At 41.2% G+C, this 57,671-nt stretch carries 57 protein-coding genes; 33 read left to right on the forward strand and 24 right to left on the reverse strand.

Going from position 1 to position 57,671, the window contains the following annotated elements:
* The 10 genes from EGM47_RS04970 to crcB all read left to right on the forward strand — a co-directional run.
* Positions 1-881 (forward strand): T9SS type A sorting domain-containing protein (locus EGM47_RS04970; RefSeq protein ID WP_164510823.1); only part of this gene is annotated, 881 nt, incomplete at its 5' end.
* A 754-nt stretch (positions 882-1,635) separates the two neighbouring features.
* A complete protein-coding gene (locus EGM47_RS04975) occupies positions 1,636-2,913 on the forward strand; it encodes a serine hydrolase domain-containing protein (protein ID WP_124979700.1) in 1,278 nt (425 codons plus the stop codon).
* 493 nt (positions 2,914-3,406) lie between these two features.
* Positions 3,407-4,885 carry a vanadium-dependent haloperoxidase gene (locus tag EGM47_RS04980; protein ID WP_124979701.1) on the forward strand — a complete coding sequence of 493 codons (1,479 nt, stop codon included), beginning with the start codon at positions 3,407-3,409 and terminating at the stop codon, positions 4,883-4,885.
* A gap of 80 nt (positions 4,886-4,965) precedes the next feature.
* Positions 4,966-5,625 carry a hypothetical protein gene (locus EGM47_RS04985; protein WP_124979702.1) on the forward strand — a complete coding sequence of 220 codons (660 nt, stop codon included), beginning with the start codon at positions 4,966-4,968 and terminating at the stop codon, positions 5,623-5,625.
* Between the two features lie 72 nt (positions 5,626-5,697).
* Positions 5,698-7,035, forward strand: a complete 1,338-nt coding sequence (locus EGM47_RS04990) for a M28 family peptidase (protein ID WP_124979703.1) — start codon at positions 5,698-5,700, stop codon at positions 7,033-7,035.
* A 160-nt stretch (positions 7,036-7,195) separates the two neighbouring features.
* Positions 7,196-7,750, forward strand: coding sequence for a hypothetical protein (locus tag EGM47_RS04995; RefSeq protein WP_124979704.1), 555 nt, complete (start codon positions 7,196-7,198; stop codon positions 7,748-7,750).
* Positions 7,750-9,525 (forward strand): sensor histidine kinase, encoded by a 1,776-nt coding sequence (locus EGM47_RS05000; RefSeq protein WP_124979705.1) that lies wholly within the window; start codon positions 7,750-7,752, stop codon positions 9,523-9,525. Before EGM47_RS04995 ends, EGM47_RS05000 begins: the two co-directional genes overlap by 1 nt.
* On the forward strand, positions 9,522-10,148 hold the full coding sequence (locus EGM47_RS05005; RefSeq protein ID WP_124979706.1) for a response regulator transcription factor: 627 nt from the start codon (positions 9,522-9,524) through the stop codon (positions 10,146-10,148). Before EGM47_RS05000 ends, EGM47_RS05005 begins: the two co-directional genes overlap by 4 nt.
* Before the next feature lie 400 nt (positions 10,149-10,548).
* Entirely contained in the window at positions 10,549-11,571 is a 1,023-nt protein-coding gene (locus EGM47_RS05010) for an SRPBCC family protein (protein WP_124979707.1), read from the forward strand.
* Between the two features lie 6 nt (positions 11,572-11,577).
* Positions 11,578-11,946, forward strand: a complete 369-nt coding sequence (gene crcB, locus EGM47_RS05015) for a fluoride efflux transporter CrcB (RefSeq protein ID WP_124979708.1) — start codon at positions 11,578-11,580, stop codon at positions 11,944-11,946.
* Here the strand turns inward: crcB and EGM47_RS05020 are convergent.
* Positions 11,939-12,157 (reverse strand): hypothetical protein, encoded by a 219-nt coding sequence (locus EGM47_RS05020; protein WP_124979709.1) that lies wholly within the window; start codon positions 12,155-12,157, stop codon positions 11,939-11,941. The two genes, crcB and EGM47_RS05020, sit on opposite strands and share 8 nt — an antisense overlap.
* A 211-nt stretch (positions 12,158-12,368) precedes the next feature.
* On the opposite strand from EGM47_RS05020, the gene EGM47_RS05025 reads away from it, so the two are divergent.
* The 4 genes from EGM47_RS05025 (at position 12,369) to EGM47_RS05040 (ending at position 15,597) form a co-directional block, all read left to right on the forward strand.
* Complete coding sequence (locus EGM47_RS05025; RefSeq protein WP_124979710.1) at positions 12,369-12,971, forward strand: hypothetical protein; 603 nt, start codon at positions 12,369-12,371, stop codon at positions 12,969-12,971.
* A gap of 36 nt (positions 12,972-13,007) precedes the next feature.
* The gene (locus EGM47_RS05030) at positions 13,008-13,760 is read left to right on the forward strand and encodes a hypothetical protein (RefSeq protein ID WP_124979711.1); all 753 of its coding nucleotides are present in this window, start codon (positions 13,008-13,010) and stop codon (positions 13,758-13,760) included.
* Between the two features lie 243 nt (positions 13,761-14,003).
* Entirely contained in the window at positions 14,004-14,831 is an 828-nt protein-coding gene (locus EGM47_RS05035) for a LytR/AlgR family response regulator transcription factor (protein ID WP_164510824.1), read from the forward strand.
* A 115-nt stretch (positions 14,832-14,946) separates the two neighbouring features.
* Entirely contained in the window at positions 14,947-15,597 is a 651-nt protein-coding gene (locus tag EGM47_RS05040) for a CPBP family intramembrane glutamic endopeptidase (protein WP_124979713.1), read from the forward strand.
* Positions 15,598-16,000: 403 nt separating this feature from the next.
* Here the strand turns inward: EGM47_RS05040 and msrB (EGM47_RS05045) are convergent, their stop codons facing one another.
* Together msrB (EGM47_RS05045) and msrB (EGM47_RS05050) are read right to left on the reverse strand one after the other, a co-directional pair.
* Positions 16,001-16,378, reverse strand: coding sequence for a peptide-methionine (R)-S-oxide reductase MsrB (gene msrB, locus EGM47_RS05045; protein WP_124979714.1), 378 nt, complete (start codon positions 16,376-16,378; stop codon positions 16,001-16,003).
* Between the two features lie 38 nt (positions 16,379-16,416).
* Positions 16,417-16,941: a peptide-methionine (R)-S-oxide reductase MsrB gene (gene msrB / locus EGM47_RS05050; protein ID WP_124979715.1), complete on the reverse strand. Its 525-nt coding sequence runs from the start codon at positions 16,939-16,941 to the stop codon at positions 16,417-16,419.
* A gap of 159 nt (positions 16,942-17,100) precedes the next feature.
* Between msrB (EGM47_RS05050) and purE the strand changes: the two genes are divergently transcribed.
* The 5 genes from purE to EGM47_RS05075 all read left to right on the forward strand — a co-directional run bounded on the left by purE (position 17,101) and on the right by EGM47_RS05075 (position 20,865).
* Positions 17,101-17,595 carry a 5-(carboxyamino)imidazole ribonucleotide mutase gene (gene purE, locus EGM47_RS05055; protein WP_124979716.1) on the forward strand — a complete coding sequence of 165 codons (495 nt, stop codon included), beginning with the start codon at positions 17,101-17,103 and terminating at the stop codon, positions 17,593-17,595.
* Complete coding sequence (locus EGM47_RS05060) at positions 17,588-17,827, forward strand: hypothetical protein (protein ID WP_124979717.1); 240 nt, start codon at positions 17,588-17,590, stop codon at positions 17,825-17,827. Before purE ends, EGM47_RS05060 begins: the two co-directional genes overlap by 8 nt.
* Positions 17,828-17,905: 78 nt before the next feature.
* Entirely contained in the window at positions 17,906-19,963 is a 2,058-nt protein-coding gene (locus EGM47_RS05065) for a M3 family metallopeptidase (protein ID WP_124979718.1), read from the forward strand.
* Positions 19,964-20,032: 69 nt separating this feature from the next.
* Positions 20,033-20,596, forward strand: coding sequence for a sigma-70 family RNA polymerase sigma factor (locus tag EGM47_RS05070; protein WP_124979719.1), 564 nt, complete (start codon positions 20,033-20,035; stop codon positions 20,594-20,596).
* 5 nt (positions 20,597-20,601) lie between these two features.
* Positions 20,602-20,865 (forward strand): hypothetical protein, encoded by a 264-nt coding sequence (locus tag EGM47_RS05075; RefSeq protein WP_124979720.1) that lies wholly within the window; start codon positions 20,602-20,604, stop codon positions 20,863-20,865.
* Positions 20,866-20,875: 10 nt separating this feature from the next.
* Here the strand turns inward: EGM47_RS05075 and EGM47_RS05080 are convergent, their stop codons facing one another.
* Positions 20,876-21,715 carry a UbiA prenyltransferase family protein gene (locus tag EGM47_RS05080; RefSeq protein WP_124979721.1) on the reverse strand — a complete coding sequence of 280 codons (840 nt, stop codon included), beginning with the start codon at positions 21,713-21,715 and terminating at the stop codon, positions 20,876-20,878.
* A 137-nt stretch (positions 21,716-21,852) separates the two neighbouring features.
* On the opposite strand from EGM47_RS05080, the gene gcvP reads away from it, so the two are divergent.
* Entirely contained in the window at positions 21,853-24,690 is a 2,838-nt protein-coding gene (gene gcvP / locus EGM47_RS05085; protein ID WP_124979722.1) for an aminomethyl-transferring glycine dehydrogenase, read from the forward strand.
* A 77-nt stretch (positions 24,691-24,767) separates the two neighbouring features.
* Here the strand turns inward: gcvP and EGM47_RS05090 are convergent, their stop codons facing one another.
* From EGM47_RS05090 to proC, 3 genes are read right to left on the reverse strand one after another with little or no spacing between them, the layout of a single operon-like run.
* The gene (locus EGM47_RS05090; RefSeq protein ID WP_124979723.1) at positions 24,768-25,967 is read right to left on the reverse strand and encodes a glutamate-5-semialdehyde dehydrogenase; all 1,200 of its coding nucleotides are present in this window, start codon (positions 25,965-25,967) and stop codon (positions 24,768-24,770) included.
* 37 nt (positions 25,968-26,004) lie between these two features.
* Entirely contained in the window at positions 26,005-26,802 is a 798-nt protein-coding gene (gene proB / locus EGM47_RS05095) for a glutamate 5-kinase (protein ID WP_262707056.1), read from the reverse strand.
* 24 nt (positions 26,803-26,826) lie between these two features.
* Entirely contained in the window at positions 26,827-27,627 is an 801-nt protein-coding gene (gene proC / locus EGM47_RS05100; protein WP_124979724.1) for a pyrroline-5-carboxylate reductase, read from the reverse strand.
* Positions 27,628-28,054: 427 nt separating this feature from the next.
* On the opposite strand from proC, the gene EGM47_RS05105 reads away from it, so the two are divergent.
* Positions 28,055-29,113, forward strand: a complete 1,059-nt coding sequence (locus EGM47_RS05105; protein WP_124979725.1) for a 3-oxoacyl-ACP synthase III family protein — start codon at positions 28,055-28,057, stop codon at positions 29,111-29,113.
* Between the two features lie 28 nt (positions 29,114-29,141).
* On the opposite strand, the gene EGM47_RS05110 is transcribed toward EGM47_RS05105, so the two are convergent.
* Positions 29,142-29,864 carry a peptidylprolyl isomerase gene (locus EGM47_RS05110; protein ID WP_124979726.1) on the reverse strand — a complete coding sequence of 241 codons (723 nt, stop codon included), beginning with the start codon at positions 29,862-29,864 and terminating at the stop codon, positions 29,142-29,144.
* 38 nt (positions 29,865-29,902) lie between these two features.
* On the opposite strand from EGM47_RS05110, the gene EGM47_RS05115 reads away from it, so the two are divergent.
* Positions 29,903-30,508 carry an NUDIX hydrolase gene (locus EGM47_RS05115; protein ID WP_124979727.1) on the forward strand — a complete coding sequence of 202 codons (606 nt, stop codon included), beginning with the start codon at positions 29,903-29,905 and terminating at the stop codon, positions 30,506-30,508.
* A gap of 164 nt (positions 30,509-30,672) precedes the next feature.
* Positions 30,673-31,476 carry a lysophospholipid acyltransferase family protein gene (locus tag EGM47_RS05120; protein ID WP_124979728.1) on the forward strand — a complete coding sequence of 268 codons (804 nt, stop codon included), beginning with the start codon at positions 30,673-30,675 and terminating at the stop codon, positions 31,474-31,476.
* 74 nt (positions 31,477-31,550) lie between these two features.
* On the opposite strand, the gene EGM47_RS05125 is transcribed toward EGM47_RS05120, so the two are convergent.
* The 5 genes from EGM47_RS05125 to tsaD form a co-directional block, all read right to left on the reverse strand.
* The gene (locus EGM47_RS05125; protein WP_124979729.1) at positions 31,551-32,723 is read right to left on the reverse strand and encodes a THUMP-like domain-containing protein; all 1,173 of its coding nucleotides are present in this window, start codon (positions 32,721-32,723) and stop codon (positions 31,551-31,553) included.
* The gene (locus tag EGM47_RS05130) at positions 32,724-33,830 is read right to left on the reverse strand and encodes an AI-2E family transporter (RefSeq protein ID WP_124979730.1); all 1,107 of its coding nucleotides are present in this window, start codon (positions 33,828-33,830) and stop codon (positions 32,724-32,726) included. It lies immediately after the preceding gene.
* A gap of 3 nt (positions 33,831-33,833) precedes the next feature.
* Positions 33,834-34,475 (reverse strand): DUF4159 domain-containing protein, encoded by a 642-nt coding sequence (locus EGM47_RS05135; protein WP_124979731.1) that lies wholly within the window; start codon positions 34,473-34,475, stop codon positions 33,834-33,836.
* A 90-nt stretch (positions 34,476-34,565) separates the two neighbouring features.
* Positions 34,566-35,285 (reverse strand): 16S rRNA (uracil(1498)-N(3))-methyltransferase, encoded by a 720-nt coding sequence (locus EGM47_RS05140; RefSeq protein WP_124979732.1) that lies wholly within the window; start codon positions 35,283-35,285, stop codon positions 34,566-34,568.
* Entirely contained in the window at positions 35,285-36,301 is a 1,017-nt protein-coding gene (tsaD, locus tag EGM47_RS05145) for a tRNA (adenosine(37)-N6)-threonylcarbamoyltransferase complex transferase subunit TsaD (RefSeq protein WP_124979733.1), read from the reverse strand. Before tsaD ends, EGM47_RS05140 begins: the two co-directional genes overlap by 1 nt.
* A gap of 5 nt (positions 36,302-36,306) precedes the next feature.
* Here tsaD and EGM47_RS05150 point away from each other — a divergent pair, with 5 nt between their 5' ends.
* Complete coding sequence (locus tag EGM47_RS05150) at positions 36,307-40,803, forward strand: translocation/assembly module TamB domain-containing protein (RefSeq protein WP_124979734.1); 4,497 nt, start codon at positions 36,307-36,309, stop codon at positions 40,801-40,803.
* A 59-nt stretch (positions 40,804-40,862) separates the two neighbouring features.
* Here EGM47_RS05150 and EGM47_RS05155 read toward each other — a convergent pair whose 3' ends face one another.
* The 3 genes from EGM47_RS05155 to recF are packed head-to-tail and all read right to left on the reverse strand — an operon-like array spanning position 40,863 to position 42,641.
* The gene (locus EGM47_RS05155) at positions 40,863-41,162 is read right to left on the reverse strand and encodes a DUF721 domain-containing protein (RefSeq protein ID WP_124979735.1); all 300 of its coding nucleotides are present in this window, start codon (positions 41,160-41,162) and stop codon (positions 40,863-40,865) included.
* Positions 41,152-41,565 carry a lipocalin-like domain-containing protein gene (locus EGM47_RS05160; RefSeq protein ID WP_124979736.1) on the reverse strand — a complete coding sequence of 138 codons (414 nt, stop codon included), beginning with the start codon at positions 41,563-41,565 and terminating at the stop codon, positions 41,152-41,154. The genes EGM47_RS05155 and EGM47_RS05160 overlap by 11 nt, the downstream gene beginning before the upstream one ends.
* A complete protein-coding gene (recF, locus tag EGM47_RS05165; protein ID WP_124980329.1) occupies positions 41,562-42,641 on the reverse strand; it encodes a DNA replication/repair protein RecF in 1,080 nt (359 codons plus the stop codon). Before recF ends, EGM47_RS05160 begins: the two co-directional genes overlap by 4 nt.
* A 250-nt stretch (positions 42,642-42,891) precedes the next feature.
* Between recF and EGM47_RS05170 the strand changes: the two genes are divergently transcribed.
* Together EGM47_RS05170 and ribH are read left to right on the forward strand one after the other, a co-directional pair.
* Positions 42,892-43,683 carry a tetratricopeptide repeat protein gene (locus EGM47_RS05170; RefSeq protein WP_124979737.1) on the forward strand — a complete coding sequence of 264 codons (792 nt, stop codon included), beginning with the start codon at positions 42,892-42,894 and terminating at the stop codon, positions 43,681-43,683.
* A gap of 6 nt (positions 43,684-43,689) precedes the next feature.
* Positions 43,690-44,211 (forward strand): 6,7-dimethyl-8-ribityllumazine synthase, encoded by a 522-nt coding sequence (gene ribH / locus EGM47_RS05175; RefSeq protein WP_124979738.1) that lies wholly within the window; start codon positions 43,690-43,692, stop codon positions 44,209-44,211.
* A 42-nt stretch (positions 44,212-44,253) separates the two neighbouring features.
* Here ribH and EGM47_RS05180 read toward each other — a convergent pair whose 3' ends face one another.
* The 4 genes from EGM47_RS05180 to pheT form a co-directional block, all read right to left on the reverse strand.
* Entirely contained in the window at positions 44,254-44,454 is a 201-nt protein-coding gene (locus EGM47_RS05180) for a hypothetical protein (protein ID WP_124979739.1), read from the reverse strand.
* Positions 44,447-44,641 (reverse strand): hypothetical protein, encoded by a 195-nt coding sequence (locus EGM47_RS05185; RefSeq protein WP_124979740.1) that lies wholly within the window; start codon positions 44,639-44,641, stop codon positions 44,447-44,449. The genes EGM47_RS05180 and EGM47_RS05185 overlap by 8 nt, the downstream gene beginning before the upstream one ends.
* Positions 44,642-44,731: 90 nt before the next feature.
* Complete coding sequence (locus EGM47_RS05190) at positions 44,732-45,451, reverse strand: hypothetical protein (RefSeq protein WP_124979741.1); 720 nt, start codon at positions 45,449-45,451, stop codon at positions 44,732-44,734.
* 89 nt (positions 45,452-45,540) lie between these two features.
* Positions 45,541-47,964 (reverse strand): phenylalanine--tRNA ligase subunit beta, encoded by a 2,424-nt coding sequence (gene pheT, locus EGM47_RS05195; RefSeq protein ID WP_124979742.1) that lies wholly within the window; start codon positions 47,962-47,964, stop codon positions 45,541-45,543.
* A 165-nt stretch (positions 47,965-48,129) separates the two neighbouring features.
* Here pheT and EGM47_RS05200 point away from each other — a divergent pair, with 165 nt between their 5' ends.
* The 5 genes from EGM47_RS05200 to EGM47_RS05220 all read left to right on the forward strand — a co-directional run bounded on the left by EGM47_RS05200 (position 48,130) and on the right by EGM47_RS05220 (position 51,834).
* The gene (locus EGM47_RS05200) at positions 48,130-48,804 is read left to right on the forward strand and encodes an SIR2 family NAD-dependent protein deacylase (protein ID WP_124979743.1); all 675 of its coding nucleotides are present in this window, start codon (positions 48,130-48,132) and stop codon (positions 48,802-48,804) included.
* Positions 48,805-48,815: 11 nt separating this feature from the next.
* The gene (locus tag EGM47_RS05205; RefSeq protein ID WP_124979744.1) at positions 48,816-49,385 is read left to right on the forward strand and encodes an adenylosuccinate lyase; all 570 of its coding nucleotides are present in this window, start codon (positions 48,816-48,818) and stop codon (positions 49,383-49,385) included.
* Positions 49,386-49,570: 185 nt separating this feature from the next.
* Entirely contained in the window at positions 49,571-50,911 is a 1,341-nt protein-coding gene (purB, locus tag EGM47_RS05210; protein WP_394341785.1) for an adenylosuccinate lyase, read from the forward strand.
* A gap of 154 nt (positions 50,912-51,065) precedes the next feature.
* Positions 51,066-51,221, forward strand: coding sequence for a YqaE/Pmp3 family membrane protein (locus tag EGM47_RS05215; RefSeq protein WP_124979746.1), 156 nt, complete (start codon positions 51,066-51,068; stop codon positions 51,219-51,221).
* A 40-nt stretch (positions 51,222-51,261) separates the two neighbouring features.
* Positions 51,262-51,834 carry a hypothetical protein gene (locus EGM47_RS05220; protein WP_124979747.1) on the forward strand — a complete coding sequence of 191 codons (573 nt, stop codon included), beginning with the start codon at positions 51,262-51,264 and terminating at the stop codon, positions 51,832-51,834.
* Positions 51,835-51,930: 96 nt separating this feature from the next.
* Here EGM47_RS05220 and EGM47_RS05225 read toward each other — a convergent pair whose 3' ends face one another.
* Together EGM47_RS05225 and mazG are read right to left on the reverse strand one after the other, a co-directional pair.
* Positions 51,931-52,638 carry a hypothetical protein gene (locus EGM47_RS05225; protein ID WP_124979748.1) on the reverse strand — a complete coding sequence of 236 codons (708 nt, stop codon included), beginning with the start codon at positions 52,636-52,638 and terminating at the stop codon, positions 51,931-51,933.
* Positions 52,639-52,658: 20 nt separating this feature from the next.
* Entirely contained in the window at positions 52,659-53,432 is a 774-nt protein-coding gene (mazG, locus tag EGM47_RS05230; protein ID WP_124979749.1) for a nucleoside triphosphate pyrophosphohydrolase, read from the reverse strand.
* Between the two features lie 188 nt (positions 53,433-53,620).
* Here mazG and EGM47_RS05235 point away from each other — a divergent pair, with 188 nt between their 5' ends.
* Positions 53,621-54,388 carry a thioredoxin family protein gene (locus tag EGM47_RS05235; RefSeq protein ID WP_240642292.1) on the forward strand — a complete coding sequence of 256 codons (768 nt, stop codon included), beginning with the start codon at positions 53,621-53,623 and terminating at the stop codon, positions 54,386-54,388.
* 2 nt (positions 54,389-54,390) lie between these two features.
* Here EGM47_RS05235 and EGM47_RS05240 read toward each other — a convergent pair whose 3' ends face one another.
* Positions 54,391-55,266, reverse strand: a complete 876-nt coding sequence (locus EGM47_RS05240) for a hypothetical protein (RefSeq protein WP_124979750.1) — start codon at positions 55,264-55,266, stop codon at positions 54,391-54,393.
* A 3-nt stretch (positions 55,267-55,269) separates the two neighbouring features.
* Positions 55,270-56,733 (reverse strand): MoxR family ATPase, encoded by a 1,464-nt coding sequence (locus EGM47_RS05245; protein WP_124979751.1) that lies wholly within the window; start codon positions 56,731-56,733, stop codon positions 55,270-55,272.
* A 314-nt stretch (positions 56,734-57,047) separates the two neighbouring features.
* Between EGM47_RS05245 and EGM47_RS05250 the strand changes: the two genes are divergently transcribed.
* A complete protein-coding gene (locus EGM47_RS05250; protein WP_124979752.1) occupies positions 57,048-57,590 on the forward strand; it encodes a porin family protein in 543 nt (180 codons plus the stop codon).
* Positions 57,591-57,671: the final 81 nt, after the last annotated feature.

Below are 57,671 nucleotides of genomic sequence, written 5' to 3' on the forward strand. Positions count from 1 at the left end.
ATTTGGATGGAAGTACAACTTCTATTCGACAAGAAAATGGAGCTCCCTATGAATGGAATGCTCCTGGTCAGAATGATCCAGCCTTACAGACGCTTTCTGTAGGAACGCACACCATTCGCGCAGTAGTTGTGGATAACGAAGGAGCAACCGCCGAAGCTGTCATTTCCATAACTGTGAATAGGGCAGTTCCGCAAGGAACCTTTTACCTACAAAATGTCGCAACAGGCAACATGTTGGAATCTGAAGGTGGTGGAGCAATTGGATTGTATACCCCATCAACTATTGACGAAAAGAAATGGAATTTCATTCCTAGCTCTGACGGTTATGTAATGCTTGACAACGGACTGGTAGGCCGAGGACCCATCAGAGCATCTACAGGAGTCAATAGTCCCTTGGTATGGGTGAGTGAAGGATATCTAGCCAGTCCTTATGTCAATCGTGAATGGTTGCCCATACTTGTATCAGGTAATATCTATAAATTTGAGTGTAGAGACGCTGTCCGTGGTTATATAGCCGATATCGGCGGAAATGCCGTAAATTCAGCTAATGGTGATGTGACTACTGCACATTGGGAGCTTATTCCTTTTGGTGACTCAAGTGTAAAATCCGGTTCCAACAATGATTTCAATCAGAACGCCCTGATCAATGAAATGGTGATGTATCCTAACCCGATGACCAACACCCTGTACATTGAGCTAAGCGGCGCAAAATCTGCTGACATATCCATCTTCAATGTCGATGGTCAATTGATTATGCAGGAAAAATATACTGGTGGTACCTTGACCATAAATACCGATGGTAAACTAAAAACAGGTATTTACTTTGTTAAAAGCGTTTCAGAAAATGGAACAGTGCTCACCAAAAAATTGGCGGTGTACTAGAACAGGTTCTTGAAAAACTTGCTAAAGAGGGTATTCCACTTCCGTGGAATGCCCTCTTTTTATTTCCAATACCTACATATCCAATTATCCACATGAAGAAATGAGCTCAGGATGGACATATATTGATCTGCTTGCGAGTGATCACCTACCAAACAGCTCCTGAAAATCTGACCCAGATGATAGCTCGACATGGACAGCAGATGAAAAAGCCTACCCAAGAAACAAGGTTGATTGTAATGTTTTCGGGTGTTGATGATTACCATATTTCTGGTCAAATTGATATCGAACCCCTCCTCGACTGTTGATTCAGCAGGCGCTTCCTGACATTGACCTAGCACAGACAACTATCGATACCTAAGCAACTGGGCGTATTGACATTTTAAGTGCAGTACTTGATTGCGCTTTCGCGAAAGCGAACATACCCAGCTAAATGTAAATTATAAAAATGTTGTTCCCAGATGCTTCCCCATAAAGCGAGCTGTCCTAGTGCGCTGTGCGTCAATGACGTTCATAGTAAACTAGTCCGCGAGGATCACCTATGCCGGATGGTCGATATGTAACAGGCATATTGTACCTTTGATTGGCTAGCATTACGACTTAGAGAAGATCAGTTCGTAGGACACAACAACTGGATTGACCAGGTTTTTAATGATGCTGTGCAGATAGACCGATTGATGGTATCTCTACCGTTGAGCAACTATACTGTAACATTAATACTGGTTGGTTCATCCTTATAGAAAATAGAATGTCTTCAATGAAATATCTAGTGGTCACCTTATGCATAGGAATTGCCCTTTCCTCGTGTAAACCGGCCAACGCTGACCCCAACAAACCTATAGATTCAAATCAAACTGCGAGGGATTCCTTAACCGCAGCATTGGATTCGATTCAGAAAAACGGCCAGATCAACGGGTTTGCCGTGGCTATGGTCAATCAACATGGTGTATTGTACGAAAAAGGCATTGGATTTTCCAATCGAGCAACCAAAGAGGTTTATACTGAAAATACCCTACAACATATTGCCTCAGTTTCCAAAACACTTATCGGGATCGCCTTGCTAAAGGCACAGGAAATGGGGAAACTGAAGTTGGATGATCCCATTCAAAACTATCTGCCCTTTACGGTGATCAACCCAAATCATCCCAATGAAATGATCACTATAAGACAGTTGGCTACGCATACCTCGAGTATTCAAGATACCGACCAATATATGAATAGAGCCTGGGTGCTCACTAAAAATCAAGACTTGACTGAAGTGAGCACAGATTATCCAGCCCAAAGACTGAACCCATCAGAACACTTCGCAAAGATGGATCAATATTTGAAATCCTATTTGCAAACCAATGGAGGATATTTTCAAGCAGATAATTATTCAGAATTTAGACCTGGTGAACGCTACATTTACTCCAATGTAGGTGCTACACTCTGTGCATTGATCATTGAAAGAGCCACAGGTCAAGCCTATAATTCCTTTACCGAAGAACACATTTTACTACCGCTAGGCATGCAGGCATCAGGTTGGTCATTAGAAGATGTGGATATCACTAAACATTCCAGATTATATAGAAATGACCATACGGTTCTACCCTTTTATACGGCTATAACCTATCCGGATGGCATGTTGATTTCGTCCAGTAGCGATATGGCCAAATACCTTGTTGAACTAATTAAGGCTTATCGTGGCGAGGGCACCTTGCTAACGAAAGAAAGCTATCAAGAATTCTTTAGAGAACAATTGGAAGACAAGCACTTTGCATCGCGAAATGCAGAAAACCCATATAATGGAGACTATAGTCCTGCCTTATTTATTGGACATAGTGCATTGGGCTATATTGGACATTCTGGTGGTGATGCAGGTGTAGGAACCTGGATGTATTTTGACAAAAAGAATAGCACAGGCAGGTACATCGTCATCAATACAGATATGGGTAATGATGAGCGAGCGAAAGAATTAGAGTATTACGCCATATGGGACACAATGAACGAGTATTTTGATCAATTGAGTTCTGAAAGTCTTGCCCGGGGGAACTGAGAATATATGATAATCGTCATGGACTATTTATTTCTACCAGGAACTACTTACAATTGGTCTTTATTGACTGGATGATTCTGAATAATAGCGACAAAACCTACACTACTGATAACTGAGTGAGATCTCAGTACCTTGAAAAACACTTGAAAGCCACTAATGAATGGTAATCATTCCAAAAGTCTTTCCTGGCTGCCTGGCTTCTTGTAGTAGTTTTGAAAAAATAGGTAAGAAATTTGTAATTTTTCACCTAGCAAAATTCATGATATTAGCCGAAAATCGATTCAGTTATTAATTGGTCAACTACTTAAGAATTAAGATTGGGCATAAAAGTTTAATTTTGAGCCGATTTTTTTTATCGCTGATGTGCGGAACATTGATCTGAAAACATGCGCTTGTTGGCCCTTACACTCCATGTGTAAGGGAACCTACGCTTCATAGTGATATCAATTAAATGCACCAGCCCTAACTAATATGCTAAAACTCAACCTTTGATATGAATAAAATACTCACTTTTCTTTTCCTGCTACTTAGTCTTACTTCCTGTAAGGATTCTTCTCAAGAAACAGATCAAAATACCTCAATCACCACTGATCAAAACATTAAAAAAGGAGTAGACAATCGTGCGTATCAATGGGGAGCAATAGCTTTAGAAGCTACTGCCAGAGACACCGAGCGTTTTAAACCTAGACCCACCATTACCTCTCGGTTTTTAGGATTAATTTTTACAGCGGTGTTTGATGCCTGGTCAAGATATGACCATAAAGCCATGCCTGTTTATTTAGAAGGTGTTCCACGCAGGCCAGCAGAAGAATTCACTGAAGCCCAAAAGGAAGTTGCCATCAGTTATGCTGCCTTTAAAGCTATGTGTGAATATTATCCAGCCGATTCGACCTATTTTGCCGAGCAGATGAAAAAAATGGGGTTAGATCCCAGTGATAAAAACATGGATCCAACAACTCCAGCTGGAATCGGAAATCTTGCGGCGAAAGCTGTGATCGATGCCAGAAGAAATGATGGTTCCAATCAGTACGGAAACCAAAGTAGCACTCCTGGAGAGGCCTATTTTGATTATACCAATTACCAGCCCGTAAATAATGTAGATAACAACACTGATATCAATCGCTGGCAGCCTAAATATTTTGATGATGGACAAGGAGGTAAATTTGCCCCTTCCTGCCTTACTCCGTTCTGGCAACATGTCGAGCCTATAGCTCTACAATCAGCCGATCAATTCAGACCTGGCCCGCCACCGATGATAGGTTCAGACCAATTGAAAGAAGAGGTGAAGGAAGTGGTTGAACTCCAGCAAAATTTAAGCGATGAGCAAAAGGCGCTGGTGGAATTTATGCGTGATGGACCTCAATCTGTCCAACAAGCTGGCCATTGGTTAAAATTTGCACAGGATGTATCCAGACGTGACCAGCATACACTTGACCAAGATGTAAGCATGTATTTTTATAACCAAATCGTGGCCATGGATGCCTTTATTGCCTCGTGGGATGCAAAAATGCATTACGATTTTGCCCGACCCTTTGCACTTGTGCATCATTACTACGGCGGAAAAACCATCACCGGATGGGCTGGTGAAGGTCAAGGTTTTAAAAAAATGGATGGAAATCAATGGAGGCCTTACAGTCCTGCCACCTTTCTTTGTCCGCCATTTCCTAGTTATGTTTCGGGTCACAGCACCATCAGCGGCGGTTGTGCCGAGGCTTTAAAACTTTGGACCGGCAGTGATGAATTTGGTGAGTCTGTCACGTTAACTGCAGGGGCACTCACAGACCCCTATGAGTTGGGTGAAACGGTTACCCTGCATTTCCCCACATTTACTCAAACAGCCGAAATGGCTGGAAAATCGAGAGTCTTGGGTGGATATCACATTGAGGCCGACAACGTCGCTGGTCTGAAACTAGGTCGTGATGTGGCTCATGAAGCCTGGAGTTTTTACAAAAAGCACATGGGAATTAATTAAGCCAGACATCGATATTTTAAATGCATTTTAATAGGAGTGTCTTCACGACGTCATTATCTTAGAGCATTCAAAATAAACGAATGAAATATAAAGTCAGGCTTGACAATATCAAATCAATTGATGAAATTCCTGATCGTTGGACCCGCGATGACTTTATCCAATTATTGGAAGTCTACGAATTAGGTGACCCAGGTGAGGCCAGCGATGATGAAGTCAGGGAGTTGCTGTTTATGGCGATCAAAGAATATGATCCACAGGAAGCAGCTGCATTATTGCTTCAATTCAGATTAGGCAACCAATTAAACGACGGACAAATCGAGCAAATCTCCAATGATATGCTCAAAGAAAACGTAGCTGAACATTATTCAGATATCTCTTTCCACGCCCGACTTTTTGATATCAACGTACTCTTATATAAAGCCTATAATGGTAAATTCCCGCATGCAAAGGCCAGTGTCATTCACCTGGACATACAACCGCACCATGACAGCAGCGTAGTAATAGACGAGGCTATCGCATTAAGGGCGGTTGCTCCCTTGATTGATGAACATGCGACCTTTAAACGGTTGTTCAAAGACCAATTGGTCGGTGAGAAAGCTTTTGAAGAAGCTTCGGACATTATTTGGTATTTTAGGGCATTGGACAATCATCAATACGAACTCATCACCTCAGACTATTGGATCAACAAAGCCGATTTTACTACCGATGAGGCAGATGTGAATGTAAGCGTGGAAGATTAAACTCATCTTTAATTGTTGTCTTTTCGCTTTCGCGAAAGCGATACCAACATCATTCAAATAAAACCAGTTATCATGCGTATTTTAATTTGTATTTTCTTTTTTTCTTGCCTTGGTTATGCCCAGGTCCCCAGTGAGCACCAACTCGATCTATACAACATCATCGAGGAAACAAGTGCCCAACGCATAGAAAATGACATCCGCAAGCTAGCAGGTTTTGGTACTAGAAATACTTTTTCAGACACGATTTCGAACACCCGCGGAATTGGAGCGGCTAGACGATGGATCAAAGCCGAGTTTGACAAAATTTCAAGAGATTGTGGTGGTTGTTTGGAGGTTTTTTATCAAAAAGATTTTGTGACTACCGACATGGGAAGTCGAATCCCCAAGGATGCCTGGGTAGTTAATGTAGTGGCCATCCAGCGCGGTACGACACATCCCAACAAAATGGTGATGATGAGCGGTGATATCGATTCCAGGGCCAGTGATACGATGGATTTTACCACTGATGCACCGGGAGCCAATGACAACGCCAGCGGTATGGCCGGAACCTTAGAAGCGGCTCGGGTGTTGAGTAAACGCAAATTTCCCAATAGCATCGTTTATGTGGGGTTGAGCGGTGAGGAACAAGGGTTATTTGGCGGTAAAGGCCTTGCAGATTATGCCCAAAAGCAAAACTGGGAGGTGATCGGATTCTTAAATAACGATATGATCGGTAATATTAAAGGGGTGGATGGCGTGATCGATAACCGTGAATTCAGAATTTTTGCTGAACCCACCGACCCTACTGATTCAGAAAGACAAATACGAGGCCGACGATTTTATGGCGGTGAAGTGGATGGAATTTCCAGACAATTGGCAAGATATATCCACAACAGTGTGAAGACCTATATGCCCGAAATGAAGCCTATGATGGTGTATAGATTGGATCGTTTTGGCCGTGGCGGTCATCATCGTCCGTTCAATGATTTAGGTTTTCCAGGCGTCAGGATCATGGAGGCTCATGAGAATTATACCCAACAACATCAGGATATCAGGACAGAAAACGGAATCGAATACGGCGATGTGGTAAAACATGTCAATTTTGCCTATGCCAAAAAACTTACCGCTGTCAATGCGATCAACTTGGCACAACTGGCATGGGCCCCTACCCGACCACAGCAAGTAGAAATTGGTGGTATTGTAGAGCCCAGTGCAAAGTTGAGATGGAAGCCAGTGGAAGGAGCTGTGGGTTACAAAATTTACTGGCGGGATACCACTAGCCCGATTTGGGAAAATAGCCGTTATGTTGGAAATGTAACGAGTTTTACCTTAGATGGCATCGTGATCGATAATTCCTTTTTTGGAGTGGCTGCCGTAGGTGCTGATGGCATAGAAAGTGTGGTCAGTTTTCCAACCGGTGTTTTCAGATAAATCTGGGTATTTTATTTTACAAGGTTCTTCCCCATTAGGAAGGCTTTTTGTTTGTGAGATTTATTCAGTAATTTGATTGCGCGTATAATATTATATACCCCTTATTGGGTATTGTTCGGGTCAGTAAAATTCTTCATTTTTAACCAATAAAACCAACCTTATGAATTTTAAGCCATATTTCAGTCTTGTAGTTGTTTTAATAGTTATTGTAAGTTGTAAAGAAAATACAACAGAATATGATCAGATCACTGAATCTCCTGATGAGGAAAAAGTGGAAAAATCGATGACTGATGATGACTTTGATTACTGTAAAATAAGTAATTCTGTCAATGAAATCATTTATAATCAATATATAATTATTGCTCAAACAAAAGATCAGCAACCAATCACAGGTCTTGAGGGTAAATTTAGAATAGACAATCAGGGCAATATTGATAACGTAGAATTCAGGTCCACGCCTCCATTTAAAAATGTTCAACATGCTGAGTTTGTAAAGACTCCTGGGGGAGATCAAGAGTTGAAAATTGAACTTTATGAGAAATCAAGCGACGGAGATAAAATCGTTTCTTTTCCATTAAAAAATGATGTAAGAAAAGAATTTATTTACACGATAATTGATGTTGCGGATAACAGTGCGTGTAAAGCAGATAGTTTGCCAGAGGAAATAATGGAACCTTTGATAAGAGGCCATGTATTGAAAAGGCCAACTGAATAGTGACAAAGGGTAAATACTTATCGCTTCTATTACTATTTGTAGTAGGACCTGTCATCCTGGCACAAACAGGTTCCCTTGACCCAATCAAGGAGCTGATAGACACCAAAGATTTTAAACAAGCCAAGCGTTTACTGCATCAACAAGATACGCTAAAGATGGCTAGTACTACAAAAGCCAGGTTTCAATATCTAAAAGCCCTGGTATTAAACGGCCAGGGCAGTGATGATATCACAGTATTTAAACAATTGCTTAAAGCAAAAAACCAGGTTCCAAAAAGTGAACCTGAGCTTTTATTTGATATCAACGATGAGCTCATATACACCTACGTCTCAAACATCGAAGATGGCAATAGTCCGCAGCGGCTGGTGCAAGAAAATTGTAATCTTGCGCGCCGGCTTAACGACCCTATAAAACTGATCAAGTGTGACTTCTACCAACTTAGTATGTTGGACTTTGGAAAGGAAGGTGATTTGAACAAGGGCCTCGCCTTACTCAGACAAAGCAGGAGTCGGGCAGAAAAGGCTAGGCTGGATGAAACCTTAATGGACATTCAGGCCAATCTATCCGTTTTTTACGATTTGGCCGGACAAACCGATTCAGCTTTGTACTTTTTAGATCAGGTAATACCTTACTATCAGAACAAGAAAGATTCTGTCATTGTTAAGGATATGTATCTGAATAAGGCCAAAACTTTAAAAAATGCTGGAGCATTGGACCAGGCAATCCAGTATTACCAACTGACCTTGGAAGACTATGGACCACTGACAGACCTGACCAAAAAAAACATGGTGTTGCTCGACCTTGCCGATACTTACTATCTCAATGGTGATTATCAGCAAAGTGCTGAAATTTACCAGCAAAAAGCCAGTTTAACGGATTCTCTTCAGGACGCCGCAACCGCCAGATCTATTGAAGACCTGGAAGCCAAATACCAAACCGCACAAAAGGAAAGTGAATTACTAGAGTCAGAAGCTGAACTACAACGCAACCGTGCGCAACTATTTGCAGTATCTGGGATAGCTTTACTCCTATTGCTGGCTGCTGGAATGATTTATAACAATCAACGCAAAAAGCGTCAGTTGGCCATCAAACAAAGAGAGCTGGAAAAACAACGAGCAGATTCAATACTCAAAAACCAAGAATTGGCCACCATTGACGCCATGATTTCAGGGCAGGAAAAAGAACGCAAAAGACTGGCAGAAGAACTACACGACAATTTAGGGAGTTCGCTGACCACCGTGCGACTGTATTTTGAGGAATTGAAAAAAAATGTTCCAACCCAGCAGGCTCAACTTGTATACGACCGTGCCGAACAGCTGTTAAATGACACTTATGAAACCATCAGGCAATTGTCCCATCGTAAAAATAGTGGTGTTCTTGCTAGTCAAGGTTTGATACCCTCGATTGAAAATTTGGCGGGCAAAATTAGCCTGGGAAACAAAACTGAGGTAAAAGTCCTACATCATGGATTAGATAAACGACTGGACAATAGCTTGGAACTACTTATTTTCAGAAGTATCCAAGAATTGTTGAGCAATGTTATCAGACATGCCAATGCCAGCATAGTTACTATAAGTTTGACCGCCCATGAAAAAGATATCAATATCATGGTCGAAGATAATGGAGATGGATTTGACCCAACCTATTTACCCGAAACAAGTGGTATGGGCTTGAGTAATATTGAAAAACGCATTGAAGCCCTAGAGGGTAGTTTTGAAATTGATTCAGATCCTCGTCGAGGGACAACCATAACCATTGATATTCCAATCATATGATACAATTACTTATTGCTGAAGATCATGAATCGCTCATAGATGGAATTCAATTGCTATTCAAATATGACGAAGAAATCAACATTTTGGATACCGCGAAAGATGGGAAGGAACTCTTGGAAATTCTCGAACACAAAAAACCAGATGTACTGTTGACAGATGTGAGTATGCCTCGCATGAATGGTATTCAACTCTGTGAAAAAGCGCTAGAGAAACAACCCAATCTTAAAATTATTGCTTTTTCCATGTTTGAAAATGAAGAAGCGATTAGGGATATGCTTGAGGCAGGTGCTCGAGGCTATATACTCAAACGTCGACCGCTGGAAGAGGTCCGCAATGCCATCAAAGCAGTTTATCGAGGTGAAAGATACTTTGACTCTTCCATTGCTATTGACAGTATTGAAAAGGAAGAGAAATCAGATCAAATCACATTATTATCTCCTAGTGAATCCGAAATCCTTAAATTGATCGCGCAAGGAAAGAGTAGTTCAGAAATTGCGGCCATCAGATTTACAGCGGTAAGTACTATTTCAAAACATCGCAAAAACATGATTCAAAAACTGGGTCTTAAAGGCAAAGGCGAACTCATGCGGTACGCACTTTCTCAATTCAAACACTATAAATAAAGACAGGGAAAATTACCGTTAAACGGATTTATTATCTTTTGTTAATTTTTATAAGTTTTTCAACCAATATTCCTACAACAAAATACCCATAAAGGGGTATTCCAATTTCGACAGATGGCTCTTAATTTTGAACCAACACTTAACCAACCAAACGAATTACATTTTTAGGGGGAAGAAAGTCTTCAGCAGACTTTCGAAGAACTGTCGGCATTCACCGGCAGTTTTTATTTTACAACATTTCGGTAAGCTCTTACCATATTCCTACTGAGCTTGGTCAATTAATGTCAATCCAGTGAGAGACTGCAGTTGGAATGATTTAATACTGGAATCAGGCTAAAATCTAATTTGTTGTGCTGTAAATTTTGCGTTCATCGTATATTTGGATGAAATGCCAACGTTTATGAAAGCCCTCAAGTACATTTTATTATTACTACTCATCCTGATCATTGGAGGTGCGATCTATTTTGCCCTTTTGGATGGAACATACGATATTACAGAAACCAAAGTGATCGATGCTCCGCCGTCATTAGTCTATGAGGAGATCGAGGATTTTAAAAACTGGGAAAACTGGAATGGTTGGTTAGATAAAGAAGATGTAGAACTCACATTAGGCCAGCAAACCAGTGGCGTAGATGCCTATTTTACCTTTGAAGATGAACATGGCGATGGTAAAATGGTCATCACCGGCCTTGATCCCAATAAAAGAGTATCTATGGACATGACTTACGACAGTGGGCTCGCAGTTTCTAATAGCGACGTGACCATGGTCCTGGAACCTGTCGAACAGGGTACCCAAATCACCTGGAACATCAAAGGCGAGCAAGGATTGATCGAGAAAGCCGTAGGTAAAGTTTTTGGTATTGATATGGAAGAAGAAATTCGCCCCATGTACACCCAAAGTTTAAATCAGCTGGATGCTCATCTTCAAAAGGAAATGGCCATTTATAGCACGAATGTAGATGGTATTATACAAACGGGTGGAGGCTACTATCTCTATATGTCCTCAAGTGCCAATATGGATAATTTTTCTGCAATCATGGGTCAAATGCTTCAGAATATCATGGCATATATGCAGCGAAATAACATAGATATGTACGGGATGCCTATGAGTATCTATGAAAAATTTGATCCTACCAATAATAGTGTGATCTTTTCTGCAGCCATACCGGTTAAGGATAGAGTAATCACTGAGACCGATAGTAATGTGTTATGTAGTTATCGCGAACCAGGAAAAGCGGTTAAAGTGACACTCAAAGGTTCTTACGAACACTTGCAGGAAGCATGGAATCAAGGTCAGAATTTTATTCAACAAAATGGACTCCAAGAGGCTGAAGCCCCACCTTATGAGATTTATAAAACTGATCCAAGCCTGACACCTAATCCGGCAAATTTCCTGACGGAAGTATACCTGCCAATTCAATAATAAATAATGAAGGAACTCCTTTTGGTCTTTGTAGGAGGTGGATTAGGATCTAGTTTGCGATATTGGATCGCTATCCTAATCAATTCTCAGGGAATTAAATGGATTCCTACATTGAGCGTCAATGTAATGGGATGTTTGCTGTTGGGCCTAATCATAGGCTTATGGCACAGAGAAAATATATCAGAAACCTGGTTCCTGCTTCTGGGTATAGGTTTTTGCGGAGGTCTGACCACTTTTTCCACCTTTGGAGCAGAACTATTTCAACTACTAAAAGCCGGTGACATAGCACAGGCTTCAGGTTATTTAGTGGCAAGTATTGTGTTAGGAACTTTGGTATTGAGTATAAGTTATTTTGGTGTTCAGCGGCTTATCTGACTTGAGTAGTTTCAATAGATGATTTTTTTACAGATCGACGCGCCAAACGATTACCCGCAAAAAATAATTTGGCCAATAATAGAATAACCAAAATATCTGCAGCAATCAGAAATGTGATGCGCAAAAGTGTTGTCAATGGCGTATCAAAATTGAAGCCTACGATTCCTGTCAAACCAGTAATGATAGCTAATACGAGTATAAAACGATTCATAGTAATGTTTTAATTTGATTACAAAAATCAACCATATGTGGTATCCAACTAGTTAATGCCTTATCAATTACCTATTATTTAACTTGTTTTACTAAATTGTTCATAAGTTCGGTTTTATGAACCCAATTATTGCAGAAACGGATTTGCCACGATCGACTGCCATGAATAAGTTCCTCAAATCACAACGGCGAAGTATTTAATTGAAAGTCAGATGAAGCAAAATCAGATAGATCAAATTATAGCACAACTAAAGAATCAATCCATTTCATTTGATCGAGGTCTATCATCCGAAGAGATCTATAGAATAAAAAAGCAATTTGAGATCGTGTTTCCGGCCGACCTAAAAATGTTTTTATGTGCCGCGCTCCCTGTCAATCCAGGATTTGTTCACTGGCGATATGCATTGAATAGTGAAAAAGGCAAAGCTGAGCTGGAGCGCCGACTGAATGCACCCTTGGAAGGTTTATTGTTTGACATTAAGCACAACTCATTTTGGTTCAAACATTGGGGAACACAACCTGATAGTTTTGAAGAAAAAAAGCGAGTAGTCATAGATGATATGGCTAGGCAACCTCTGTTGATTCCCATTTATTCACATCGATATATGCCCAGTGCTCCCACAGAACCAGGAAATCCAGTTTATTCGGTTTATCAAACAGACATTATCCGTTATGGAGTTGACCTGATTGACTATTTTAAAAATGAATTCGGCGTTGCTGGTTTACATCCCCAAAACTTCTCCCACACAGAGAAGCGTATTGACTTTTGGGATGATTTGGTGGATTTTAATAATTCCCAGGAAGGAAACAACTGAACTGATAAAGAACCTTTCAACATCAACACCAGACCGATGTCTTTCACCTTTCATATCAAAGCCTTTGTCTTACTGATAATGGGCTTTATCCTATTTACGGTTATCGGAACTTTAAGTCATGAATACGGTCATATTTTAGTGGCCGAATCCTTAGGATACGAGACGCAACTGCATTACGGCAGTATGAATTATAACCCATCGGGGTATTCAAGTGACCCCAATGTGATCGCATCAAAACAATTGCGACACAAATATACTGGCCTGAGTTTCCGGGAGTGGTCGCAGATTGATCTGGATCAATATAGAATCTATCGCCAGGAAATAAGAGATCGCTTTTACAGCGAGAAAAACAATGATTCACTATTCATCACAATAGGTGGTCCGATTCAAACCATGCTTACTGGTGTGATAGGTTTATTTAATTTAATCTATAGGCGACGGTGGAAAGCAATGCAAGCCTGGAAGTTGTGGGATTGGCTTGGTGTATTCCTTGCTTTATTTTGGTTAAGACAGGTGTCCAATCCAACTTTGGCTATTTTCCGTGAACTTATCGCGCCCAACGGTGTATGGTTTGGCGGTGATGAGGCCAAGATATCTCACCAATTGAGTCTTCCCAATGGCAGTGTAGCCATTCCTTTGGCAGTGATCGGACTTGGAATTTCCTGCTATGTGATCTTCTGCTTCATTCCTAAATCATTGCGATTTACATTTATAATCGCCGGTCTGGTGGGCGGTATATCCGGTTTTGTAGGGTGGATGCATATACTGGGGCCAGTTATTTTACCTTGATCTACCGTAGATCAAAATGTCAACTGGGTTCGCTTTCGCGAAAGCGAATACCTATACGTCGCCTAACCATAACGATTAAATAGTGGCTGCATCCTATAGAAAAAGCTAGTGTTTTTCATGGTGGCGACTCGACTTAGTTACAAGTCACGAAAATTCAATCATATAAAACTTGGCTTGACCTTTACATGCAATAATTCTATATTTTTACCCTTTTCAAACCAACGCATTCAGTATTCAATCCTTATGGGTACTTTTTCTGAGTCCATAAAAAACCTGATCAGTCCGCATAATTTTTGGGCGAGAAATATAGTGGTCATCATACTGCTATCCATACTGGCCAATCACCTTACCGAACCAGAACATTTCCCTTTTCACGAAGACTACAGCTTCCCGTGGATTCCCGTTTTGGCCTCTGTAATACTGGGTGGTATCATGCTGGTCATCGCCTACTATAACTTTGAGTATTTCAAACGCAAACACTTTGTAAATGGCATTAACGTTGGCATCCTTGTCAAATTTATGCTCAGTACGCTCTGCTATATCACAGTTGTTTACATCTTGTTTTATTTGACTTTGAATATTGTATTCAACGGCGTAGATGCGCTTGAGCTTTACCACTTTTTGAGTGGCTATTCCATTTCCATGATCTCCTCTGCCCTATTGATCAGCATATTGATGGCAGCAGATGTTTATGCCATTTACACACAACTTAAGTCTGATAAAAAACTTAAAATCACCTCTTCTGGCCGAGTCAGGTACATCCAATTCGATCAGCTGGCTTATTTTTTTAGCGAACATAAAATCGTAAGACTAGTCACTACAGAAGCTGAGATGATCACCACCGATTTTAACCTGAACGAATTGGAGTCAAATCTGGAAAAGCAAGTCTTTTTTAGGGCCAATCGCCAATTCATTATACATCCCAGGGCCGTAGATCAAGTCAAATCTATTGAAAACGGAAAAATGTTGGTCAGACTTCAACCCAGTTTACCTGCCCACGAGCAAGTGGAAATCAACATCAGTCGTTATAAAAAACAGTCGCTAATGGACTGGATGGAATTACACCTGTAAATCGGCTGTCCATTCGGTCATCAATCTGCTACCATTCAGTAGAAACCTATGGATATTACTGGAATTCACTGAATTTTCATTGTTGCTTTGTCCCATCAACAAAATCCAACAAATAATGAAAACTTTGAGTTTAAAATCCGTTTTGATTCCCATAATTGCCTTGACCATTTGTGTGCTGATATTCCAGCTTGGGTATTTTCAAATGATTCCAGTAGCCCTATTACTTCTCCTCGCAAGTTTCCTTGAGCATAAAAAAAATGGCTTTAGGTTCTTGGGCTTTCAGCGTAAAAATTTAATGGTCAAAAACCTCTTGCTCTGGGCACCTTTATGTGGGGTATTAATGTTTATGGCTTACGCGTATCTGATTTTACCTTTGGTGACGCAATTCACAGGTCAAACTATTGATCTATCTGCATTTGATGTTTATGAAGGCGATGTAGTAAGTTGTCTGGTGTTATTGGTCTATATATGGAGTTCTGCAGCCTTTGCCGAAGAGATCGTATTTAGGGGCTACCTTATGCAACAGTTTATCAAGTTTTTTGGATCGAGTACCCTCAGCGTGATCCTAAACATCTTGTTGTTAGGCCTATTATTCGGATTTGTCCATTCCTATCAGGGCATCACCGGTCAGATCGTGGCAGGCATAACGGGAATGATCTTGGCGATTATTTTTCACCTGCGCAAAAGCGATCTCTGGTTCAATATTGTGGTGCATGGCAGCATAGATACAGTGGCTGTACTGTATTTTTATTACGGATGGATATGATGACAGTCATTAAATAAAAATGATCTGATGTTATCATGCAAAAGGAAACTTTTCGGCATCCCTGATTCAGCCATTCGACAGACCTCATCTTTTTCATTTATCGTTGGTGGCAAATTATCGACAAGCCAGCCGACCATGAGGATACGATCATCAACAGTAAGCGGAACCAAGGGCTTATCTTGATGGACCTTCAATCCCGTACCCAGCAACCACAAATTTGGGAAGCTATCAAAGACTAGGCTTTTGTGGTGAGCGCGATGATTGATTGATCATTATTTCAACTCGAATCTATTCTCTAAGGAGATTTACCAATGGGTTGTAAGCGCACGTCAAATCAAAACTTGTATAATAGTCAGACGAGTTTATTACTGAACAAACATCCGTCTGCCCAACATCTTTAGAACTAATCTTCTTCTCTAAAATCAAGACTTAAACTATTGACGCAATGACGTATACCCGTGGGAGTGGGACCATCGTTAAAAACATGCCCCAAGTGACTCCCGCAATTGGCACACATAATTTCCGTACGGATCATGCCGTGAGAAGTATCGCGTTGGCGCTCGATGGCTCCTTCAATTTCGTCATCGAAGGAGGGCCACCCACAACCTGAATCAAACTTTTGCTCAGAGCGAAATAAATCATTTCCGCAAGCCGCACAGCTATAAACTCCGTCTTCATAGTGGGTATTATATTCGCCGGTAAAAGGACGCTCGGTTCCCTTTTCTCGTAGAATATGATATTGCGCTGGTGACAATTGTTTCTTGTATTCTTCTTCGGTCATGTGGTATTGTTTTGCGTGTTAAACAACTAAATATTGCTTTACTGTCTTAAAGCGGGTAGTTCTTCTCCCTCGGCCACGAAGTCCAGGGCGACGCCATTGATACAATGCCTCTTTCCAGTGGTTTCCCTGGGACCATCGTCAAATTCATGACCCAAATGACTACCACAGGTATTGCACTTGAGCTCAGTACGTGCATAACCAATTTTATAATCTACGTCCCGCTCTACTTGTCCATCGATGGCTCGATCATAACTGGGCCATCCTGTACCGGATTTAAATTTGTTTTCATTGTTGTACAAAGGTGCTCTACAAGCAGCACAGATCAATGTACCTGGTGAAGTTTCTTCATTCAGAGGACTCGTAAAAGGTCTTTCAGTACCGGCCTGACGTAGGATTTGGTATTCCTCAGGCGTCAGGATTTCTTTCCACTCCTCATTGGATTTAGTAACCTTATATTGCTTTTGCTGGCTATTGCTGGTCGTGCCATTCATTGCCATATCCTTATTTTTATTGCCACAAGAAGCAAGCAATACCAAGGCAACAAGTAAAAATAATTTTTGCATGTCAAATGTATTTGTGATAAAATTAAATAGTAATAGGACTTTAGCTTGTTTCAATTCTGTTAAGTATTATCCCAAAAACATCACAATTTTTTGCTTATTGATCCTCTGAAACCAGTGCCAACTATTCCAATTCTGCCCCAAAAAGCCTAGTTTTACCTTATGAATAAGAAAGTTGCTATCATCATGGGTTCTACCAGTGACCTACCGGTCATGCAGGACGCCATTGACGTATTAAAAGAATTACAGGTTGAGGTACAGGTGGACGTGGTCAGCGCTCATCGTACCCCAGAAAAGATGTTTGAATTTGGAAAAACCGCCCACCAAAAAGGAATAGGTGTCATCATCGCCGGAGCAGGAGGTGCAGCGCATCTTCCAGGAATGGTAGCCAGTCTTTCTCCGCTTCCCGTGATTGGAGTTCCCGTAAAATCGAGTAATTCCATTGATGGTTGGGACAGTGTGCTCAGTATTCTTCAGATGCCAGGAGGTGTTCCCGTGGCTACCGTCGCACTGAACGGTGCCAAGAACGCCGGTATTCTGGCTGCACAAATACTTGGTGCTACTCAGCAAGATATCAGGAACCGTATTATTGACTATAAAGAAAGCCTGAAAGAGAAGGTGACAGCAGCAGCCGCTGAAATGCAAAAAAATGTCTAGAGCTTATCAACTGGCTTCATTACTGGTCATTTTTGGAACTTTGATCTGGTGGGTTTATGCATTGACTCAGCGACATCAAGTCCAATGGCAGTATTTGACCGCTGGAGGTATCCATTTTTTGATGGCGATCATTATCAACAGACAACTCACTGAAAAAAATTATAACTATCTGGGTATCATACACGTCAGCCTCATGATCCTCCTATTTGGTTACGGCTATCTCTTTCTATGACTTTTGTTGAAACTTATTGGTTAAAAGTTTAACAGTTCTGTGATTCAAAATTGACTTTTGACCGTTAAATTTACACTTATGAGTACAGAGAATATATTATTAAACACGTTTGAAACCTTTGAAAATACAGCTCCATTTTCTAAAATTAAAGAGGAGTATTTTGAGCCCGCTTTCGCGAAAGCGATAGAAAAAGCCAGGGCAGAGATAGATGCTATTACCCAAAACGACGACACGCCTAGCTTTGAGAATACCATTGAAGCTCTGGATAAAAGCGGAGAAGCCTTGGGACGTATCTCCAGCCTATTTTTTAACTTGAATAGCGCAGAAACTAATGACGAGATACAGCGCATTGCTCGTGAAGTTAGTCCTAAACTCTCTGAATTTGGCAACGACGTTACCCTGAATCAGGATCTTTTTAAAAGAGTTAAAGCGGTGTATGATCTGCGTGAAGACCTGGAACTTAATCAAGAGCAGCAAACTTTATTGGACAAACAATACAAGAGATTTTCACGAAATGGGGCACTGCTGTCTGCAGATAAAAAGAAAAGATTACGCGAGATTGACAGCCAACTCTCAAAACTCACTTTAAAATTTGGCGAAAACGTACTCGCTGCTACCAATGCTTTTGAATTGCATTTACCCGATGACTCCAGACTTGCTGGTCTACCAGATAGCGCCAAGGAAGCTGCTGGTGAAGCCGCTGAAGCCGTTGGTAAAAAAGGATATGTATTTACCTTGGACTACCCAAGTTACATTCCCTTGATGACCTATGCTGACGACCGTGAATTACGGGAAGAAATGTCCAAAGCCTTTGGGTCTAAAGCTTTTAACGATGATTTTGATAACCAGCAAAATATACTGGACATCGTAAGCCTGCGTCATGAGCGCGCCCAATTATTAGGCTATCGCACTCATGCGCATTTTGTGTTGGAAGAACGCATGGCCAAAACCCCGGAGAAGGTTCGCCAATTCTCTGAAGAAATCTTAGAAAAAGCCAAAACCGCAGCTACTAAGGAATTCCACGAACTCTCTAGATTTGCCATTGCTACTGCAGCAGAACAAGAGCATACTTCTCCCCTCACCCAATTGGAAAAATGGGATGCCGCTTATTATTCAGAAAAATTGAAACAACAGAATTTTGATCTGGATGATGAAATGCTGAAGCCATACTTCAAATTGGATAATGTGATCAACGGTGTCTTTAGTATTGCAGAAAGGCTCTATGGATTGAATTTTGAAGCTACGGATCAAGTGGATACCTACCATCCAGATGTAAAAACCTATATTGTCAAAAATGAGGATGGAAGCTTGAACTCCATTTTTTATGCAGACTTTTTCCCGCGTAAAGGCAAACGAAACGGTGCCTGGATGACCAGTTTTAAAAGTCAGTGGAAAGACGACCAGGAAAATAGTAGACCTCACGTGTCTATTGTGTGTAATTTTACCAAACCTACCGCAACCAAACCATCTTTGCTTACCTTTAATGAGGTAACTACCTTGTTTCATGAATTTGGCCATGCCCTGCACGGGATGTTGGCCGACACCCAATATAGAAGTCTCTCGGGAACCTCTGTATTTTGGGATTTTGTCGAATTGCCCAGCCAAGTGTTAGAAAACTGGTGTTATGAGAAAGAAGCCCTGGAGTTATTTGCCAAACACTATGAAACAGGCGAGGTGATACCGCAAGAATACATTGAAAAGATAAAAGCTGCGGCCAATTTCCAGGAGGGATTGCAAACCCTGAGACAACTGAGTTTCGGTATGTTAGACATGAGTTGGCACGGAATCGACCCTACTGGAATTGAGGATGTTAAAGCCCATGAACGAAAGACTTTTGAAAAGACAGACCTTTATCCTGACATTGCGACCAGTTGTATGAGTACTTCCTTTGGACATATTTTTCAAGGAGGCTACTCGGCAGGATATTACAGCTATAAATGGGCCGAGGTTTTGGATGCAGATGCCTTTGAATTATTTAAGAAAAATGGAATTTTTGATCGTCCTACAGCACAAAAATTCCGTGAACATATTTTATCCAAGGGTGGCACCGAAGACCCTATGTTGTTATATACTCGCTTTCGCGGAAGCGAACCTAAAATTGATGCCTTGTTGAAAAGAGCTGGATTGGTGGCCTGACGATAAAAGTAGTACAGCTCAACAATCGAGGGAAGTTTAATAAATAAGCAAATCACTTGAAGTGAAAGAATGCCTGAAGTAAAACTCGTACCAGAAAAGTGGGTAGATCGTTACAGCGATTACCTCTTTAACTTTACCATATCCCGGGTGAGCGATCCCATCATGGCCCAAGATCTGGTATCTGAAACTTTTTTGGCAGGTTTAAAAAGCGCCCATCGTTTCAAAGGAAATTCTACTGAACGCACATGGCTTATTTCCATCCTCAAGCGTAAAATCATCGACTATTACCGCAAAATAAACTCCAAAAAAGGACAGGCAGAAATAAAAATGAGCTATCTATCTGGTAGCCAACGGGAAGGCGATTGGATGGAGGAAAATGCAGCCGACTTACGCAATCCTAATGTAGAGGATGAGATTGAGCAAAGAGAGCTAGGCGAAGCGTTAAATGAATGTATTAATGCGTTACCTGAACGCTATGCTATTATCTTTGTCCAGAAAACCATTGATAATATGGATACTGAAACGATATGTAAGGAACATAACATCACGGCGTCCAATTTATGGGTAATCATCCACCGCGCTCGTGTGCAGTTGATGGATTGTCTTAAGACCAAATGGTATCAGGAAGAATAGCTGTAATGGGTAAATTTTTTATTTCATGTGATCAAGCGAGTATCCTAAGCACGAGAGAGCAGTATGGAGACCTCAACCCCAAGGAGCAATTCCGCCACAAATTACACAAGACGTATTGTCTGGATTGTCGTTCCTTCCACAAAGGAAACGGAAAGTTTCAGCGTACGATCAATGGATTGAGATGGGTCAAACTCTCTAATGAGCAAAAATCAAACATCAAAAATCGCATCGAGGAAGCCATGAAGGAGTATAAACGATCTGCCCGTTAAGAAGCCGACTTCATTGATTCAAATGAATCAGTAACCACCACAAGGCTGGAATTGCTTCTACAAAAAAACTGGCATAATAATCTGATTTGAACTGGTCAGCTCTCCATATAGCCAGAGCGATTACACCCAACATGAGATATGTCAACTGGTGTTCAACATCTGATGGCCACCCCAATTGAAAATACTCGATCACTATATACAACACACACCAGGCTACACCTAAAATTTTGGCATTACGTGTACCGATTACCTGCGGAACCGTTCGTAATTGAGGCGCATCATATTTAAGGTCCCGAATCTCAAAAGGAATACACAAAGCCATCACCAACAGCATCAACTGTATAAAATCCACCAAAGACATCCAAAGGGACGAGACCTCCCCACCTGTAGTGGAAGACATCTCCCCATGGGTAGAAAAATTAGGATAACAAATAATCAACAGACTCCAGGCCAGGGCAACGATCACCAATTTGATCCAGGGCACTTGCCTGAAATTACGATGTCTGGGAAGTGGGAAAGCATATAACACACCTAATAATGCTGAACCCAGCAGTATGAGTTGCGCTTCAAAGGATTCCTCCAAAAATAGATAACCAGCTACCACTACTGCCATTACTGATAATAGCAAAATGGGCAGTCGGTATCTGAACTGGGAACCATCGAGTACTAACCTGCCATATTTGATCAAATTATACCCCAACAAAGCCCCACAGAACAATAAGAGGGGTACTTCAATTCCTACAGGGCTGTATCTATCCTGATTGCATATCAAAAACAAGGCAACAAAACACAGCGCCACATGCAGACTGGAGCGCAAATAAAAATCCAGGATATGCTTTAAAAAACCCATGTTACAAATTTAACCCGCATGGTTAATAAGTAAGTAAAAAGCGTTGACAAATCGGCTGTGAAGGAGGTCTTTATTGTTAGTTTGCTCAACAATATCGACTACTTTTGCAACATCTAAAAATAGACCACATAAGTACTATGAATACAGATCGTTTTGCCTTGAGACACATCGGACCTCGAAAAGCCGATATGGCTCCCATGCTCGAAAAGATTGGCGTGGACTCCATTGAACAATTAATCTACGAAACTGTTCCAGATGGTATCCGTCTCAAAAATGACCTGGATCTCGATCCAGCTATGAGCGAATATGAATTTTTGGGCCACATCAAAAAACTAGGTGATAAAAACAAACAATTCCGCAGCTATATTGGTTTAGGCTACCACGCTCCCATTACCCCGGCTGTCATCCAACGCAATATTTTGGAAAATCCAGGCTGGTATACCGCCTATACACCATATCAGGCAGAAATTGCCCAAGGAAGGTTGGAGGCCCTTCTCAATTATCAGACGATGATTGCAGATCTTACAGGAATGGAGTTGGCCAATGCATCGCTACTTGACGAAAGTACCGCCGCTGCTGAGGCCATGACCTTGCTCTACTCGGTCAGAGAACGTGATCAAAAGTCCAATAACATCAATAAATTCTTTGTAGACAGCGATTGTCTGCCCCAAACCAAGGACTTGTTGAAAACCAGGGCTATACCGCTGGGGATCGAATTGGTAGAAGGGAATCCGCAGGAATTGGACTTTGATGACAGCTATTACGCTATACTTCTTCAATATCCTGGAGCCAGTGGAAAAGTGGTGGATTATACCGCTTTCGCGAAAAAATGTCAAGATAAAAATATACGTATTGCAGTAGCCGCCGACATTATGTCGCTGGTATTACTGGAAGCACCAGGACATTGGGGTGCCGATGTCGTTGTAGGTACCACCCAACGCTTTGGAATTCCTTTGGGTTATGGTGGACCCCACGCCGCCTATTTTGCCACTAGGGAAGCCTATAAGCGTCAAATTCCAGGACGTATCATAGGCGTTACCAAGGATATGGACGGTAAGCGTGCCTTGCGCATGGCTTTACAGACCCGGGAGCAGCACATTAAACGCGATAAGGCGACTTCTAATATCTGTACCGCTCAAGTGCTCTTGGCCGTTATGGCAGGAATGTATGCGGTTTATCACGGTCCTAGAGGACTCAAATTTATTGCCTCCAAAATTCACCGTCAAGCCGCTACCCTGGCCGATGCGATCGAGCGATTGGGTATCTTTCAGACCAATGAGAATTATTTTGATACCTTGTGTTTTAAGGCGGATGCAGAAGCTGTAAAAAAGCAGGCACTGGAAAATGAGATCAACTTTTATTATCCAGACGCTGAAACGGTTCAAGTTTCACTGAATGAAACTACTTCACTGGCAGATCTCAACGATATTCTTTCCGCTTTCGCGAAAGCGGTCAACAAAGATTTTTCTCCTATAGAGCAACTGTTGGACCAAACCCATCTAGGCAACGGAAGACAAACCGAATTCATGACTTACCCTGTCTTTAATTCGTATCATTCTGAAACCGAGTTGATGCGTTATATCAAAAAATTGGAACGTAAGGATCTGGCCTTGAATCACTCCATGATTTCGTTGGGATCCTGTACAATGAAATTGAATGCTGCCGCAGAAATGCTGCCGCTTTCCAATCCGCAATGGGGTAATATTCATCCATTTGTGCCTTTGGATCAAGCCCAAGGCTATCAAGAAGTATTGACCAAATTAGAGCAACAACTCAATGAAATCACAGGATTTGCTGGAACTTCCCTTCAACCCAATTCTGGGGCACAAGGGGAATTTGCCGGATTGATGGCTATACGTGCCTATCATATTTCCCGTGGTGATGCCAACCGCAATATTTGTTTGATTCCTTCCAGTGCCCATGGTACCAACCCTGCCAGTGCAGTGATGGCGGGAATGAAAGTTGTGGTGACTAAAGCGCTTGAAAACGGGAACATTGATGTGGAAGATCTCAAAGAAAAAGCCGAAAAGTACAAAGATCACCTTGCGGCATTGATGGTTACTTACCCTTCAACCCACGGTGTTTATGAAAAAGAAATACAGCAAATTACTGGAATTATCCACGAAAACGGCGGACAAGTTTACATGGATGGAGCCAATATGAATGCCCAGGTTGGATTGACCAATCCAGGAAACATCGGCGCTGATGTGTGTCATTTGAACCTGCACAAAACCTTTGCGATTCCTCACGGTGGTGGAGGTCCAGGGGTAGGACCTATTTGTGTAGCACCTCAACTGGTACCCTTCCTGCCGACAAATCCGATTATAAAAACTGGTGGTGATCAAGCCATTACGCCTGTTAGTGCAGCTCCTTATGGAAGTGCTTTGGCCTGTTTGATTTCTTATGGATATATATGCATGCTGGGCGCCGATGGACTGAAACGCTCTACTGAATATGCTATTATCAACGCCAATTATATCAAAGAGCGATTGAAAGGTAGTTATGAATGTTTATATACAGGTGAAAAAGGGCGCGCAGCACACGAAATGATCATTGACTGTCGCCCATTCAAGGCCCACGGTATAGAAGTAACAGATATTGCTAAAAGATTGATGGATTATGGTTTCCACGCACCGACAGTTTCTTTTCCAGTAGCTGGCACCATGATGATCGAGCCTACGGAATCTGAAAGCAAGGAGGAAATGGATCGTTTTTGTGATGCCATGATTTCTATTAGAAAAGAGATTGAAGCCGCTTCCAAAGACGAACCTAACAATGTCTTGAAAAATAGTCCACATACCATGGCTATGGTAACGGCAGATGATTGGGATTTCCCTTACACCAGACAACAAGCCGCTTATCCACTAGATTGGGTGAACGACAACAAATTCTGGCCTACGGTTAGACGTGCTGATGATGCTTTCGGCGACAGAAACTTAATGTGCACGTGTGCGCCAATGGAAGAATATTTATAAAATATCTTGTTCACACGCTTCAAAAAAAAGCCTTTGATTCCATAATCAAAGGCTTTTTCTATTTTTAATAGATGAATTTAAGACCTGGTGTGCCCATTACCATTGACATAGTATTTATTGGTCACCAGTTGCTTAAGCCCTAAGGGGCCGCGGTGGTGCAATTTATCAGTACTTATGGCCAGTTCGGCACCAACCCCCATCTGACCACCATCAGTAAATCTAGTAGAGGCATTGTGATACACAGCAGCACTATCTACCTGCTCCATAAAATTAGCCGCTGTTTCTTCATCTTCCGTTAAAATAACATTGGAATGACCACCAGAATATTTATTAATGGTCTGAATGGCATCATCCAACCCATCCACCAATCCCATCGCTGCCTTATAAGCCAGAAACTCTTCGTACCACACCTCTTGGTTTTCAATGCTTAAATCAGTTACTAAATCATCAATTATTTCATCGCTGGCCAACAAAGTGACATTGTGTTTGGCCAATTCCTTTTCTATAATACCTGCGATGGCTTTGTATTCCTTATGATTTTTATCAATCAGGATTTTATCCAAAGCATTACAGCCAGAAATTTTATTGGTTTTCGCATTGACAATAACCAGAATCACTTTATCCAAATCGGCATCTGGTGCCACGTAAGCAAAATTATTCCCACGACCACTGATCAAAACCGCACATGTGGCGTGTTCCTTGACAAATTGGATCAACCTTTCTCCTCCTCTAGGCACGATTAAATCTAAGGGTTGGTCTGGATTTTTAAGGAATTCCTGTGTTTGCGTACGATTCATTTTGAGGTATTGAATCCAATCGGTAGAAAGTCCGTTTTCTTGCAACGCAGTATGCCAACATTTCACCAATTCCTCATTGCTAGCATGTGCCTCTTTTCCCCCTTTCAGCAATATTTTATTATTGGCTTTAAAGGCCAAAACTGCTGCCTCGATCGTTACATCTGGTCTGGACTCATAAATAATCATGATCGTACCAAAAGGCGCTGTTTTATTAGTGATGCGCAATCCGCTGACCAGGGTGTCATCACTGATGACTTTGTTGACTGGATCTTCTTGGGCCAAAACCTCTTCTACCGCACGTATCATGTCATCTACTTTGGCATTATCAACGATTAGTCGATAATATAATGCCTGATCGTCTCCACTAAATGCTTCTAAATCCTTTTTATTAGCAGTAATTATGGATTCACGATGAGTGTCCAACTGCTGTATCATGGATTTCAGCACCTTATTTTTTATATCTTCTGTAATAATCTTCATATCTCTATTTCTCTTCGTTTATAATTCCGCCCTTAAATCAGGCATTTTCTTCTTCTGTTTGATCGTGGTAAATACGTGTTCCTATCTCTTTCCCGTTGACGATATCAACAATAGCATTTTCATGTTTCCCATTGGCGATATAGGTGGGGATATTTTTGGCAGCGGTTTGTTTGGCCACGTTTAGTTTGGATTTCATACCGCCTCGACCTTCACCTTCTTTCTTTTGTGAGCTTTGAATAAATTGCTCGACACGTTGGGTGGTACTCACGGCTTTTATGACCTGACTATCCTCATCATCTGGATGTCCGTCATATAATCCTTCTGTATCGGTCAGTAGGATCATCATATCCGCCTGAATTAACTCGGCCACCAAACTAGCGAGTTCATCATTATCCGTAAACATCGACATCGACAAGGATACTGCATCATCTTCATTGGCAATAGGGATAATACCCTGACTCAGTAAGCCTTCATAGCAGTTGATCATGTTTTCTCTGTGTTTACCTTCGTCAAAATCTCTCTTGGTCGCTAGTACCTGAGCGCAACGCATACCATAATCATGAAAGATGCTGTAATAATGACGCATCATTCGAGGTTGCCCTACCGCTGAATACACCTGACGACGGATGGTCTCATCTTCTATTGTGTTATCATCCAATACTTCCTTTCCTGCAATAACAGAACCAGAAGAAATTAACACCGTCATGATATCTTCTTCATACAGTCTGGCGATTTGTTCCACTAGATTTTTTAGTATAGGTCTTACAATGCGATTGTCTTTATTGACCATGACATTGGTACCTACTTTTATGACTACTCTTTTCTTGTGCTTCACAGCTAAATTGGTTTTAAATCTAAATTATTGGCCTAACTCTACCGCTCTGTTAAATGCGGCATAGGCAGCTTCCTTAATAAGTTCCTTAACGTTGTTGTCTTCCATTGAGTCCAGAGCGGCACGGGTAGTTCCTCCTTTAGAAGCTACGCGGTCCATCCAGGATTCTGGTGACAGATCAGATTGGTTGAATAGTTCGACTGCGCCTTCAAAAGTTTGACTGACCAAGACTTTGGAATCGTGGTCTGAAAAGCCCATTTTCTGTGCAGCTTCCAACATAGATTGCATGAAATAGAATACATATGCAGGTCCACTTCCAGAAATTCCAGTACTCGCATCAATGTCATTTTCTGTATCTAAATAGACTGATTTTCCCGTGGTATCTAACAGCTGTTGAACCGTAGATAATTCTAGTCGTGACACTTCCTCGCTAGAGGTAAACGAAGTCAATCCTTTACCTACTTGTGCAGGTAGATTGGGCATAGCACGCACCACTTTATGTACGCCTAAACCTTGTTGAATAGATTGTATAGTCACACCTGCCATCAAGGAAACAATCAATTGATCGGGTTTCATTAATGGTTTAAGATCAGCCATCAATGCTTCTGAATGATAAGGCTTCACAGCAATAAATATGATATCTGCCAGGGCGAGACAGTCCTCCACATTTTGGTAGACATCAAAACGTGTAATTTTTTTGAGTTCCTTAATTTTTTCTGGGTTGGTATCTGAGATCATCAGATTGTCTTTACTCAGGAATTCTGAAGTAATGAGTGCTTTGGCGTAAGCCAATCCCATATTTCCAGCTCCAATAACAAGTACTTTCATTTGTTTATTTTGATTAATAAGATTTATTCTTCCTCGTTAGCTGCAAGCATTGTGCAGAGGTGCCAAATGATCCTTTTAATTTGTATAAATTTGAAAAATCGGCCGTCAGCGCAGTGATAAAGAGGTCTTAACTGTTTATTAATAAAATTGTCGGTTTGTCGGTCATCTGGTGTCAGATCGACAGCCAAAGCAGAGCTATAACCTTATAGTTACTGACAGTGATAAAAATGAAGATAAGCGATCATAAAAAGTTAGCGTCGAAATGGAAGGTATTATTATTCAGAGCATTGTATTTCCTTCAATAAATAAACTGTTTTTCAAGTAATTCTTCAATATGTGTTCAATTAGGAGAATTTGACTCGATAAATATTAGGAAAACAAGTCTAATAATGCTTTTTTTGCCAGTAGGAAGATTGACATAGATCAGATGAGAGCAAAAATTACTGGAGTTGGAAGCCATATCCCGGATGTGGTAAGAAAGAATGAAGAATTTATGAACCATGAGTTCATGAATAATGATGGAAGTGCTTTTAATAGCGACAATGCTACAATCATTGAGAAATTTGTGGCGATCACGGGAATTGAAGAGCGACGATATATCAGTGACGACTTACTGACCAGCGACATCGCTGCCAGTGCAGCCGAAAAAGCTATCGCTGATGCAGGTTGTAATCGGGAAAACATCGATTTTATAATCGTTGCCCATAATTACGGAGACGTGAAACCAGACGGTGGTTCAAGCGATATGGTTCCCAGTCTGGCCAGTAGGGTCAAAAACAAATTAGGGATTAAAAACCCGACCTGTGTGGCTTATGATGTTTTATTTGGTTGCCCAGGATGGGTACTGGGGCTCACCCAGGCCGACTCATTCATCAAATCAGGCTTGGCAGAAAAAGTTTTGGTCATAGGTGCAGAAGCACTGTCTAGAGTAGTTGATCCACACGACCGTGATTCCATGATTTATTCAGATGGAGCGGGTGCCGTTATCTTGGAGCCCAGCACTGACGAACATGGTATTCTGGGACAAGCCACTGCTACTTATACCGAAGAGGAAACCTATTTTATCTTCAACGAAAAATCTTATAATACTGATTTGGAAAATAAAACCCAGTACATCAAAATGTACGGGAGGCGAATTTACAATTTTGCTTTGTCTAAAGTGCCAGAAGGCATGAAAGCAGCGATGGAAAATGCGGGTGTTGATATAAAGGACCTGAAGAAAATATTTATCCACCAGGCCAATGAAAAGATGGATGAGGCTATAGTACAGCGCTTTTATAAGCTTTATGACATGGAAGTGCCTCAGGATATCATGCCTATGATCATTCATAAGCTGGGTAACAGTTCCGTTGCTACGGTGCCAACCGTGATGGACTTAGTTGTACGTGGTAAGATGCCGCAACACCGGGTTGAAAAAGGGGATGTCGTCATGTTTGCTAGCGTAGGTGCCGGAATGAACATCAATGCCATCGTATACCGATATTGATTCCGATGGCTGACCCGCAAAATTACCGTTAATCGATCACCTGCATTTTCATTTCAATGTCTTTTAGCGGCCAATCACTTTCATCAGTCTCCACTTGACTGATACGCTCAATGACCTCCATACCATCCACTACTCTACCAAAAATGGTATGCTCGTTGTCCAGGTGGCTCGCATTATTCAATGTAATAAAAAAGTCAAAGGCATCATGCCAATTTTCTGGATTGTTTTCCCATAATTTGGCCGCACTAACTGTACCGTATCTATGTCGGTATTGGGGTAAAAAGTTGGGCGGTAATCTATAGTTTCCAGCACTAGACCTCATCAAAGCAGGATAACTCTCGTCACTATCACCTCCCTGTACGACAAAATCCTTGACCACACGATGGAAGTAAGTACTATTGAAATATTCGTTCTTCACCAGATAAATAAAACTAGCCCGATATAATGGTGTTTCTTGAAATAATTCTATGGTTACATCACCATAAGGCGTGGTCATCAAAACTTTGGTTTCTGGATTTTTCTTGCCGTATCGGGTAAAGAATTTAGGCACACTGTCTTGAGGGATATATGCCAGTAAAGTGTCCCCATCACGCGTTACCTGAGGTTTATAGGTGCGTTCCTCCCAATATTCCTTGCGTGTTTTTGGCTTTTCCTTTTCTTCCTTGTTGAGTTCTTCAGGTTGTGGCTCCCGTGAAGTATCTTTACAAGACAAACTTAATAGGATCAACAATACCCAATACAGTGATTTCATTCCAGCAATTTTTAGAACAACTCCCAAAATTAAGGAATATGTCGTTGCCAGGCTTAGATTCTCAAATGAAGATGGCTGCGGTAGAGCGACTGGTTGAAATGCAACAAGTATCTCTGAGTGATCGCAAACCTAGAAAAGCCTCGGTCATGATGTTGATTTATCCCAAGGATGACATCGCTCATTTCGTATTGATTGAACGCGCACAGACCAAAGGTAAACACAGTGGTCAGATCGCTTTTCCAGGAGGTAGAAGAGAGCCAGAAGATCAGGATGCTGCAGCAACTGCGGTCAGGGAAACCTGGGAAGAAATTGGTGTACACCCCAAGTATCAAGAGGTGGTTAAAGCCAGTACGCCTTTATACATTCCGCCGAGTAACTATATGGTCTATCCATTTATCGCTTTCGCGAAAGCGCAACCTACTTTCAAGGCTCAACCCAGTGAAGTGAATTCAATTTTGGAAATACCTTTACAATTACTACTCGAGGAAGAAAGCATCAATAGTGTCGAACTGTCCACCAGCTATATGGATAAAGTTAAGGTTCCTTGTTTTTATTTTGGAACAACCATGGTTTGGGGTGCCACCGCAATGATGTTGTATGAAATCAAAGAAATGCTCAAAGCCAGCTTGGCTCATGGTCGCTGATCCGCTGTCTGCAATTCAACCCCTTAAAAAGCGGCAGAATTCAAATGAACGCAAGCTGCACTCAACTGACAGGGAGATGTGAACAAAGCCGGCCTCATCTTTGAATCAGATAGGATTGCCTATCAATACGTATATTTGCAATTGCGCAAAAATTTAAGCAGTAGATGGGGTTCATCAAAAAAAATCCGTTCGGTCACATTTTGTTTTTAAAACGTTGGTTGATACGCATCGCTGGGTTAATGTCGCACAGACGCTACCGCGGATTTAACGAATTGGAAATTGAGGGCAGCCAGATCATCCGGGATCTTCCAGATACTGGTGTTTTATTTGTCTCTAACCACCAGACCTATTTTGCCGATGTGGTGAGTATGTTTCACGTATTCAATGCTTCTCTTAAAGGCCGTGATGATAGTATCAAAAATGTCGGCTATCTCTGGAATCCAAAATTGAATATCTACTATGTTGCAGCCAAAGAAACCATGCAGAGCGGCTTACTGCCGAAGATTATGGCCTATGCCGGTGCTATTACTGTAGAACGCACCTGGCGCGCCAAGGGAGAGGAAGTCAATCGTGCTGTGAATCCAGATGATACCAAAAATATTGGTATTGCACTCGAGGACGGCTGGGTCATCACCTTTCCACAAGGAACAACCAAACCTTTCAAACCCATCAGAAAAGGTACCGCTCACATCATAAAACAGTATAAACCTATTGTAGTTCCTATCGTTATCGACGGTTTTCGTCGCAGTTTTGACCGCAAGGGACTGCGCATCAAAAAAAGGAATATTCTCCAGTCCATGGTGATCAAAGAACCATTGGATATTGATTACGAAAACGGAAAAATTGAAGACATTGTCAAACAGATTGAGTTTGCCATTGAGCAACATCCTTCCTTCTTAAAAGTTATCCCAGCCGAAGAAATCCAGGCCCAAGAAGATTTGAACGTCAAACGTCAGTGGGAATACTAATTTCAGCCGGACTTAAATCTTCAGCTATCGGCCAGCGTGGCTAAAAGAGTAAATAAAGTGCCTGTTCACTCTTATTAAAGTTTCCTAGCCTCGATAACCACAGCTCCCATGCCGGCAACTTCTGTAAAAAACAGATACTCTTGCTCATTTTCCCCCATCTTATATTTCTTCCTTATGTCCATCACCGACATCCTGAAATTGCGACTGACCACAGCACGGGAGGTTCCAGCGTACAGTTTTTTGATCTGTTTGGGTTTGGCTTCTAGCACTCGTACGACCTCAAAACAACGGCCAGGAAATTGTATCAATTCATTGCTGGTAAAGAAATGGCTGTCCCTATTCAATTTATAGACCAGATACCTTTCTTGAAGGGCATCAAATAATTGAGACTTCATAATAGCTGCATTGGGCTCATATAAATAGTTTTGGGGAGAACGATAATCAGCCAGCAGGTTATTTTGGCTCCATCGGGCTGAAAAATCGGACTGATCGCTTTGTAGATTTACACAAAAAATCTGAGGTTGTCTTTTTGTTTTCGGCTCTAGAATCCACAGCAATTCTTTTACCTCGTTTTTGATGGCGACAATATGTACCTGAGTAGTTTGCGGCAGCTGTTGAAGGCCAGCAGTAATGTCCAACATAGGTGAGGTCTTGATCATCAATCTTCTGGTTTTGTTAAAAATCAGGTCCAATTGCCCCACTAGATTGGGCTCATAATCCTCCAGCAAAACGGCCTTGGATTTAGCTTCTGTTTTCCGGCTAGGATCAGCAAATATCAAATCATACTTTTTCTCAGTCTGCTGGATAAATTTCATGCCATCCATGCAAATACTCTGGGTATCCAAGCCTTGCACTTCCAGTAGATGAGCAGCATAAGGCTGAAGTTCGGCGTTATATTCGATATGAGTGGTTTGATAGCCCGCTTTCGCGAAAGCGCAAACATCTATGCCAAAACCACCGGTCAAATCCACCATAGTGCCAGAAGGAAATAACATTGCTTTATAGGTAGCGGCAGTTTGCGAACTGGTCTGTTCCAGATTGAGTTTGGGAGGATACAAAATATCCTGACGTTCAAATAAGAATGGGAATTTGTTCTTGGCTTTTTGCAATCCAACCAATTGCTGTGTCAATTCCTGAGCAGAAATAGCTGGAAAAGGATGCGATCGCAACATGAAATCGGCAGGGTGTTCATGGAGATGTTCCCTGAGATAGGCATCCACTTCTTTTGAAATGGCCAATTTATTCATCTAAAGGTTTTGGGTAAGTTTCTTGACGATCTTGTATTCGCTCAGGAACTCTTTTGAGATGACTTTGATAGCAGTATACGTAGGTACTGCCAGCACCAGCCCAGTGATTCCGAATACCAATCCTGCAATCAAAATAATGATAAAGATCTCCAAAGGATGTGATTTTACACTCTTTCCAAAAATTAAGGGTTGGTTCAGGAAGTTATCGATGGTCTGTACAATTGCGTAACCTATCAATATGATGATGAGTTTGGGAAGAATGATTTCCGTGAAATTTGCACCCAAGTTATCGCTGATTACAAAAGCCGACATCAATACGTATCCGATGGCAGGCCCTAGATAAGGTACCAGATTGAGCAAGGCACAGAAAAAAGCGATAATCAAGGCATTATCGACGTCGACCACCAGCAACAAAATGCTATAGAGCACAAATAGTATCAATACCTGAAACACCAGACCTATAAAATACCTGGACAACAATTGCTTGATCTTAGTAAACGCACGTAAGAATTGACCTTCATTACCTTTTTTGGAAAAAACCAACACACCTTCCAGCAGCAATCTGCTATCCTTCAACAAAAAGAAGGCTATAAATAAGATGGAAAATAATCCAATGGCAAAACTTCCCAAGGTTCCAAAGAATCCATTAACAAATTGCGGGATCAAGTCCATATTAAATTCTCTGACGTAATCAAGATTTTGGACGCGTTCCAGAATATCAATGCGCTCAATACCAAAGTAATCGCTGATCTCCTCGTTCAGCACTTCTAGATTGGATTTGACCTCATCAATATCTATTTTACTGATGTTTTCACTCTGTTCCGTGATGATAGGAATGATTAATAAGACTGCGCCGATAATGATACAAAACAGAATCATCAAGGTAAGGATCACAGCAAGCGTATTCGCCAATTTCAATCTATCCCTAAGAAATAATACAATTGGACGACCGATCAGAGATAATACTGCGGCTATTCCTATATAAGCCAATACAGATTGGATTTCCCACAAAAACCAAAGCAAAACAAATATGCCGAATATGATTCCCAGGGCACGCAGGATTCCAAAAGCAATGGTTTTGGAGGAAATGATTTTGATTTTGCTCATGAATTAGTGGGTAAATACGTATTTGATGATGTTGGCACCCATATCCAAGGCTTTTTTACGCACCTCAGGCGGATCATTATGTACTTCTGGGCTTTCCCAACCGTCTCCCAAATCAGATTCAACGGTAAACAACAGTATTAATCTTCCCTCGTGAAAGATGCCTTTGGCTTGAGGTCTCGCACCATCATGCTCATGAATTTTAGGCAAACCCTTGGGGAATGGTGCATAGCTGTTAAAAATCGGATGATTGGCAGGTAATTCTATGAACTCCTTATCTGGAAATAATTTTTGCATTTCCTTGTCGAGATAAGTGGCCATGCCGTAATTGTCATCAATATGTAAAAAACCGCCGCTGAGCAGATAATCCCTCAAATTGGAAATATCCTCATCGCTGAACACGACATTTCCATGGCCTGTCATATGGATCCAAGGATATTGAAAGATATCTACACTGGAGGGTTCCACTGTGGCTACATCAGGCGAAATTGATGTACCTAACTCGGTGTTGCAATAGGCGATCAAATTGGGCACGGCAGTAGGATTGGAATACCAGTCGCCTCCTCCATTATATTTGAGAATAGCAAGCTCTTGAGCAGGCGCCAACAAGCCGAATAAAAGGACCAATAAAACAAATTGTAGTTTCATGATGACAAGTTACAAACTTAAACCGATTTTAATTCTTGTCACTGTACGGCCGACTTAAATATTTCTAAAGGTGACCATGTTTGGATCTTACTAGTCCTTGGAATTAACACTTTGAAAACTGTTGAAAACCGCCGCGGTGTAAACACCAGCAGTTTCTGTGCGCAGTCGGTTATTTCCTAAGCTGGTGGGTAAAAAACCAGCTTTCAGGGCCTGGTCAATTTCCTGACCAGAAAAATCACCTTCTGGTCCTATTAACATCAGGGTGTCTGCCTTGTTTTGCAATAGGTCTTGCAACAACCGCTTATTTCTTTCCTCACAGTGAGCGATAAGTCGCAGACCGGCATGATTTTCCTGGATAAAATCAGAAAACTTAGTGAGTGGGTCCAATTGTGGAAGATAAAACTGCTGGCTTTGTTTCATGGCACTCACCAAAATTTTTTCAAATCGCTCTGGCTTAATTTTCAAGCGCTCACTGTGATCGCAAATTAATGGTGTAATGCGTGATACTCCCATTTCCGTGGCTTTTTCAAGAAACCACTCGGTACGGTCATTCATTTTGGTCGGAGCAATGGCGATATGCAACTGAGGAGATGGAGCTGGGTAAGCTTTCGCGAAAGCGAGATCTATACCGCATTTATTACTGGTGACCAACTGAATAGTTCCTGTAAATAGATTTCCATTACCATCAGTAATGCTCACCTGATCACCTTCCTTTTTGCGCAACACACGTGTCATATGCCTGGCTTCCTCTTTATCCAGAAGGATATGCTCACTTTCAGAATTGATATGGGGGAAATAAAAGAGTTGCATCACATCTGGATTCTGGGTGAGGCCGTTGTCTCTAAACCATCAAACTCCCTATCCAGGTACTTGAAATAAGCCGAAATCCCAATCATAGCCGCATTATCTGTCGTAAATTCAAAAGGAGGAATAAATGTTTTCCATCCCTTTTCTTGTTTGCTTTCCAACTTCTTCCTGATGCCTGAATTGGCACTGACCCCACCGCCTATTGCCACACTATTGATACCGGTGGACTTGACTGCTTTTTCAATTTTTTTGAATAGAATCTTGATCAATGTATATTGGATACTCGCACAGATATCATCCAGGTGTTTCTCGATAAAAGCTGGATCTTTTTGGGTTTCGCGTTGAATAAAGTACAATACGGCAGTTTTGAATCCGCTAAAACTATAATTCAAACCTGGTGCCTTGGGAACAGGAAATTCAAAAGCATGGGGATTGCCTTTTTGAGCATGTTTATCAATCAACGGCCCCGCGGGATAGCCCAATCCTAGTATTTTTCCTGATTTGTCAAAGGCCTCTCCTATTGCATCATCTTGGGTGGTTCCAATAACTTCCATGTCGTGATAAGCCTTGACCAACACTAATTGGGTATGGCCTCCACTAATGGTTACTCCAATGAACGGAAACTCAGGTTGAGGAGCACCTGTATCGACAAAATGAGCCAATAAATGTCCTTGCATGTGATGAACGCCGATCAAAGGGATTCCCAGGGAAAGGGATAGGGATTTGGCAAAGCTGGTTCCCACGAGCAAACTACCCATCAAACCTGGGCCTATGGTAAAGGCGATAGCGTGCAATTGTTCTTTAGTAATTCCAGCGTTTTCAAGAGCTAGATCAACAACCGGAACGATATGAGATTGATGTGCTCTTGAAGCCAATTCAGGGACAACACCTCCATATTGTTCATGCACTTTTTGCCCAGCGATCACGTTACTTAACACCCGGTCATTGGCCAGAACAGCACAAGCCGTATCGTCACAGGAAGATTCAATGGCTAGAATGTAAATAATTTGTTGGTCCATTGGGCATGAAAGGCATAAAAATTGGTAATCTTTGCAAAAGTAAAGGATATATCATTAAAAAGATTTTTAAAATACTGTGGAGGACCCTACTGGTCCTGCTGATACTTTTCACAGTCTTGGTGATTGCCTTTTCTTTTCCCAGTGTACAAACCAAAGCTGCCCAATATGCCACCTCTTATCTAAATGAGCAGTACGGCACAGATATCCAGATTGAAGGTATTGATCTATCCTTTTCTGGGGACCTGATATTGAAAAAATCGCGCGCCCTGGATCATCGACAAGACACCCTGTTCTATTTTGATCGGTTGGAAACTTCCATTTTGGGCTTTGGGGATTTGATTGCTGGATCACCTGATCTGGGTACCACAGCTATTGATGGTTTGTATTTGAACATTCACCGATACCAAGGCGAGACCGACGATAATCTCATTCAATTTATTAAAAAATTTGGGGAAAGTAAGCCATCAAATACGAAGCCTTTTGAACTAAGTACTGGTGATTTGAGTATTACCCGATCCAGGATCAATGTCATTGATGATAACATTAAGTATCCTGAATCTTTTGTGGCTACCGACTTTAATCTAGAGTCCGAGGGCTTGTTTATCAACGGGTCAGATATTTCTGCCGTGATTGAAAATGCCGACTTCCATATGTTTACTGGGGTGATGCGTAATTCCAATGCACCCGAAGGCTTGACCATTAAAGACTTGAAAGCTGATTTCTCGTACACACCTCAAGAGATCCAGGCTCAAGGAATGCGGTTGCAGACGGCAGGATCCCTGCTGGAAGGAGATTTGGTATTGAAATATAAGCGAGAAGATTTTGCCGACTTCGTTAGAAAAGTGGAATGGGACTTTCAAATTGACCAGGCCGATCTTTCCACCAACGAGCTGAGAAAATTCTATGATGAAATCGTACCTGATGAAAATGTAGTGCTCAAAGGTCATATGACTGGACCTTTAAATGATTTTAAAGTGGAAGGTCTGGAGGCCATCACGCTGGGCGATATCACCATCAAAGGAGATATGAGTTTTCAAAACCTGATCGAGGAACGAGAAGAATTCTTTATTGAAGGAGATTTTGAGCAGTTAGAAGTCAGCAATCGAGACCTCAAAAAATTCCTTCCCAATATCCTCGGAAATAGCTTGCCGCCCATGTTGGACCAATTGGGAACGGTCAAAGCTACCGGTTATGCTAGTGTTGACAAAGACGTTGTTGTATCTAACCTCAGTGGTAGTTCGAGGAAAGGTAACTTTAATACTCGTATTACCTTGGACGCTATCCAAAGTGGATATATAGGTTATAACGGTAATATTAAATTGCAAAGTCTGGACCTTGGGTCTATTCTCAATCTTCCTGAACTTGGAAGGGTTACCCTGGACCTAGACGTTGCGGGAAGAGGTTTTAATCCAGACAATGCCAATACCAGGCTAAAGGGTCGCATCCAGCGCTTGACCTATAGAAATTACACCTATCGTAACATTCGAGTGAATGGAAAACTAAAAAAACCTGAATTCAACGGGAAGTTAAGTATTGACGACCCTAACATGCAACTTGATTTTGACGGGCTAGCCGATTTGAAAACTGAGAGTAACACTTATGATTTTAAGGCCGATATCAAGTATGCAGACCTCAATGCAACCAATCTGTTCAAAAGAGATTCGATCTCCATCTTAAAGGGATCGATTGAAATGAATATGCAGGGCACTACCCTAGATGATGCTGTCGGTACCATCAACATCAATGATGCGAGTTATACCAATCAAAACAATGACTATGTATTTGAGGATTTTACCATTTCCTCAACTTTTAAGGATCAGGAACGCCTGATTTCTATCAACAGCACGGACATCATAGAAGGTGAACTATCCGGAGTTTTCAAATTGCGCGAGATACCTGAGTTGTTTAAAAATAGTATTGGTAACGTTTATACCAATTATCGATCTGAAAATATTACTGAAGACCAATACCTGGATTATGAATTCCAGATCTACGACAAAATTGTTGACCTTGTATTTCCAGATATTGAATTGGGAGAGAACACCATTTTAAAAGGGCAGGTAGCTAGTAATGAAGCGCAATTTCGCATGACTTTTAGAACCCCACATATCAAGGCCTTTGATGTGGAGCTTAACCAAGTCAATGCCCAAATTAATAACCAAAATCCATTGTTCAATACCTTTATCAAAATAGACGAAGTCAATACCCCATTTTATGATGTAGAGGATTTTCAACTGATCAATGTAACCAATCAGGACACCCTGCTCTTCCGGACCAAGTTCAATAGCCAAAAACGGGAAACAGATAAATTTAATCTGAGCTTTTACCATACTGTAAATGACAGCAATGTGTCCGTGATAGGGATCAGAAAGAGTGACATTATTTTCCAGGGACAGAAATGGTTCCTGAACCGAGCCGACAAGGAAGTCCAGCTCAGTTTTGATCATGACTTCAAGAAATTCTCACTGGACAGCCTGGTAGCTCGTCACCAAGAAGAAATGATTACCGTATCTGGTGATGTTCAAGGAAAAACTGAAAAGCAGCTTTATCTCGATTTTAAAGATGTACGTGTTTCAAGTCTAGTCTCTCCTATCGATAGTTTGAAGCTCAAAGGCCATATTGATGGGAATTTGATTCTGAATCAAACCGATGGGAATTATGCGCCTACCAGTGATTTTACGGTGAAGGGTCTTGAAGTCAATGATACGCCATTGGGAGATTTTGAATTGACCGTAGAAGGGAATGAGAACTTGACCGATTATCAAGTGAATGCACAATTAAAGGATGATGTCCAGCGCACCTTTACTGCTCAGGGAAATATCAATACCAGTGGTGCCAGTTCTACTATCGATGTGGACGCGGTTTTCAAAGATTTCAATTTGGTGGCGCTGAGTCCGCTGGGAGGGGAAGTATTGGATCGCATACGCGGTTTGGCTTCGGGAAAAGCATCCATTACTGGTGACCTCACCGCGCCAGATATTAATGGATCGGTACGTTTGAATCAGGCTGGATTAAGAATACCTTATCTCAATACTGATTTTGATATCCAGAACAAGGCGAGAGTAAACATAAGCTCAACTGTGTTTGAATTTGATGATTTAGTGCTTAAGGATACCAAATACGGTACACAAGGCATACTTTCTGGTCAGATCAATCATAGGAATTTTGGATTCTGGGACCTGGACTTAAAGGTTGAATCCGATCGTTTACTCGCCTTGGATACCGAACTTACCCCTGAGTCACTCTACTACGGCACTGCATTTATCGATGGTGTAGCTACCGTGACTGGTCCTACCGATGAATTGTTTATTAATGTGGTCGCTACTACGGGCAGGGAAACGATTTTTAAAGTTCCCATTGATGATGGAGAATCCTTGGGAGATACCTCAGCCATTTACTTTTTAAGTCCTGAAGAAAAACAGGCGCGTATTTCTGGAGAAAAAGTGGTGACTGATAAGATCAGTGGTCTCGAACTAAGATTTGAATTGCAGGTGACTCCAGTGGCCGAAGTAGAAATCACCGTAGACCCTACCAATGGAAGCTACCTCAAAGGTAGAGGTGTGGGTAATCTTCTTTTGGAAATCAATACCAATGGAAAATTTGTAATGAACGGAGATTTTATTGTGACAGAAGGGATTTATAATTTTAAATACGCGGGTATCGTTAATAAGAATTTTATTATTGAACCAGGAGGAACCATGGATTGGAACGGTGATCCGACCAATGCCAATATTGATGTACAAGCCACCTATCTGACCAGCGCCAACCCTTCTATTCTATTAGATAATCCCAACTTGAACGCTCAGGTCCCTGTGGAAGTTCTGACCAAACTGCAAGGAGATCTCAGCTTTTTTGATCCTGAATTTGAAATCAGATTCCCCAATACCAGCTCGGTGGTAAGTTCAGAACTTCAATACCGATTGGAAGATAAGTCCCAAAGACAACTACAAGCACTTTCTCTGGTAGCGACTGGATCCTTTTATAATCCAAACAGTATTGGTTCTAACGCGGTGGCTGGAAATGTGGTAGAGAGCGTCACTGGGATCGTCAATGATCTGGTAAGCCGGGAAGACAGCAGATTTGACTTTGGCGTAAGCTACGAGGCCTCAGAGCGCAATCCTAACTCTGACTTACAGCGATCTGATCGATTTGGTATCACCTTGAGCACGCAAATTACAGATCGGGTGCTGATCAATGGTAAATTAGGGGTTCCCGTTGGCTCTACCGGTGCTACAGAGCGTACGGTGATCGGTAATGTCCAAATTGAATTTTTATTGAACGATGATGGCTCCCTGCGATTAAAACTATTCAATCGCGAAAATACACTTCAGCAATTAGGACAACAGGAAGATTATACTCAGGGATTGGGATTACAGTATCAAGTGGATTTTGATAGTTTAAAGGAGCTATACGAAAAGATCTTTAAAAAGAAAATTGATAGAGAACCCAAACAACTTCCCAGTGAAGAAGTAGACAGCCGCCCTGAGGAGTTTACACAATAGAATTTTGATGGTAATTTCGCTTAAAGCGAAAGTATAAGTCTTACATTAACCACACTGTCTTATCTCAGCACTAACTTTTGGACTAATTCGCGACCCAGATGTTCGTTGAGATTGTTGATGATTTTAGTACGACCATACATCAATTCTTCTCGTAATACAGAAGAAGATAAACTGATAAATAATGTACCAGCCGTGAATTTTACCTGGGTGGTATAATTAATCACTCCAGGGCCCATCACTTCCTGCCAAGCTTGTTCAATATCAACTTTTTCAAAACCTTTTTTGAGTTTGTTTTGAGATTTAAAATCTTTTAAAACTTCGCTCATGTTGACCCACTCATCCTTCTTATTATTCCTCATCCATTTCAAATTTTTGGTAGGTGTACTCGGTACCATTTTCGTGTAGTAGTACTAAAGTGTTGGCATCTACTTTTTTAATTGTTTGTTGATAGGCTTGTTCACCTTCTTTAAAAATCAGAAGCAAACTATCTCCCATTTCTTTCCACTGAAATGGCACCGGACTTCCATAATTGATCATGCTACCATCGTATGTCGGGCTCACCCTACTTTTAACCCCTTTGGAACCGTTAATTTCAAAATGATCTAAGTGGTTCGTAAACGGGAATTCTCTTTCACTACCATCCGCAAGAATAACTTCCTCTATACTCCAGTAACCTTCTAGCAAACTTATACTTTCTGAGGTAGAAGATCCGCAGGAAGTCAGCAGGAAAGCAAACAGTATTAAACTTATGACAGATCTCATAACTTGAAGATTTTGTAGGATTGTTGGGTCGCTTTTACCACCGATTCTGTGCGTTCAGGATGTGTATCACTGATCAACAATTGACCGAACTGCTCGTCGTTAACCATATGGATAATCTGACTCACCCGTTCTTCGTCTAATTTATCAAAAATATCATCCAAAAGCAAGATGGGAATAGTCCCGCTTTCTTGCTTGATAAACTCAAACTGGGCCAGTTTCAATGCCGTAAGAAAGCTTTTTTGTTGTCCCTGACTACCAAATTTTTTAATAGGATGGTCATTGAGCAGGAATACCAAATCATCTTTGTGAATCCCCACACTGCTATATTGCAGCTGCATATCCTTCTGTTGAGCATCTTTGAGCAACTGATGAGGGTCTCCTTTCTTAAAATCAGCTTTGTAGTAAATACCTACTTCTTCCTGGGTATTGGAAATCTGGGCGTAGTACTTCTTAAATATGGGTTCAAACTTTTGCAAAAAAGTGAGGCGCTTGTCATAAATACCAATGCCTAGATCAGTCATTTGTTGATCATAAACCGCCAAAGCAGTACTATCAAAGGATCGGTTGGCTGAAAAATATTTAAGCAATGCATTGCGCTGCTGAAGTAATTTATTGTAGTTGATCAATTGCTGCAGATAGGTCTGATCGCCCAGAGAAATTACCCCATCCAGAAATTTACGTCTGGTATCACTTCCTTCTATAATCAAATCACGATCTGCCGGCGAAATAATGACCAAGGGAATCAAGCCTATGTGTTCACTGATCTTATCATAGATCTTTCCATTGCGTTTTACCACACGTTTAACTCCACGTTTGGCGCTTACGGCCACTTTTTCCTCCTTGTTATTTTTACTAAAAACACCCTCCAAAACAAAAAAATCTTCATCATGCTTGATGTTTTGGACAGTCACTGGATTAAAATAACTTTTGGCGAAAGCCAAATGATATACCGCATCCAATACATTGGTTTTTCCAACACCATTATTTCCAACAAAACAATTGATCCTTTTGTCGAGCTCAAAGTCGGCAGAATCAAAGCTTTTGTAATTGATAAGACTGAGGGATTCCAGGTACATAATCGTTGTTTGCGTCTTCGGCATGGCTTCTGAATGGTCTAGCGTTTAAAATTAATTAACTGTCAGTCAATTAATTCACTTACACTTAAAGCGCTACATGCCCAGCTTTTTAGCGGTTAAATGATCATCCCTATTCAGGGGCAATCATTACCGCACAAATGTAACCCAACAAAAGGGAGTGAATAAAGCTTTTACACATTTTTATATATCGATAAAAATTCTATTTTTGCGCGTTCAATGATAGAAGACTATGGCAACTTATAATAAGAGAGGATATAAAAAACCAAAAGCTAAACCAGAAAAGGACACAGAAGAGATCTTTGATGATTCTGAGTCTACAACGGCCGAAGTTTTTGGAACGCTGGATGAAGGAGCCAACAAAACCGAGCAATGGGTAAGTAAGAACCAAAATGCGATCATGATCGTGATAGGATTGATTGCTCTAGGGGCGATCGGTGCATGGGCTTATACTCAGTACGTGAAGGCACCCAAGCAGATTGAAGCCATCTCTGAGGCCAATGAAGCTAATAAGTACTACGAACTGGCATTGAATTCTACCGGAACCCAAAAGGACTCTCTTTATAACCTGGCATTGGAAGGAGCCAACGGTAAGTACGGTTTGATCAAGATTGCTGAAGAGTATAAAGGTACTGATGCTGGAAATATAGCGACCTACCAAGCGGGTATGGCTTACCTGAACATTGGAGGAGACAAATACCAAAAGGCTATTGACTATTTAAGTCAGTATGATGGTGGTGATTCTGTTTTGGAAGCCATTGCACAAGCCGGTATAGGAGATGCTTTACTACAAGTTGGACAAGCTGAGGATGCTGTACCTTACTATATGGAAGCAGCTGATGCCAATCCCAATGAATTCACTACGCCTAAGTATCTTTTAAAAGCCGCACAAGCAGCTTTAAAGTCGGGAGATCAATCGACCGCCGTTAAAGCCTTGGAGCGCATAGAAGAAGATTATCCCGAAGCCGACCAATACCAAACTGCCATGGTGTTGTTAGGACAAGCCAGAGCTGGAGCCAATTAATTCTTTATGGCTACTGTTGGTAAAGATCTTTCCCACTATGACAAAGACGGCCTGCCGGATGCTTCTGGCATGCGTATCGGAATTGTAGTGTCTGAATGGAATGATGATATTACCGAAAACCTTTTTAAAGGAGCACATGAAACTTTGGTAGATTGCGGTGTGGATACCGAGCGAATTTTCAGAATGGACGTTCCAGGTTCATTCGAATTGATCTATGCCTGTAAAAACATGCAGTATTCCACGTACCCTATCAAAGACAGTAGATTGCGAAAAGGTCTAGACGCTATAATTGCGATAGGAAGCGTGATCAGAGGTGAGACCGCCCATTTTGATTTTGTATGTCAGGGGGTTACCAATGGCATCAAGGACCTCAATCTGAATAAGTCCAGGGTTCCTGTTATTTTTTGCGTGCTAACCGATGATACGCACGATCAATCCGTAGCGCGCAGTGGTGGTATTCACGGCAACAAAGGCAGTGAAGCTGCGGTAGCAGCCATCAAAATGGCGGCCATCAAGCAAGGATTATAACTTCAAAGTTTTGCCCCTCGTCTAGTTAACGGCCTGCAAGTATTATTCCTTAGGTTTCTTCAAAAAGCCGTAGAGTTGGTATATACCTAGTGCGAATAAACCAGTAGCAAGGACCCACTTATAAGATTCCATTTCCATTTCCAGCACCCATTTTTCATAGAGTTTCCAGCCTCCGATACCTATAAATAATAAGGCCAGGAAAAAACTGAAATATTTCTTGACGGGTGAATCAGAATCAGTCATTCCCTTTAGGGATTAAGGTGTACACCAGATAAAGCCCGTAAATAATCAACCCTGCCGACAAGACAAGTCGCCAGTTAGGTAAAACTTCTTCAGTGTAAAAATGAGAATAGAGACGATAAGCGCCAAATCCAATAAAAACTGCGGCCATCAAGCCACCTAGCACAGGATTTCTTTTAGGTACTGCCATAAATAGTAATTGAACTTCAAATATATATAAAAGCACTCCTTTAAAGATAGGAGTGCTTCTAAAAATGCATAAACAGTATAGGGGAACTACTTAGGCATTGAAATATTTAGAGTTCCAGATGACCTTGTTAAAATTCTTACCGGCGGCAAATGAATAGTACAACACCATACTCGCAATGGATTTAAAAGTAAAGAAAAAGATCAGCACATACTCTACTCCACTAGTGTCTTTTGAAAAAAGCCCATTGGGTATCAGAAACGCCGCAAGTAAGCTGACCAATACTGTACTGAAAATAAGGTTCTCAAAGCTTTTAAAACTCCATGCCCAAAGTTTTCGGAACGGGTGCAAATCATTTCCCCACTTGTGAATCAGGTAAAAATATCCATTACCAATCGGAGCAAACAACAAAGGATCATCAGCATCCTCCAATTTAAACATTTTGGAAGGCGCTACAATTTTAAATCCCTTTAAGGTGATATCATGTTGTTTTTCTAGGCTTTTGATTTCCTGCAAAGCCTCTCTAGGGATATCATTTTTAAAATACTTGGTGTCCAGGAACCTCAACCGGTAATCCACACATATTTCACGAATCTGATCCACGTGATATATTCGTCCGGTTTCTAATTGGTCAATATCAAAATGATTCCTAGGTGTTGGTTTTTGCGGAGACTTCATCCTGGATATTATCGCATCCTCGTGCAAATTATCTTGTTCAAGTATAAAAGCCACTTGATCCATCAAGTCTTTTTCTTTTAAGCTTTTGTCTCTTAATTTTTTGAGTTGGTCTTCGATATTGGTTCTGCTCCACATAGAATTCATCGTTTAAGGAACGGGAAATAAAAACTCCCTTACGCCCTAGGTCGTAAAGGAGTTCCAATCATTTCAATAAGTTATAAATCTTATCTCAATACTGCCCCCAGTTGGGTTTCCAATTGCTGGCGTATCTTGTTCATGGCTTTATCAATTTGTTTGTCGGTCAGGGTTTTTCCATCATCCTGCAATTTAAAATTCAGGGCATACGATTTTTTCCCTTCGGGTAACTTATTCCCTTCATAAACATCAAACAACTGTACCTGTTTTAATATCTTTTTTTCGGATTGTACGGCTACTTCTTTTAATTGTTTGAAATTGATGTTCTGATCTACCAACAAGGCCAGGTCACGTTGTACCTCTGGGAATTTAGGTATGTCAGCAACCTTGCGATAGTCGCTGGATACCAATTTAAGTACCTCATCCCAGTAGATATTTGCATAATACACCGTTGTTTCAATCCCAAAATGTTTGGTCAGTTTCTTTTTAACCACTCCCAAATCAGCAATTTTTGGTCCGCTGCTCAAAGAAATACCTTCTGACAACATATCTAATTTTGTTGGCTTCTCATTGATTTGTTGCAGCCCTAATCGGTCAAAAAGCGCCATCACTGCTCCTTTAAGATAGAAAAAGTCGGCTGGCTGAGCGTTGTTGCTCCAATGCGCCTCACCTGTATTGCCAGTAGTCAGCAAACTCAAGTGCTTATTTTCAGTAAACTGTCGGTCTTGATATTGGTGATAAGTATGTCCAAATTCAAACAACCTTAAATTTTCCTGTTTGCGGTTCAGATTATAGGCGATGGCTTCTAAACCACCAAAAATCATACTCTGACGCATCACAGATAAGTCACTACTTAATGGATTGAGGATACGCACTTCGTTTTTAGCTTGTATATGCTCTGATAACTCTTGATATTTTTCGGAAGTCAAGCTGTTGGCCATCATCTCCAAAAATCCCTGACCACTGAGTTGCTGGGCAGCCAAATGTTGTAGTCGGTTATTTTCAAGTCTGGAAGAGGCTGCAATGGTGGCATTGAGCTTAGTAGATACTTCTATACGGTCGTAACCATACACTCTCAGAATTTCCTCAATGACATCGGCAGGGCGTGTAACATCATTTCTATAAGCAGGTATGGTAAGTCCCAAACCAGCTTCAGTCACGTTGTTCACGTTGATATCCAAACTGCGCAAGATACTTTTGATCTCTTCCCGCGGAATTTTTTTCCCAATCAGAGAATCTACCTTGGCAAAAGGCAAGAAAACCTGTTGGTCTTCAATTTTATGCGGATACAAATCCATGATGTCGCTGGACACTTCGCCGCCAGCAGTTTCCTTGATCAATATGGCGGCCCTCTTCAGGGCATACTCGGTAATATTAGGGTCTATTCCACGCTCAAACCTAAAAGACGCATCGGTGTTGAAACCGTGTCTTTTGGCCGTTTTTCGCACACTCACCGGATTAAAGTAAGCACTTTCCAAAAAGATGCTGCTGGTATTTTCAGTTACTCCGCTGTTCAGTCCTCCATAAACACCTGCGATACACAAAGGTTTGTCCGCATCGCAGATCATTAAATCATCCTCATGTAACTGGTGCTCTTCACCATCTAATGTAGTAAAAGGGGTTCCCTCAGGTAAAGTCTTCACCAGAATCTTGTTGCCCGTTATTCTAGAGGCATCAAAAGCGTGTAAAGGCTGACCCAACTCATGCATAACATAGTTGGTAATATCTACCACGTTATTTTTTGGGCTAATTCCAATGGCTTTCAAACGGTTCTTGATCCAGTTTGGAGATTCTCCAATACTCAAGCCAGTCATGGTCAAACCACAATATCTAGGGGCAAGTTCTGCCTTTTCTACCTCTATATCAATGCGCAGACTGCGGTTATCCACATGAAAGCTACTGACCGAGGGTGTGATAAACTCTACTGGATCTTCCTGTACAGCCAGTCCAGCCCTAAGATCCCGTGCCACTCCCATATGAGACATAGCATCAGCTCTGTTAGGTGTTAAACCAATTTCGATTACTTTATCACTGACCAGTTCGATCACCTCACTCATGGGTGTTCCCGGCGCCAATTCCTGATCGAGCACCATGATTCCGGCATGAGAAGTACCAAGACCAAGCTCATCCTCTGCGCAAATCATACCATGGCTTTCTTCGCCTCTGATTTTACCTTTTTTGATCTTCCAAGGCTCGCCTTTGCTATCGTAAAGTGTGGTTCCTACGGTAGCTACTGGCACTTTTTGACCTACTGCAACATTGGGCGCACCACATACAATCTGTACCTGCTGGCTCCCTAAATCGACTTGGGTCAATTTGAGCTTATCGGCATTGGCATGTTTTTCACAGGAAACAACATGTCCCACTACTACGCCTTGCAGCCCTCCCTTAACGTTTTCAAAAGTAGAGACTCCTTCCACTTCCAATCCCAAGGAAGTCAATAGGGCGGTATGCTTATCAATGTCATCTGGCACGTTGATAAACTGCTTGATCCAGTTGTAGGAGACTTTCATAGGTACGCTGATTTTTAAAGTCGGTAAAGATAGTGTTATACCCGCTTTCGCGAAAGCGGAACCAACAGAAACCGCTATATCAATGGGCTAAAAACCCAATCAGACAGAATTATGGAAGGATGGATGGAAAAGTTTATTTTTAGACTACCTAAAACTGGAAGAGTTATGAAAAATCTTGTCGTACTTACAGGTGCCGGAGTAAGCGCAGAAAGTGGAATCAATACTTTTAGGGATGCCGGCGGGCTCTGGGAAGGTCACGATGTCATGGAAGTGGCTTCTCCTCAAGGATTTGCGGCCCAGCCCGAATTGGTACTCGATTTTTATAACAAGCGACGTGCACAGCTCAAAGAAGTGGAACCCAATGCAGCCCATCATTGTATTGCCGGATTGGAAAGAAATTATCATGTGCATGTGATCACACAAAATGTGGATGACCTTCATGAAAGGGCCGGTTCTTCTCAGGTTCTGCATTTGCATGGCGAACTCAGAAAAGTGCGCAGTAGCGTGAATGAGCATGACATACGTTACTGTGAAGAGGATATACATTTAGGCGATTTGTGTGATGCTGGCCATCAATTACGCCCACATGTGGTGTGGTTTGGCGAGGCTGTGCCCGCCATGGATAAGGCGATCGCCATCACGTCCAAGGCAGATATTTTACTGATTGTGGGCACCTCCCTACAAGTCTATCCAGCGGCTGGGCTCAAAGACTTTGTTTCTCACTCTACCCCAATTTACTTGGTAGATCCAGCCCCAGCGCTGGATTCACTTGGCAGGTTGACCGTCATTAAGGAAAAGGCCGGAAAAGGTGTGCAGATGGTGGCCGATATGATTTCTTGAAATTAAGCCAAGTGGACAAAGCACAGCTTCATAAAAAACTTAAGGTTTTACTCGCGTACAAAAAAGATCGGGTAGCGATCGGTACAGCAGTCGTGAAATACAATCTACTGACGGCATTGATTGAACTGTGCCACCCTGAAACAGGTGTTTCCCACCAAGCTTGCTGGGCGCTGGAACAAGTATTTTTAAACCATGAAGAGGCTTGCCATGCCCATATAGCAGATATGGCTGAACTTTATGTATTACCAATCAACTCCTCTGGGATGCGATCACTCAGCAAAATAGCGGCTATCATTGCCAAAAAATTCTATGGCCTTCGGGCCAATGTGTGGCAAGATATACTTAGCCTAGCCATGCGTGAAAAAATGCTGGAGGGATGTTTTCAAATTTTATTGGACGACCAAGGAAAAACAGCCAATCTAGCTTTTGCAACCCGAGCCGTATACGAATTTGGAAAAGAGTTTGAATGGGTGTATCCTGAATTGGTCCCCACTGTCGAACACTTATTGCAAGATAACCCCAGAGGCTATACCGCCTGTGGTGCCAAAACATTATTGCTGATCGCCAACAATGGGTCATAGATCCAACCTGCATTCAATCTAGATTTCCCTTATAAAACTAGCCTTAGTTATTTAAAAAGACCGAACATCCCTCAACACCGGATGGACCTTTTCAGGAATCAGCAATGACTTACTTCATTTAACGTGGAATAACTGCTCTGCTCTGGGCTGAAATTTGTATTTTAGCACGCTTTAAAGCCACAATTATGCCTACTGCTTTACAAGCTATTTCACCTATCGACGGACGTTATCGTTCCAAGGTTGATCGCCTCGCTGACTTTTTTTCAGAATCTGCTTTGATACGTTATCGCGTACTTGTGGAAGTCGAATATTTTATCGCTTTAAGCGAAAGTGGCATCCCACAGCTACAGCCTCTGTCCGAGGATAAGGAAGATCAGTTGCGGGCTTTGTACAGAGAATTTAATGACTCCCATGCGCAAGCCATTAAGGACATTGAAAAAGTCACCAACCATGATGTCAAGGCAGTAGAGTATTTTCTAAAACAGAAGTTTGACGAATTGGGTTTGGAAAAACACAAGGAATTTATACATTTTGGGCTTACTTCTCAGGATGTAAACAATACTGCTATCCCGTTATCCATTAAGGATGCCATTGACGCAGTGTATCTTCCGGAACTGGATAATCTCAAGGAATCTTTGAATCAATTGGCCATAGCATGGAAGGAAATTCCACTACTTGCACGTACACACGGACAACCTGCATCCCCTACCCGACTGGGGAAAGAATTTTATGTGTTTGTCGTCCGATTGGAGGAGCAGTTGGAAATGTTAGATCGGGTGCAGCATGCGGCGAAATTTGGTGGAGCCACCGGAAACTACAATGCGCATCACGTGGCGTATCCACAGATCAATTGGCAACATTTTGGAGAGGATTTTGTCGAAAACCGTCTGGGCTTAAAACACAGCTTTCCTACCACGCAGATAGAGCATTATGACCATATGGCGTCTCTTTTTGATACCTTAAAGCGTATCAATACCATACTCATAGATCTGGATCGGGATATATGGACCTATATTTCCATGGATTATTTCAAGCAAAAGATCAAAAAAGGAGAAATAGGTTCCAGTGCCATGCCCCACAAAGTCAATCCAATTGATTTTGAAAATTCTGAAGGAAATCTGGGGATTGCCAACGCACTATTTGAGCATTTGTCAGCCAAACTACCCATTTCCAGATTACAAAGAGACCTGACCGACTCTACCGTTCTGCGCAATGTTGGTGTTCCCATTGCTCATACTGTACTGGCTTTTAAAGCCACTTTAAAAGGTTTAGGTAAATTATTGCTCAATGAAGAAAAGATTGCAGAAGACTTGGAAAACAATTGGGCGGTAGTCGCTGAAGCTATCCAAACCATTTTAAGACGTGAGGCATACCCCAATCCTTATGAAGCCTTAAAAGAATTGACCCGCACAAATGAAAAAATTACAGGTGACAGTATTGCTAGATTTATAGACAACCTTCATGTGGATGAATCCATAAAGCAAGAAATGCGTGCGATCAGTCCGCGTAGCTTTACCGGTATTTAATCGATGTTTTTATAAAATTATTCGAACTCCCAAAGATTAAAGGTCTTTGGGAGTTTTTTTACTCCTAATTTAAGTTAAAGGGAATATAATTCGCATATAATTAAGGAAAAAACCTACCTGTATTCCTAGATTGCAGTCAACTAAAAAACAGAATATGGGAATTTTAACGATTATTTTAAACATCCTTCTTCCACCTTTGGGCGTGGCTCTTAGTAAGGGAATCGGAAAGGATTTTATCATCAACGTCATTTTGACTTTGTTGGGATGGCTACCTGGAGTAATCCATGCTTTTTATGTGACCTCCAAATAAAAATTTATTTTAATAACAAACCTTAAAACAATCAATTATTATGAAAATTAAGATATTATCAATTTTTGCACTGGTAGCAATGATGACCAGTTGTGATGTGAAAAAAGAAGAAAGCGGCGAACTTCCAGAATTGGATGTGGACGTAGAGGCTGAAGCAGGTAATTTACCAGAATACGATGTAGAATGGATGGATGTGGATGTAAGTACCACTACCAAAATGGTCGAAGTCCCGAAACTGGTCGTAGTCATGGAAGAAGAAGAAATAGAAGTTCCAGTTATTGATTTTGATATGCCAGGAGACAAAAACGAAAGAACATTGACTGTCGAGGCAGAAGTTTCTGGTACGGATCACGACTTGGACATTCAAGAGGTAAGAGCTTCCAAAAACAGATTGTATGTCATTTCAACTTTAGAATCAAATGATACGGATCTGGAAGACAAAACCATTCGTAAGCAAGACCAAATAATGATAAATGCGCCAGATTTAGATGTGCAATATATTATCGTAGGTGAAAAACCAGATCGTGTATTTAATAGCAACAATATGTATGTGAAAAGTATGAACGATCTGAATGAAAGTATTTCATCTGCCAAAGTGATCTACAAAGATTAATTATAAGTATTAGGATTTATCGAAAAAGCTCCTTTGAAAGGAGCTTTTTTTATGACCGATTTTAGGGTTTGAAATTGATTACCAAGCATTTTGAGATCATTGATACCTGGAAACCTTAATTTCATCATTGTGCTTCATTAATCGAGAGGCTAGTTTTCGCTGCGCTTGGTCAGAGAATTTCCATGGTTCTAGACGTTCCATTTTACCCTGTTTTGGAAAAAAGCCCAGGTATTCGGCGCCAATTTTAATTTCTCGTAGATCCTTATAAAACACGTGAACATCTTCACTATCTTTCTTTTGAAACACCAACCTTTCTGGATAGACAACAACGATTTGTCGGGTGATGATGTCTTTGCTCCACCCATCACACATCACTTGAAGGCCAATTAACAATAGACCTACACCTACTAAAAATGAGAAAACATCTTCCAGAGATACAATCATAGTCAATGCGATCGCAATGATTAGAAATCCGCCAAGTATTAAGATCAACTGAAGGAACCAATTCCGTGTAGTGATCAAAGACAGATCCAATTGATCTACAGGTGATCCTTTGGGCTCAGCAAATCCGTATTTCCTGTATTCATTCTGTAAGACTTTTAAAATACACCAACGTACAAAATAAAACATCACCATCCATAGGACTACGGTTAATTGATCCAGGTTTAAAAAATCATGAAAAATATAGATGAGCATGGCCCCTATATAAATCACTCCAGTAAAATGAACAGAAAAAACTGGAGGACTCGAGCTTTTCAACACATTCCTCTGGGAAAATAACTTATTCAGTAAGTTTTTGTTCATGGCAGTCGGTGTGGTATTGGTCAATGCTTTTTGGCTTCTTCCCAGAACACATCCATCTCGGCCAGTGTCATATCTTTTAAGTCTTTTCCCAAAGCCTTGGCTTGTTGTTCCAAGTATTGAAAGCGTTTGATAAATTTTTTATTGGTGCGTTCCAAGGCATCTTCTGGATTAACGCCCAGGTGTTTACCATAATTGACAAGGGAAAACAACACATCACCAAATTCGGCTTCAATCTGGTCCTTATTCCCGGTGCGAACTTCTTCTTCCAATTCGCCTAATTCTTCTTCCAACTTTTCACGGACTTGTTCGGGGCGTTCCCAGTCAAAACCTACTCCCGCCACTTTGTCCTGAATGCGGGAACTTTTTACCAAGGCAGGCAGCGATCGTGGAACACCTTCCAAAACACTTTTCTTACCTTCTTTTAATTTCAAAGCTTCCCAATTGGCTTTGACCTCTTCTTCATCGGCAACTTTAACGTCGCCATAGATATGGGGGTGTCGTGAGATAAGTTTATCACAAATCCCATGGGCGATACTGGCGATGTCAAAATCTTTTGTTTCCGATCCTATTTTGGCATCAAACACTATATGTAGTAATAAATCACCCAACTCTTTGGGGATCTCTTCCATATCCTTGTCTAAAATAGCATCACCCAATTCATAGGTTTCTTCAATCGTCAGGTGCCTCAAGGACTCCAGAGTCTGTTTGCGGTCCCAAGGGCATTGCTCTCGCAGCTCATCCATAATGGTCAACAGGCGATCCAGCGCTGCCAATTGTTCTTTTCTATCGTTCATACATCCATCCTTTTTTGATTTGCTGCATATTTAGCCAACGGCAGCGTTATATTCTGCGTCAGGCTTATTATCTTGTCACTTTGAGCTGATCTATTTTTACAAGCCTGTTTGAACAAGAGTATTGGTCTTATCGCTTTCGCGAAAGCGAAGTCCACAAAATCTTAGTCTGGCATAAAATTAGTAGGTCCATGATTAAAATTGACAATATGCGTATTTTATTTCTTATAAGTTGTTCACTCTTTCTAATGACGGCTACTGCACAAGACTATATAACTGACGAGCAAATGGAAGAAACCGTTATGGTGGAAGATGATCAGGTCAAGCTCCTATATTTTACAGCACCCTGGTGTGGCCCCTGTCGCTATATGGCTCCTGTCATGAAATCAATCGCTGAGGACCCATCGGTCAATGTGAAGATTTATAAGATGAATACAGACGACAATAAAACCGATGACATCTTAAGGGTGAATAGTATCCCTACCTATTTTTTTATCAAAAACGGACGCAAACTGGGACAAAGCGGTAGTGTGATGAAACGCGAGGATTTGGTCAAAATGATCGAGCGACATGATCGCATGAAAGTAAGTGGAGATCGATTGGCCTATAAGGGAAAACCATCCCAATATGAATTGGTGGCCGGTGCACATGAAAAACTCTCCGTAAAAAACCTGGAAACACTGTGGTATGCTCCCCATCAATTGAATGAGTTGGCCTGGAAGATTTACCAAAACCTTAGCGAAGAAAAAGATTTAAATTGTGCGCTGGTGTTGGCCAACCGCTCGATAGAACTAGAAACTTTTACCTCCAACCTGGAGACAAAGGCTCATTTGCTTTATAAACTTAACCAAAACGCACAAGCTAAAAAAGCCGCACTTAAAGCCAAACGCCACGCTCAGAAAAATGGTGATTTCACTGGAATCATTGATGAGCTATTAGATAAACTGGCAACAGAATAAACTTAGAGCGAACGTAAAAGCTCCTCCAGGCGATTCTGGCATTCTTTCTGCCGATCCTCATCAGCACCTGAAAGGGCCAAAGATCGGCAATCATACGCAATTCTACTCTGCTCATTAGGAGTTACTTGCCTCATCCAATCCAATTCTTCAACTAATAAACTGTCGGATACTAAAGCAGCAATCCTTAGTCTAGAAAAAGCAAAAATAGATTGTTTCTGATGATGATTAGGCAAGGTTTTAATAAGCTCATAAGCTTGCTCAGCAGAGGAATCCAAGGCCATACGCAAGCTTCTGTCTCGAATTATACTTGAATTCTCCAACTCTCTCATCCGTCCGCGTGAACCGGAAATCACATAACGATCAACGTACTCTTTCATCATTTGACCGTAACTGAATCCGTAGAAAACATTGTAAATATTAACAATTTTCCATTCCTGGTCGCGATTTTTGTCCAGATACACAGTTAGATGATCGTAGACTTTGTTATTCTCCCGATTGTTGAAAGCATAATTAAGGCGATACACTTGATCCTTTTGATGAATATCAAAGAGTGTTGCTTCCATATTCCCTTCTCGCAAAATCATCATACTCTCATCAATCAGCGCATCAAATCTACTGTCAAAAACGCTGTAGCCTAATTGACGATCTGTAGGCGTCAGGTTTTTAAAATCATTTCCCAATCGCCAGGCAAATAGTGACGGATCAAATATTGATTTGATTTCGTAGGGTTGATAGGTGTTAAAAGCTTCTTCTAGATCAAAAGCTATTTGTTCAACTTCGGCCAATTCTTTTGGATCTTCCTCTGCAATTTTTTCAGATTCAGATCTACATGCCATCAAGCATAAACCAGCCGTCAGACCCCATATAAAATTCTTCATGTATTAAATTCCTTTGACAAAATCACTGTAAAGATCATTGAATTGATATCCTTGCGTAAAACGTTTTTTACTGAGTTTATCAAATTCAACCAGCGACCAAAGTATGAATTCCTTCATAAAATCACGATCAATAGCCAGAGTTTCTGGCTGGTACTTTTGGACCAAATCTTCCAAAGGCTCCACCTGTTCTAACAAAGCAATATAATCTGCTTCATTTAGTTCATCGAGTAATTCCAATCCATCGTTTTGAAAAAACCACTCAATTAACTTGTCATAGGGCGTTTCCTCATTGGCTTTGACCAGTTTCTTAATTTCAGGGAAATACTGAGGAAACAATGTTTTGGTCGCCGCCCCAATCAGTTCTTGAGCAACAAACGCAGCTCCCTCCTGCTCCCCTTCATAAACGAGTTCGATTTTGCCGGTCACCGCAGGAATCACACCTATGAAATCAGAAAATCTCACTTTAGTTTTTTGATCACCGTTCATCAGAGCTCTTCTTTCGGCGGCACTGAGTAAGTTTTCATAAGCAGTGATACTTAGCCGTGCACTTACCCCACTTTTTTCATCTACGTATTCGCTTTCCCTAGCACTAAAACTGATTTGTTCCAGCAGGTCTTTGGCCAATTCAGGAACGTAAACTTTTTCTTGGGTACGCTCGTCACTTTTGGCCTCTTGTTGGGTAATGGTTTTGGCGATATCGATACTGGTCGGATAATGGGTTAATATTTGCGATCCGATCCGGTCTTTGAGTGGAGTAACAATACTTCCTCTATTGGTATAATCTTCAGGATTGGCGGTAAATATAAACTGCATATCCAAAGACAATCTGAGTTTAAATCCCCTGATCTGAATATCTCCTTCCTGAAGTATATTGAATAGCGCTACCTGAATGCGCGCCTGCAAATCCGGAAGTTCATTGATTACAAAAATACATCGATTGGCCCTGGGGATCATTCCGTAATGGATCACACGATCGTCTGCATAACTCAATTTGAGCCGAGCCGCCTTAATGGGATCTATATCACCAATGAGATCAGCCACGGTAACATCTGGGGTGGCCAGTTTTTCAAAAAATCGGTCGTCCCGGTGCAACCAGGCAATGGGCGTCTGATAACCCTGTTCACCGATAAGTTCACGAGCGGTACGTGAAATAGGATGATAAGGATCATCATGGATTTCACTGCCTTGGACATAGGGAATATATTCATCCAACAATCCAGTCATCAAACGGGCCAATCTGGTTTTGGCCTGTCCCCTTAATCCCAATAAATTAATATTGTGTTTGGATAAGATGGCCCGTTCAAGTTCAGGAATAACCGAATTTTCATACCCGTGAATGCCCTCAAAAGAATTAACGTCCTGTTCTATATTTTTAATCAGATTACTTCTGAGTTCGTCCTTGATGGATCTGGAGGTCCAGTCAGAAGCTTTTAATTCTCCCAGGGTCTTGATTGTTGTGATGTCCATATACGCCGCAATATTTGAGTACAAAGTACGATTCGGCAGGCTGGCAGGCAATAATTAAAGAATGATTTAACGATTGTGTTTCCACTGACATGTCAAAACCTGGAAAAACGTTTTCCCCAGAAACTCTTCATGAGAATTTCCCTTCAAAAATTGAATAATGATTGATATTTTACCACAACAACCTCTTCAAACAGTTAAATTGAAATGCTGGTCTTCAATACATACAGACCAAAGGTGCTTATTTTCAAGACATCCAATACGATGAAGATAATATTTTCAACCGATCATTCTTTCTGGCAGCAGGAAGTAAAAATTTGAGTTCGAATTTTTCGATTAAAAAATACTTTGATCCTGTCTCGTCTAATATCCAATTGAGTTTAAATGGAAGTTATTTGCAATACTTCAACATCATTAACAATTCAGATCTTCGCGACAATGAATTGTATAATCTCAACTCAAGCCTGGAATGGAATACCAGTTTTGGTTTCCCTATCAACTTAAGTAACGAATTGATCTACAACTATACAGAATCAAGATTTGATAATGATGCAACCCAGTTCCGCACCTTGAATTACAATACCAAATTGATTCTGAAACTTAAAAAGTCCTTTACTTCCAGTCTAACTTCCAATTATTTTGATCCCAACTTGGGTAATCAGTCCGATCGTATTCATTTTATGGATTTTAATTTTCGTTATACTTCACCAACGGGAGATTGGAATATCAATTTGACCGCCAACAATATTCTTAATACCTCTTTTTATAATCGCGTGGAATTAACCGATTTTACGCAATCAAGTTTTCAGAATCAATTGTTAGGACGAGTAATCATGCTCTCCACCGAATTCTCCTTTTAAATTGACGTAAATAGAAGCCTAATTAACTTGGAGAAGAATGGTCACCTACTTCTTGTGAGGCAAATCCTTAATTAATTGCTA

Origin of the sequence: Nonlabens xiamenensis, assembly GCF_003865345.1 — a bacterium.
Taxonomy (GTDB): Bacteria; Bacteroidota; Bacteroidia; order Flavobacteriales; family Flavobacteriaceae; genus Nonlabens; species Nonlabens xiamenensis.

Coding starts and splice junctions, on each gene's coding strand:
- EGM47_RS04980 (WP_124979701.1), top strand. CDS start 3,407: ATGAATAAAATACTCACTTTTCTTTTCCTGCTACTTAGTCTTACTTCC.
- EGM47_RS05010 (WP_124979707.1), top strand. CDS start 10,549: ATGAAAGCCCTCAAGTACATTTTATTATTACTACTCATCCTGATCATT.
- EGM47_RS04985 (WP_124979702.1), top strand. CDS start 4,966: ATGAAATATAAAGTCAGGCTTGACAATATCAAATCAATTGATGAAATT.
- crcB (WP_124979708.1), top strand. CDS start 11,578: ATGAAGGAACTCCTTTTGGTCTTTGTAGGAGGTGGATTAGGATCTAGT.
- EGM47_RS04995 (WP_124979704.1), top strand. CDS start 7,196: ATGAATTTTAAGCCATATTTCAGTCTTGTAGTTGTTTTAATAGTTATT.
- EGM47_RS05215 (WP_124979746.1), top strand. CDS start 51,066: ATGGGAATTTTAACGATTATTTTAAACATCCTTCTTCCACCTTTGGGC.
- EGM47_RS05240 (WP_124979750.1), bottom strand. CDS start 55,266: ATGAAGAATTTTATATGGGGTCTGACGGCTGGTTTATGCTTGATGGCA.
- pheT (WP_124979742.1), bottom strand. CDS start 47,964: ATGAAAGTCTCCTACAACTGGATCAAGCAGTTTATCAACGTGCCAGAT.
- EGM47_RS05120 (WP_124979728.1), top strand. CDS start 30,673: ATGGGGTTCATCAAAAAAAATCCGTTCGGTCACATTTTGTTTTTAAAA.
- purB (WP_394341785.1), top strand. CDS start 49,571: ATGCCTACTGCTTTACAAGCTATTTCACCTATCGACGGACGTTATCGT.
- EGM47_RS05235 (WP_240642292.1), top strand. CDS start 53,621: ATGATTAAAATTGACAATATGCGTATTTTATTTCTTATAAGTTGTTCA.
- msrB (WP_124979714.1), bottom strand. CDS start 16,378: ATGACCGAAGAAGAATACAAGAAACAATTGTCACCAGCGCAATATCAT.
- EGM47_RS05125 (WP_124979729.1), bottom strand. CDS start 32,723: ATGAATAAATTGGCCATTTCAAAAGAAGTGGATGCCTATCTCAGGGAA.
- EGM47_RS05190 (WP_124979741.1), bottom strand. CDS start 45,451: ATGTGGAGCAGAACCAATATCGAAGACCAACTCAAAAAATTAAGAGAC.
- ribH (WP_124979738.1), top strand. CDS start 43,690: ATGGCTACTGTTGGTAAAGATCTTTCCCACTATGACAAAGACGGCCTG.
- tsaD (WP_124979733.1), bottom strand. CDS start 36,301: ATGGACCAACAAATTATTTACATTCTAGCCATTGAATCTTCCTGTGAC.
- EGM47_RS05170 (WP_124979737.1), top strand. CDS start 42,892: ATGGCAACTTATAATAAGAGAGGATATAAAAAACCAAAAGCTAAACCA.
- EGM47_RS04990 (WP_124979703.1), top strand. CDS start 5,698: ATGCGTATTTTAATTTGTATTTTCTTTTTTTCTTGCCTTGGTTATGCC.
- purE (WP_124979716.1), top strand. CDS start 17,101: ATGAATAAGAAAGTTGCTATCATCATGGGTTCTACCAGTGACCTACCG.
- EGM47_RS05155 (WP_124979735.1), bottom strand. CDS start 41,162: ATGAGGAATAATAAGAAGGATGAGTGGGTCAACATGAGCGAAGTTTTA.
- EGM47_RS05130 (WP_124979730.1), bottom strand. CDS start 33,830: ATGAGCAAAATCAAAATCATTTCCTCCAAAACCATTGCTTTTGGAATC.
- EGM47_RS05080 (WP_124979721.1), bottom strand. CDS start 21,715: ATGGGTTTTTTAAAGCATATCCTGGATTTTTATTTGCGCTCCAGTCTG.
- EGM47_RS05135 (WP_124979731.1), bottom strand. CDS start 34,475: ATGAAACTACAATTTGTTTTATTGGTCCTTTTATTCGGCTTGTTGGCG.
- EGM47_RS05180 (WP_124979739.1), bottom strand. CDS start 44,454: ATGACTGATTCTGATTCACCCGTCAAGAAATATTTCAGTTTTTTCCTG.
- EGM47_RS05160 (WP_124979736.1), bottom strand. CDS start 41,565: ATGAGATCTGTCATAAGTTTAATACTGTTTGCTTTCCTGCTGACTTCC.
- msrB (WP_124979715.1), bottom strand. CDS start 16,941: ATGCAAAAATTATTTTTACTTGTTGCCTTGGTATTGCTTGCTTCTTGT.
- EGM47_RS05065 (WP_124979718.1), top strand. CDS start 17,906: ATGAGTACAGAGAATATATTATTAAACACGTTTGAAACCTTTGAAAAT.
- mazG (WP_124979749.1), bottom strand. CDS start 53,432: ATGAACGATAGAAAAGAACAATTGGCAGCGCTGGATCGCCTGTTGACC.
- EGM47_RS05020 (WP_124979709.1), bottom strand. CDS start 12,157: ATGAATCGTTTTATACTCGTATTAGCTATCATTACTGGTTTGACAGGA.
- EGM47_RS05225 (WP_124979748.1), bottom strand. CDS start 52,638: ATGAACAAAAACTTACTGAATAAGTTATTTTCCCAGAGGAATGTGTTG.
- EGM47_RS05075 (WP_124979720.1), top strand. CDS start 20,602: ATGGGTAAATTTTTTATTTCATGTGATCAAGCGAGTATCCTAAGCACG.
- gcvP (WP_124979722.1), top strand. CDS start 21,853: ATGAATACAGATCGTTTTGCCTTGAGACACATCGGACCTCGAAAAGCC.
- EGM47_RS05220 (WP_124979747.1), top strand. CDS start 51,262: ATGAAAATTAAGATATTATCAATTTTTGCACTGGTAGCAATGATGACC.
- EGM47_RS05060 (WP_124979717.1), top strand. CDS start 17,588: ATGTCTAGAGCTTATCAACTGGCTTCATTACTGGTCATTTTTGGAACT.
- EGM47_RS05030 (WP_124979711.1), top strand. CDS start 13,008: ATGTCTTTCACCTTTCATATCAAAGCCTTTGTCTTACTGATAATGGGC.
- EGM47_RS05005 (WP_124979706.1), top strand. CDS start 9,522: ATGATACAATTACTTATTGCTGAAGATCATGAATCGCTCATAGATGGA.
- EGM47_RS05105 (WP_124979725.1), top strand. CDS start 28,055: ATGAGAGCAAAAATTACTGGAGTTGGAAGCCATATCCCGGATGTGGTA.
- EGM47_RS05185 (WP_124979740.1), bottom strand. CDS start 44,641: ATGGCAGTACCTAAAAGAAATCCTGTGCTAGGTGGCTTGATGGCCGCA.
- EGM47_RS05035 (WP_164510824.1), top strand. CDS start 14,004: ATGGGTACTTTTTCTGAGTCCATAAAAAACCTGATCAGTCCGCATAAT.
- EGM47_RS05115 (WP_124979727.1), top strand. CDS start 29,903: ATGTCGTTGCCAGGCTTAGATTCTCAAATGAAGATGGCTGCGGTAGAG.
- recF (WP_124980329.1), bottom strand. CDS start 42,641: ATGTACCTGGAATCCCTCAGTCTTATCAATTACAAAAGCTTTGATTCT.
- EGM47_RS05090 (WP_124979723.1), bottom strand. CDS start 25,967: ATGAAGATTATTACAGAAGATATAAAAAATAAGGTGCTGAAATCCATG.
- EGM47_RS05140 (WP_124979732.1), bottom strand. CDS start 35,285: ATGCAACTCTTTTATTTCCCCCATATCAATTCTGAAAGTGAGCATATC.
- EGM47_RS04975 (WP_124979700.1), top strand. CDS start 1,636: ATGAAATATCTAGTGGTCACCTTATGCATAGGAATTGCCCTTTCCTCG.
- proC (WP_124979724.1), bottom strand. CDS start 27,627: ATGAAAGTACTTGTTATTGGAGCTGGAAATATGGGATTGGCTTACGCC.
- EGM47_RS05040 (WP_124979713.1), top strand. CDS start 14,947: ATGAAAACTTTGAGTTTAAAATCCGTTTTGATTCCCATAATTGCCTTG.
- EGM47_RS05200 (WP_124979743.1), top strand. CDS start 48,130: ATGAAAAATCTTGTCGTACTTACAGGTGCCGGAGTAAGCGCAGAAAGT.
- EGM47_RS05245 (WP_124979751.1), bottom strand. CDS start 56,733: ATGGACATCACAACAATCAAGACCCTGGGAGAATTAAAAGCTTCTGAC.
- EGM47_RS05150 (WP_124979734.1), top strand. CDS start 36,307: ATGAAAGGCATAAAAATTGGTAATCTTTGCAAAAGTAAAGGATATATC.
- EGM47_RS05025 (WP_124979710.1), top strand. CDS start 12,369: ATGAAGCAAAATCAGATAGATCAAATTATAGCACAACTAAAGAATCAA.
- EGM47_RS05070 (WP_124979719.1), top strand. CDS start 20,033: ATGCCTGAAGTAAAACTCGTACCAGAAAAGTGGGTAGATCGTTACAGC.
- EGM47_RS05110 (WP_124979726.1), bottom strand. CDS start 29,864: ATGAAATCACTGTATTGGGTATTGTTGATCCTATTAAGTTTGTCTTGT.